This window comes from Streptomyces sp. NPDC012835 (assembly GCF_042900885.1).
Lineage (GTDB): Bacteria > Actinomycetota > Actinomycetes > Streptomycetales > Streptomycetaceae > Streptomyces.
The window spans coordinates 870,983-928,403 of the sequence record NZ_JBIBBW010000002.1; the positions used below are offsets into that span (position 1 = coordinate 870,983).

Annotated in this window: 46 protein-coding genes and 1 pseudogene (2 of these 47 cut by a window edge); 29 read left to right on the plus strand and 18 right to left on the minus strand. The window is 71.3% G+C overall.

Going from position 1 to position 57,421, the window contains the following annotated elements; all coding sequences use genetic code 11:
- The 14 genes from ACFY6S_RS11295 to ACFY6S_RS11360 all read left to right on the plus strand — a co-directional run.
- Window positions 1-200: the 3' portion of an ABC transporter substrate-binding protein gene (locus ACFY6S_RS11295; protein WP_388825593.1), read on the plus strand. It extends 1,090 nt beyond the left edge of the window; only the last 200 of its 1,290 coding nucleotides appear in the window; the start codon falls outside the window, past its left edge; the stop codon is at window positions 198-200.
- A 31-nt stretch (window positions 201-231) separates the two neighbouring features.
- Window positions 232-1,176 (plus strand): carbohydrate ABC transporter permease, encoded by a 945-nt coding sequence (locus tag ACFY6S_RS11300; protein WP_388825590.1) that lies wholly within the window; start codon window positions 232-234, stop codon window positions 1,174-1,176.
- Window positions 1,177-1,281: 105 nt separating this feature from the next.
- On the plus strand, window positions 1,282-2,109 hold the full coding sequence (locus ACFY6S_RS11305; protein WP_388825587.1) for a carbohydrate ABC transporter permease: 828 nt from the start codon (window positions 1,282-1,284) through the stop codon (window positions 2,107-2,109).
- 71 nt (window positions 2,110-2,180) lie between these two features.
- Complete coding sequence (locus tag ACFY6S_RS11310; protein WP_388825836.1) at window positions 2,181-3,182, plus strand: LacI family DNA-binding transcriptional regulator; 1,002 nt, start codon at window positions 2,181-2,183, stop codon at window positions 3,180-3,182.
- 66 nt (window positions 3,183-3,248) lie between these two features.
- Window positions 3,249-5,183 carry a cellulase family glycosylhydrolase gene (locus ACFY6S_RS11315; RefSeq protein ID WP_388825584.1) on the plus strand — a complete coding sequence of 645 codons (1,935 nt, stop codon included), beginning with the start codon at window positions 3,249-3,251 and terminating at the stop codon, window positions 5,181-5,183.
- A gap of 84 nt (window positions 5,184-5,267) precedes the next feature.
- Window positions 5,268-7,643, plus strand: a complete 2,376-nt coding sequence (locus tag ACFY6S_RS11320) for a glycoside hydrolase family 3 N-terminal domain-containing protein (protein WP_388825581.1) — start codon at window positions 5,268-5,270, stop codon at window positions 7,641-7,643.
- Window positions 7,644-7,963: 320 nt separating this feature from the next.
- Entirely contained in the window at window positions 7,964-8,926 is a 963-nt protein-coding gene (locus tag ACFY6S_RS11325) for a hypothetical protein (RefSeq protein ID WP_388825578.1), read from the plus strand.
- 170 nt (window positions 8,927-9,096) lie between these two features.
- Window positions 9,097-10,068 carry a sugar phosphate isomerase/epimerase family protein gene (locus tag ACFY6S_RS11330; RefSeq protein WP_388825575.1) on the plus strand — a complete coding sequence of 324 codons (972 nt, stop codon included), beginning with the start codon at window positions 9,097-9,099 and terminating at the stop codon, window positions 10,066-10,068.
- The gene (locus tag ACFY6S_RS11335) at window positions 10,065-13,397 is read left to right on the plus strand and encodes a PQQ-dependent sugar dehydrogenase (RefSeq protein WP_388825572.1); all 3,333 of its coding nucleotides are present in this window, start codon (window positions 10,065-10,067) and stop codon (window positions 13,395-13,397) included. The genes ACFY6S_RS11330 and ACFY6S_RS11335 overlap by 4 nt, the downstream gene beginning before the upstream one ends.
- A 158-nt stretch (window positions 13,398-13,555) precedes the next feature.
- Complete coding sequence (locus ACFY6S_RS11340) at window positions 13,556-14,785, plus strand: ROK family protein (RefSeq protein ID WP_388825569.1); 1,230 nt, start codon at window positions 13,556-13,558, stop codon at window positions 14,783-14,785.
- Between the two features lie 127 nt (window positions 14,786-14,912).
- Complete coding sequence (locus ACFY6S_RS11345) at window positions 14,913-16,067, plus strand: YbhN family protein (protein WP_388825566.1); 1,155 nt, start codon at window positions 14,913-14,915, stop codon at window positions 16,065-16,067.
- Window positions 16,068-16,322: 255 nt separating this feature from the next.
- Entirely contained in the window at window positions 16,323-17,000 is a 678-nt protein-coding gene (locus ACFY6S_RS11350; protein WP_388825563.1) for a fasciclin domain-containing protein, read from the plus strand.
- 243 nt (window positions 17,001-17,243) lie between these two features.
- Window positions 17,244-17,414, plus strand: a complete 171-nt coding sequence (locus ACFY6S_RS11355; protein WP_388825833.1) for a hydrophobic protein — start codon at window positions 17,244-17,246, stop codon at window positions 17,412-17,414.
- 515 nt (window positions 17,415-17,929) lie between these two features.
- Complete coding sequence (locus ACFY6S_RS11360; RefSeq protein WP_389462125.1) at window positions 17,930-18,625, plus strand: DNA-binding response regulator; 696 nt, start codon at window positions 17,930-17,932, stop codon at window positions 18,623-18,625.
- 9 nt (window positions 18,626-18,634) lie between these two features.
- Here ACFY6S_RS11360 and ACFY6S_RS11365 read toward each other — a convergent pair whose 3' ends face one another.
- Together ACFY6S_RS11365 and ACFY6S_RS11370 are read right to left on the minus strand one after the other, a co-directional pair.
- On the minus strand, window positions 18,635-19,492 hold the full coding sequence (locus tag ACFY6S_RS11365) for an ABC transporter permease (protein ID WP_388825557.1): 858 nt from the start codon (window positions 19,490-19,492) through the stop codon (window positions 18,635-18,637).
- Window positions 19,489-22,128 carry an alpha/beta fold hydrolase gene (locus ACFY6S_RS11370; protein ID WP_388825554.1) on the minus strand — a complete coding sequence of 880 codons (2,640 nt, stop codon included), beginning with the start codon at window positions 22,126-22,128 and terminating at the stop codon, window positions 19,489-19,491. The genes ACFY6S_RS11365 and ACFY6S_RS11370 overlap by 4 nt, the downstream gene beginning before the upstream one ends.
- Window positions 22,129-22,435: 307 nt before the next feature.
- On the opposite strand from ACFY6S_RS11370, the gene ACFY6S_RS11375 reads away from it, so the two are divergent.
- The 3 genes from ACFY6S_RS11375 to ACFY6S_RS11385 all read left to right on the plus strand — a co-directional run bounded on the left by ACFY6S_RS11375 (window position 22,436) and on the right by ACFY6S_RS11385 (window position 24,401).
- Complete coding sequence (locus tag ACFY6S_RS11375; protein WP_388825551.1) at window positions 22,436-22,750, plus strand: VOC family protein; 315 nt, start codon at window positions 22,436-22,438, stop codon at window positions 22,748-22,750.
- 52 nt (window positions 22,751-22,802) lie between these two features.
- Window positions 22,803-23,336: a GNAT family N-acetyltransferase gene (locus ACFY6S_RS11380; RefSeq protein ID WP_388825548.1), complete on the plus strand. Its 534-nt coding sequence runs from the start codon at window positions 22,803-22,805 to the stop codon at window positions 23,334-23,336.
- Window positions 23,337-23,480: 144 nt separating this feature from the next.
- Window positions 23,481-24,401 (plus strand): phosphotransferase enzyme family protein, encoded by a 921-nt coding sequence (locus tag ACFY6S_RS11385; RefSeq protein WP_388825545.1) that lies wholly within the window; start codon window positions 23,481-23,483, stop codon window positions 24,399-24,401.
- Window positions 24,402-24,410: 9 nt separating this feature from the next.
- On the opposite strand, the gene ACFY6S_RS11390 is transcribed toward ACFY6S_RS11385, so the two are convergent.
- A complete protein-coding gene (locus ACFY6S_RS11390) occupies window positions 24,411-25,787 on the minus strand; it encodes a sporulation protein (protein WP_388825542.1) in 1,377 nt (458 codons plus the stop codon).
- Between the two features lie 233 nt (window positions 25,788-26,020).
- Between ACFY6S_RS11390 and ACFY6S_RS11395 the strand changes: the two genes are divergently transcribed.
- Genes ACFY6S_RS11395 through ACFY6S_RS11405 form a run of 3 tightly spaced genes read left to right on the plus strand, consistent with a single transcriptional unit; the run spans window position 26,021 to window position 26,747 of the window.
- Complete coding sequence (locus ACFY6S_RS11395) at window positions 26,021-26,287, plus strand: hypothetical protein (protein WP_388825539.1); 267 nt, start codon at window positions 26,021-26,023, stop codon at window positions 26,285-26,287.
- A complete protein-coding gene (locus tag ACFY6S_RS11400; protein WP_388825536.1) occupies window positions 26,284-26,625 on the plus strand; it encodes a hypothetical protein in 342 nt (113 codons plus the stop codon). The genes ACFY6S_RS11395 and ACFY6S_RS11400 overlap by 4 nt, the downstream gene beginning before the upstream one ends.
- Window positions 26,622-26,747: a hypothetical protein gene (locus tag ACFY6S_RS11405; RefSeq protein WP_388825854.1), complete on the plus strand. Its 126-nt coding sequence runs from the start codon at window positions 26,622-26,624 to the stop codon at window positions 26,745-26,747. Before ACFY6S_RS11400 ends, ACFY6S_RS11405 begins: the two co-directional genes overlap by 4 nt.
- A 28-nt stretch (window positions 26,748-26,775) precedes the next feature.
- Here ACFY6S_RS11405 and ACFY6S_RS11410 read toward each other — a convergent pair.
- Both ACFY6S_RS11410 and ACFY6S_RS11415 read right to left on the minus strand, forming a co-directional pair.
- Window positions 26,776-26,922 (minus strand): annotated as a pseudogene (locus ACFY6S_RS11410) (DUF4291 family protein); the annotation flags it as partial.
- A 120-nt stretch (window positions 26,923-27,042) separates the two neighbouring features.
- Complete coding sequence (locus tag ACFY6S_RS11415; protein WP_388825533.1) at window positions 27,043-27,453, minus strand: organic hydroperoxide resistance protein; 411 nt, start codon at window positions 27,451-27,453, stop codon at window positions 27,043-27,045.
- A 113-nt stretch (window positions 27,454-27,566) separates the two neighbouring features.
- On the opposite strand from ACFY6S_RS11415, the gene ACFY6S_RS11420 reads away from it, so the two are divergent.
- The gene (locus ACFY6S_RS11420) at window positions 27,567-28,082 is read left to right on the plus strand and encodes a MarR family winged helix-turn-helix transcriptional regulator (RefSeq protein WP_388825530.1); all 516 of its coding nucleotides are present in this window, start codon (window positions 27,567-27,569) and stop codon (window positions 28,080-28,082) included.
- Window positions 28,083-28,132: 50 nt separating this feature from the next.
- On the opposite strand, the gene asnB is transcribed toward ACFY6S_RS11420, so the two are convergent.
- The 6 genes from asnB to iolC form a co-directional block, all read right to left on the minus strand.
- Entirely contained in the window at window positions 28,133-29,974 is a 1,842-nt protein-coding gene (gene asnB, locus ACFY6S_RS11425) for an asparagine synthase (glutamine-hydrolyzing) (RefSeq protein WP_388825527.1), read from the minus strand.
- A 559-nt stretch (window positions 29,975-30,533) separates the two neighbouring features.
- Complete coding sequence (mmsA, locus tag ACFY6S_RS11430) at window positions 30,534-32,033, minus strand: CoA-acylating methylmalonate-semialdehyde dehydrogenase (RefSeq protein WP_388825524.1); 1,500 nt, start codon at window positions 32,031-32,033, stop codon at window positions 30,534-30,536.
- A 12-nt stretch (window positions 32,034-32,045) separates the two neighbouring features.
- Window positions 32,046-34,106, minus strand: coding sequence for a 3D-(3,5/4)-trihydroxycyclohexane-1,2-dione acylhydrolase (decyclizing) (gene iolD, locus ACFY6S_RS11435; RefSeq protein WP_388825521.1), 2,061 nt, complete (start codon window positions 34,104-34,106; stop codon window positions 32,046-32,048).
- Complete coding sequence (gene iolB, locus ACFY6S_RS11440) at window positions 34,103-34,999, minus strand: 5-deoxy-glucuronate isomerase (RefSeq protein ID WP_388825518.1); 897 nt, start codon at window positions 34,997-34,999, stop codon at window positions 34,103-34,105. The genes iolD and iolB overlap by 4 nt, the downstream gene beginning before the upstream one ends.
- Before the next feature lie 16 nt (window positions 35,000-35,015).
- Complete coding sequence (locus ACFY6S_RS11445) at window positions 35,016-35,909, minus strand: deoxyribose-phosphate aldolase (protein WP_388825515.1); 894 nt, start codon at window positions 35,907-35,909, stop codon at window positions 35,016-35,018.
- Complete coding sequence (iolC, locus tag ACFY6S_RS11450; protein ID WP_388825512.1) at window positions 35,906-37,000, minus strand: 5-dehydro-2-deoxygluconokinase; 1,095 nt, start codon at window positions 36,998-37,000, stop codon at window positions 35,906-35,908. Before iolC ends, ACFY6S_RS11445 begins: the two co-directional genes overlap by 4 nt.
- 200 nt (window positions 37,001-37,200) lie before the next feature.
- Here iolC and ACFY6S_RS11455 point away from each other — a divergent pair, with 200 nt between their 5' ends.
- Window positions 37,201-38,112: a sugar phosphate isomerase/epimerase family protein gene (locus ACFY6S_RS11455; protein WP_388825509.1), complete on the plus strand. Its 912-nt coding sequence runs from the start codon at window positions 37,201-37,203 to the stop codon at window positions 38,110-38,112.
- Window positions 38,113-38,282: 170 nt separating this feature from the next.
- On the opposite strand, the gene ACFY6S_RS11460 is transcribed toward ACFY6S_RS11455, so the two are convergent.
- Window positions 38,283-40,541, minus strand: coding sequence for an MMPL family transporter (locus ACFY6S_RS11460; protein WP_388825506.1), 2,259 nt, complete (start codon window positions 40,539-40,541; stop codon window positions 38,283-38,285).
- 140 nt (window positions 40,542-40,681) lie between these two features.
- On the opposite strand from ACFY6S_RS11460, the gene ACFY6S_RS11465 reads away from it, so the two are divergent.
- Entirely contained in the window at window positions 40,682-41,323 is a 642-nt protein-coding gene (locus ACFY6S_RS11465) for a TetR/AcrR family transcriptional regulator (RefSeq protein WP_388825503.1), read from the plus strand.
- A gap of 209 nt (window positions 41,324-41,532) precedes the next feature.
- Window positions 41,533-41,823 carry a heavy-metal-associated domain-containing protein gene (locus ACFY6S_RS11470; protein ID WP_388825500.1) on the plus strand — a complete coding sequence of 97 codons (291 nt, stop codon included), beginning with the start codon at window positions 41,533-41,535 and terminating at the stop codon, window positions 41,821-41,823.
- Between the two features lie 535 nt (window positions 41,824-42,358).
- On the opposite strand, the gene ACFY6S_RS11475 is transcribed toward ACFY6S_RS11470, so the two are convergent.
- From ACFY6S_RS11475 to ACFY6S_RS11495, 5 genes are all read right to left on the minus strand, one after another.
- Window positions 42,359-43,657, minus strand: coding sequence for a citrate synthase (locus tag ACFY6S_RS11475; protein ID WP_388825497.1), 1,299 nt, complete (start codon window positions 43,655-43,657; stop codon window positions 42,359-42,361).
- Window positions 43,658-43,823: 166 nt separating this feature from the next.
- Window positions 43,824-46,043 (minus strand): ATP-dependent RecD-like DNA helicase, encoded by a 2,220-nt coding sequence (locus ACFY6S_RS11480; RefSeq protein ID WP_388825494.1) that lies wholly within the window; start codon window positions 46,041-46,043, stop codon window positions 43,824-43,826.
- A 282-nt stretch (window positions 46,044-46,325) separates the two neighbouring features.
- Window positions 46,326-47,117 carry a sugar phosphate isomerase/epimerase family protein gene (locus ACFY6S_RS11485; RefSeq protein WP_388825830.1) on the minus strand — a complete coding sequence of 264 codons (792 nt, stop codon included), beginning with the start codon at window positions 47,115-47,117 and terminating at the stop codon, window positions 46,326-46,328.
- A 41-nt stretch (window positions 47,118-47,158) separates the two neighbouring features.
- Complete coding sequence (locus tag ACFY6S_RS11490) at window positions 47,159-48,325, minus strand: dihydrodipicolinate synthase family protein (RefSeq protein ID WP_388825491.1); 1,167 nt, start codon at window positions 48,323-48,325, stop codon at window positions 47,159-47,161.
- Window positions 48,322-49,473 carry a Gfo/Idh/MocA family protein gene (locus tag ACFY6S_RS11495; RefSeq protein ID WP_388825488.1) on the minus strand — a complete coding sequence of 384 codons (1,152 nt, stop codon included), beginning with the start codon at window positions 49,471-49,473 and terminating at the stop codon, window positions 48,322-48,324. The genes ACFY6S_RS11490 and ACFY6S_RS11495 overlap by 4 nt, the downstream gene beginning before the upstream one ends.
- Before the next feature lie 141 nt (window positions 49,474-49,614).
- On the opposite strand from ACFY6S_RS11495, the gene ACFY6S_RS11500 reads away from it, so the two are divergent.
- From ACFY6S_RS11500 to ACFY6S_RS11510, 3 genes are all read left to right on the plus strand, one after another.
- Complete coding sequence (locus ACFY6S_RS11500) at window positions 49,615-50,697, plus strand: LacI family DNA-binding transcriptional regulator (protein WP_388825485.1); 1,083 nt, start codon at window positions 49,615-49,617, stop codon at window positions 50,695-50,697.
- A 332-nt stretch (window positions 50,698-51,029) separates the two neighbouring features.
- Window positions 51,030-52,121 (plus strand): GNAT family N-acetyltransferase, encoded by a 1,092-nt coding sequence (locus tag ACFY6S_RS11505; protein ID WP_388825482.1) that lies wholly within the window; start codon window positions 51,030-51,032, stop codon window positions 52,119-52,121.
- Window positions 52,118-52,909, plus strand: a complete 792-nt coding sequence (locus ACFY6S_RS11510; protein WP_388825479.1) for a sugar phosphate isomerase/epimerase family protein — start codon at window positions 52,118-52,120, stop codon at window positions 52,907-52,909. Before ACFY6S_RS11505 ends, ACFY6S_RS11510 begins: the two co-directional genes overlap by 4 nt.
- 571 nt (window positions 52,910-53,480) lie before the next feature.
- Here ACFY6S_RS11510 and ACFY6S_RS11515 read toward each other — a convergent pair.
- A complete protein-coding gene (locus tag ACFY6S_RS11515; protein WP_388825476.1) occupies window positions 53,481-54,392 on the minus strand; it encodes an EamA family transporter in 912 nt (303 codons plus the stop codon).
- A gap of 250 nt (window positions 54,393-54,642) precedes the next feature.
- Between ACFY6S_RS11515 and ACFY6S_RS11520 the strand changes: the two genes are divergently transcribed.
- Window positions 54,643-55,557, plus strand: coding sequence for a LysR family transcriptional regulator (locus ACFY6S_RS11520; protein WP_388825473.1), 915 nt, complete (start codon window positions 54,643-54,645; stop codon window positions 55,555-55,557).
- A 113-nt stretch (window positions 55,558-55,670) separates the two neighbouring features.
- Window positions 55,671-57,421, plus strand: the 5' portion of a protein-coding gene (locus ACFY6S_RS11525; RefSeq protein WP_388825470.1) for a glycoside hydrolase family 3 protein. The gene runs 106 nt beyond the window's last position; the window shows 1,751 of its 1,857 coding nt (coding positions 1-1,751); the start codon lies at window positions 55,671-55,673; its stop codon lies beyond the right edge, outside the window.

The following is a 57,421-nucleotide window of genomic DNA, read 5'->3' on the forward strand; positions in this document are numbered from 1 at the left end:
ACACGGTCAGCAAGGACTTCCCGCTCGTCGCCGAGGCGCAGCGGCTCGGCGACAGCGTCGATCAGGTGCTGCTGCCCGATCTGTACGTACCCCCGGCGGCGGCGCAGCCGCTGATCACGGCGACCAGCACCGCCTTCACCCGGGGCACGAGCGCGGCCTCCGTGCGCTCCGTCCTCGAATCCGCGTACCGCGGGGCCTGAATCCCTCGCCCGAGCCTTCGGAAGTCACGCCATGACGATGCTCTCGTCCACCCCGGGGGGCACCACGGCCCACCGCACGCCCACCCGCCCGTCCCCCTCCCCCGCCGCCCGTGAGCGCCGGGACCGGGGCGGGGTCATCCTCGCCGTTCCGGCGCTGGTCTGGTACCTGGTCTTCATGGTCGGCCCGCTGGTCGCCATCTTCGTGATCGCGGCCCTGCACTGGCCCGGCATGCTCCAGCCGGTCTCCTTCGCCGGCCTCGGCAATGTCCGTACGGTCTTCGCCGACCCGGTCTTCCGGGACGCCGTGGTCAACACGGCCGTCCAACTCGTCGTCGCGGTGCCCGTGATGATCGTGGGCGCCTACATGCTGGGCTACTACGTCGCGCAGCGTCCGCCGGGCCACCGTGTGCTGCGCTATCTCCTCTTCATCCCCGGCCTGATCTCGACGCCGGCCAAGGCGATGGTGTTCTACGCGGTCCTCTCCCCCGACGGGCTGTTCAACGGGGCGCTGGAGAAGGTGGGTCTCGGCTCGCTGGCCGACGCCTGGCTGGCCTCCCCCTCCACCGCGCTGCTCTGTCTGATCGTGGTGGACGTGTGGAGCGGCATCGGCTTCACCGCGGTGCTGTTCGCCGCGCGCCTCGGCAGTGTGCCGGACGAGATCGGTGAGGCCGCGCAGCTCGACGGCGCCGGGCACTGGCGCACGATGTGGCGCGTCCACTTCCCCGTCATCCGGGACTTCGTCGGTGTCGTGACGATGCTTCAGTTCCTGTGGACACTGTTCGGCTCCGCCCAGAACGTCCTGCTGCTCACCCAGGGCGGTCCCGGCAGTTCCTCAACAACGTTGTCCTTCCTCGTCTACCAGAAGGCGTTCATCGCGGCGGACCTCGGCTACAGCCAGACCGTCGGCGTGATCCTCTTCCTGGTCGGGCTGGCCGGGCTGCTCACCATCCGCCGTGTCTTCCGCCAGAACTACTGACCGAAGCCCCGGCCGGAAGCGCCGTTCAGGAACCCCGACCGGGAGCGCCGGCCGGAAAAGCCGGCCAGAAATGCCGAACCGATCCGCAGATCCGGAGCCAGTGCCATGAAACTCGGAAAGTCCTGGCTGCCCGCGCACGTCTTCGCGTGGCTGTACGCGGTGCTGCTGGTGGTCCCCCTCTACTACCTGCTGGTCTCGGCGTTCAAGACGAACGACGAGATCTTCGGCAGCCCCTTCGCGCTGCCCTCCTCTCCCTCCTTCGGCAACTTCGGCGAGGCGTTCTCCTCCGCCGACCTGGGCCTGGCCGTCGTCAACTCGGCGCTCGTCACCGTCTTCGCCCTGGCCCTGACACTGGCGCTCGCCATTCCCGCGGCCTTCGCCATCGCCCGTGCGGACGGCCCGCTCGGCGCGCTGGTGGAGCGGGTGTTCTCGCTCGGGTTCCTGGTCCCGACGTTCGCCGCGCTCTTCCCGACGTTCCTGCTCTCCGCCGCCACGGGGCTGTTCCACACCCGCGCCTTCATGGTGCTCTTCCTCCCCGCCACGGCGATGCCGCTCTCCGTCGTGATCCTCGTGCAGTTCATGCGGACCATCCCGCGCGAGATGGAGGAGGCCGCGCGGCTCGACGGCGCGTCCACGTTCGCGGTGCTGCGGCACGTCTACACCCCGATGTGCATGCCGGGCATCGCGACCGTGCTGCTGCTGAACTTCCTGACGTTCTGGAACGAGTACCTCTACTCGCTCGTGATCATCGGACCCGATCCCGCGCAGCGCACCGTGCAGGTGGCGCTGCCCACGCTCAAGTCCCTGACGGGCACCGACTACGGAATCCTGACCGCCGGTACGGTATTGACACTGGTGCCGGTCTGGATCGTCTACACCGTGCTCCAGAAGCGGATGCAGCAGGCTCTCGTCAGCGGGGCGGTGAAGATGTGACCCAACATCCCAAGAGGGCCCCCCGGCAGCGGGACGCCCCCGCCGTCAGGGAGCGTCCCACGATCAAGGCCGTGGCCGCCGCCGCGGGAGTGTCCACCGCCGCGGTCTCCCAGACGGTCAACGGCACCGGCCGGATCGCCGAGGCCACCCGCCGCCGCGTCCTCGACGCCGCCGCCGCGCTGGGCTGGTCCCCGAGCGCGTCGGCGACCGCGCTGCGCCGGGCCCGCACCCGTACGCTCGCGCTGGTCGTCCGCCGGCCGACCGATGTGCTGGGCGCCGACCCGCACTTCAGCGAACTCATCACGGGTCTGGAGGGCGAACTCGCGCCCCGCGGCTACGGTCTGCTGCTCCATCTCGTCGCCGACATGGCGCAGGAGAGCGCGCTGTACGAACGGCTGGTCGCCGAGGGCCGGATCGACGGGGCCGTGCTGACCGACGCGCGCGCCGACGATCCGCGCCCGCCGCTGCTGCGCGCGCTCGGGCTGCCGGCCGTGCTGCTCAGCGCGCCCGACGCCACCTCGCCCGTCCCGAACGTGGGCCTCGGCCAGCAGGACGCGGGGGTGCGCGAAGCCGTCGCGCACCTGCTGGAGCTGGGGCACCGGCGGATCGCCTACGTCACCGGCCCGGCCGAGCTGACGCACACCCGGCTGCGCCGCGCCGCCTTCGAGGACGCGCTCACAGAGGCCGGGGCGCGGCCCGTCGCCGTACGCGAGACGGACTTCACCGAGGCGGCGGCGGTCGCCGCCACCGAGGAGCTGCTCGCGCTGCGCGAACGGCCCACGGCCGTCGTGTACTCCAACGACTCGATGGCCGTCTGCGGCATCGGCACCGCCCAGCGCGCCGGACTGCGGGTGCCGCGCGACCTGTCCGTCGTCGGGTACGACAACCTGCCGCTCGGCCGCTGGCTGCACCCCCGGCTGACCACCGTCGACCAGCAGGTGCAGGCCGTCGGCGCCGCCGCGGCGCGCACCCTGCTCGCCGAGTGCGGTGAGGACGTACCGGCGCCCGTGCTGGACGGCCGGCCCCGGCTGGTCGTACGGGAGACCACCGGCCCCGCGCCGGCCGCGTCCTGACCTCCCCCCCTCCCGCGCACACCCCCACCATCGCCCCGCACACCGACAGAGATCCAGAGAAAGACCATGCGACGCCACAGCGCCCAGCTCACCCATGACTCCGCCGTTCTGCCCTGGCTCGGCGCCAACTTCTGGTCCCGCACCGGCGGTCCGCTGATGTGGCGGGACTACGATCCGAAGACGGTCCGCGAGGAACTGGCCGTCCTGCGCGACCACGGCCTGACGATGACCCGGTCCTTCTTCTACTGGCCGGACTTCCACCCCGAACCGCACCGGATCGACGAGGAGCTGTGCGACCGCTTCCGCGACTTCCTCGACGCCCACACCGAGGCGGGGATGGGCACGATCCCCACCTTCATCGTCGGCCACATGTCCGGGGAGAACTGGGACCCGGCGTGGCGCGGCGGCCGGGATCTGTACGAGGACGTCTGGCTGGTCGGCCGGCAGGCGTGGTTCGTCTCGCAGATGACCCGCCGTTTCAAGGACCACCCCGCCGTCACCGGCTGGCTGATCACCAACGAGATGCCGGGGTACGGCCGTATCTACCAGGTCGACCCGCCCTCCTCCGATGTCGTCACCGCCTGGGCGCAGTTCATGTGCGACGCGGTGCGCGCCGCGGGCGGCACCCAGCCGGTGTCGCTGGGCGACGGCGCCTGGGGCATCGAGGTGACCGGCCGGGACAACGGGTTCTCGCTGCGCGACACCGCCGAGTACGTCGACTTCGTCGGGCCGCATGTGTACCGCTCGGACACGGACCGGCCGCGCCAGCACTACCGTGCGGCCTTCGAGTGCGAACTGGCCGCCGTCACCGGACAGCCGGTGGTGCTGGAGGAGTTCGGGCTCTCCACCGACACGGTCTCGGCCGCGAACGCCGGTGTCTTCTACCGGCAGACGCTCCACAACTCGCTGCTCGGCGGGGCCACCGGCTGGATCGCCTGGAACAACACGGACTACGACGACCTGTGGGAGCGCTCGCCGTACGACCACCACCCGTTCGAGATGCACTTCGGCATCACGGACAGCGCCGGTCGGCCCAAGGAGCCGCTGCGCGAGCTGGCCTCCTTCGCCGAGGTGCTGAGGCGGGTCGACTTCGCGCGCTGCCGCCGCGCCGACGCCGAAGCGGCGCTGGTGGTGCCCGCGTTCCTGGAGCGCGGCTACCCCTACAGCCGGCCCGCCGACCGCCCGTTGATCTTCACCTCGCTGCATCAGGGATACGTGGCCGCGCGCGGCGCCGACCTGCCCGTCGGGTTCGCCCGCGAGGCGGACGGGCTGCCCGCCGACGTGTCGCTGTATCTGCTGCCCGCGACCCGGCAGTTGACCACGCGCACCCGGCGCGAGCTGGAGCGGCGGGCGCGCGAGGGGGCGACGGTGTATCTGTCGTTCTGCTCGGGTGAGCACCCGGCGACGCGCGGTCCGTGGTTCCACGATCTCGACGGGCTTTTCGGGGTGGAGCTGCAACTGTCGTACGGGGTGGCCGAGCCCATCGAGGACGACGTGCTGGAGATGACGTTCGCCGAGGACTTCGGCTCCATCGCCGCGGGCGAGACGCTGCGCTTCCCGGTGGCGGGGAACGAGGACAGCCGCGCCTATCTGCCGGTCGTCCCGGACGGGGCGCGGGTCGTCGCCACCGACGCGCACGGCCGTCCGGCGCTGCTGGTGCACGAGACGGGCCGGGGCCGCACGGTCCTCGCGACCTACCCGCTGGAGCACATGGCGGCCCGCACGTCCCGGGTCAATCCGGAGCAGACGCACCGGCTGTACGCGGCGCTGGCGAGCGTCGCGGGCGTGTCGCGGCCGGTGACCGTCGACACGCCGTACGTCTCGGCGGACACGCTGGTGCGGGAGGACGGGAAGCGGTTCCTCTGGCTGGTGAGCCAGGCGGACGAGGAGCTGACCGTGCGCCCCGACGCCGACGGCGAACTGCGCGACCTGGACAGCGGGGAGCCCGTACGGGACGTGGTCGTCGCCCCGTACGGGGTGCGCGTGCTCGAACTGGGCTGACCGCGCCCACGCCGCCGCCTCTTCGTGTCCCGCTCCGTCCGCCGTTCCGTTCCGACCACCGCTCTGTCGAGGGGATCCCTTCCCATGTCCCAGCCCCGGTACCGGGATCCGGCCGCGCCCGTCGCGGACCGGGTCGGCGACCTGCTCTCCCGGATGACGCTCACGGAGAAGGTGGGCCAGGTCAACCAGCGCATGTACGGCTGGGAGGCGTACGAGCGCACGCCCTCCGGCCATCGCCTCACCGAGGCGTTCCGCGCCGAGGTCGCCGCGTACGACGGCATGGGCGCGCTCTACGGGCTCCAGCGGGCCGACCCCTGGTCGGGGGTGACGCACGGGACGGGCATCGGCGCGGCCGACGGCGCCCGGGTGTCCGACGCGGTGCAGCGGCACGTCGTGGAGAACACCCGGCTCGGTATCCCGGTCCTCATGGTGGAGGAGATGCCGCACGGCCACCAGGCGCTGGACTCCACGGTGCTGCCGGTGAACCTCGCGGTGGGCGCGACCTGGGACCCGGAGCTGTACGAGGAGGCGGCGGCGCTCGCGGCGGCCCAACTGCGGGCGCGCGGCGGGCATGTGGCGCTCGTGTCGGCACTGGACCTCGTCCGGGACCCGCGCTGGGGGCGGGCGGAGGAGTGCTTCGGCGAGGACCCGCATCTGGCGGCCCGGTTCACCGAGGCGCTGGTGCGCGGGGCGCAGGGGCCCGGCGAGGGCCCCGGGCGCGGGCCCGCCGCATACGGCGAGGACCGGGCGGCCGTGGTCCTCAAGCACTTCGCGGGCCAGGGCGCCACGGTCGGCGGGCGCAACAGCGCGGCCACCGAACTCGGCGTCCGCGAGCTGCACGAGATCCATCTGCCGGCCGCGTGGGCGGGTGTCCGGGCCGGGGCCGCGGGCGTCATGGCGGCGTACAACGAGTTCGACGGGGTGCCGTGCGCGGCCAACCGTGAGCTGCTGACCGGACTCCTCCGGGAGCGCTGGGGCTTCGAGGGGCTGGTGATGGCGGACGGTCAGGCACTCGACCGGCTGACCCGGCTCGCGGGCGATCCGGTGGCGGCAGGGGCGCTCGCGCTGGAGGCGGGGACGGATCTGAGCCTGTGGGACGACAGCTTTCCCCGGCTGGCCGAGGCCGTGCGGCGCGGGCTGGTGCCCGAGAGCGTGCTGGACCGGGCGGTCGGCCGGGTGCTCGCGCTCAAGTTCCGGCTCGGCCTGTTCGAGCGGCCGTACACCGGCGACCGGCCGGGCCCTGCCGGGCTGCGGGAGTTGAGCGAGCGGATCGCCCGCGAGTCGGTGGTGCTCCTGCGGCACGACGGGACGACGCTGCCGCTGACGGAACGCGCCGGCCGGGTCGCCGTCATCGGCCCGAACGCCGATTCCGTGCCGCAGCAGATCGGCGATTACACCGCGCCCCAGCCGCCCGGGACCGGGGTCACCGTCCTGGACGGGATCAGGGCGGCGGCGCCGGAGGGCGGCGAGGTCGGGTACGCGCGCGGCTGCGACCTCGTCGGCGGCGACCTGACCGGCGTCCCGGCGGCGGTCGCGCTGGCCGCCGCATCCGATGTGGCGGTGCTGGTGCTGGGCGGATCGAGCGCGCGGGAGTCCGGCACCCGCTTCGACTCGAACGGCGCGGCGGTGGTCAGCTCCGCCCGCCCGGTGGACATGACCTGCGGGGAGGGCGTCGACCTCGCCGAACTCCGGCTTCCCGAGGGCCAGTCGGCGCTGCTGACCGCCGTGGCGGCGACCGGGACTCCGGTCGTGGTGGTGCTGGTGCAGGGCCGTCCGCACGCCGTGCCGGAGGAACTCGCCGAGCGGGCGCGGGCGGTGCTCAGCGCCTGGTATCCGGGGCCCTGGGGCGGGCGCGCGGTCGGTGAGGTGCTCTTCGGCGCCGCCGAGCCGGTGGGGCGGCTGCCCGTCTCCGTACCGCGCTCGGCGGCGCAGCTGCCCGTGTTCTACAACGGGAAGGACCATGGGTACCGGGGGTACGCGGACCAGCCGGCCACCGCGCGGCACGCGTTCGGCCACGGCCTCTCCTACACGACGGTCGAGTACGGCACGCCCCGGCTCTCCCGGTCGTCGGTGACCGTGTCCGGATCGGGGGCCGGGGCGGGGGCCGCGTCCGGGGCGGGGGCCGCGTCCGCCGGAATCCCGGCGCTGACCTGTGTGGTGGAGGTCGCCAACACCGGTGCGCGGCCGGTGCGCGAGACGGTGCAGCTGTACGTGCGCCGTGTCGTGGGCGGCTCGTCGTGGCCGCGCGTGCGCGAGTTGCGGGGGTTCCGGCGGATCGAGCTGGCCCCCGGCGAGCGCGCGGAGGTCTCCTTCACCGTCGACACGCGCACCCTGGCGTCCGTCACCCGCTCCTTGGAACCGGCCGTGGAGCCGGGGACGTTCGAGATCGGGACCGGCCCGTCGTCGGACCGGACGCGCGGGGTACGGCTGACGGTGGAGCCGGCACAGGCAGGGGCCTGACCGGCGGGCGGTCTCTTCCCGCCGGGACGCACTCCACCTTCTTTTTCGCTCTGCGTCCATTCTTTTGACGGATCATAAGAAAGTTTTCGAGATTCGCGCCGAACCTATGGACAGCCCTCCTGGGGCGTCCTAGTGTCTCGGCCCACCGGGCAAGTGTTTCGTCGCGGTAACACCACGACCGCCCGGCAGCCCCCGTACTCCCACCTCTTTGTACGTCTCCCCCCACGGCCGGGCCCCTCGCCCGTGTCAGGCGTCGCGCGTCCACCGGAGTCCCGATCGCGCGACCCGCGCGGTCGCGGTCGCAGCTGAAGGGAAGCGATATGAAGATCCGTAGGTTCGTCGCCACCGCGTCACTGGCGTCGCTGGTGGCCTCGGGCGGCCTGGTGGCCCTCGCCGGGTCCGCGCAGGCCGCGCTCACCACCACCTGCGTGGGCGACGGCGGGGCCGTCACCGTCAACACCGACCTGGTCGTCCCGGCCGGGAAGTCGTGCACCCTGACCGGCACCAAGGTCAAGGGCACCGTGACCGTGGAGGCGGGGGCCGATCTCGTGGCCGCGGGCGCCACGTTCAACGGCGCGGTCGAGGTGGGCACCGACGCCTACCTGGACCTCACCGACACCACCGTCAAGGGCGTCCTCACCACCCGGTCCGCCTTCGGCGCCCACCTGGAGGAGAGCACCGTCAAGGGCGGCATCAGCGCCCGGCGGGGCTTCGTGTACGCGGTCGACTCGACGCTGGGCGGGAGCGTCAAGGGCGAGTCGGGCGAGCTGTACGTCTCCGGCAGCACCCTCTCCGGCTCCCTCACCGGCGAGGGGAACCAGTACACCGACGTGTACGACTCCACCGTCAAGGGCGCGCTCACCGTCAGCGGGAACACCCTCGGCGGCATCCTGTGCGCCGGTGAGGTGTACGGCGACACCGTATACAAGGACAACAAGGACACGCTCCAGCTCGGCGGCGAAGGGCTGCTCGGCTCCTGCCGGGGCGCCACCTATCTGGGTGGCGACCTCACGGTCACCGGGAACTCCGCCAACGCCGTACTGGACAACACGATCGTCCGGGGCGGGCTCACCGCCACCGGCAACACGCCCGTCCTCAAGGTCGGCGAATCGGCGCGGGTGCGCGGCACCACGACCGGGGAGACCGCCGCGGCCGGCGCGTCGTCCGCCCGTTCCGCCCGGGCGGCCGTCCAGGACCGCGGGGACGAGCTGGCCGCGAAGGCCGAGGAGCGCGCCGCCGGGGCACGGGCCGACGCGCACGCCGCGGGCGCGTCCCGCCTGTAGCGGTACGCGGCGCGCGGACCGCCCCCGTACCTCCCCCGCGTCCGTGAGCCCGTACACCCCTGAGCCCGTACGCCCCCGGGCACCTCGATGTCACGGAGCCCCGCGCTCCCCCCGGCCCCTCGGCGGGCCGCCCCCGCACCTCTTCACACCTCATTCCCCAAGGAGTGACCGTGGGCCATTCGTCCAAGTCCTTCGACCGCAGGGCCTTCCTGCGGGCCACCGCGGGCACCACCGTGGCGCTCGCCGCCGCCTCGGTCACCGGTGTCGCGGCGGCCACCTCCGCCGCCGCCGCGACCGGCGCCCCGTCGATCCCCAAGGACCGCATCGGCATCCAGCTCTACAGCATCCGCGACAAGGTCAGCGCGCTGGGCTTCGCCGTCGTGCTGACGGAGCTGGCCCGGATCGGCTACCGCGAGATCGAGTTCGCCGGATACACCCAGAACACCTCCATCCTGGGCCGGCAGATCACCCTCCCGGAGATCCGGCGGATTCTCGACGACAACGGGCTGCGCGCCGTGGGCAGCCATGTCGGCATCGGCAATCTGCGCTCCGGCCTCCAGGGCGAGCTGGACGCCGCCGAGATCCTCGGCATGCCGCACATCGGCACGGCCAACGCCCCCTCCAACAGCAACACGGTGGCGGGCTATCTCGCCGCCGCCGAGGAGTTCAACACCTGGGGCGCGGCGGCCACCGCCCGTGGCCTCAAGCTCTACCAGCACAATCACGCGGGCGAGTTCGCCTTCGCCACCGACCAGCCGTCCGTCCGGCTGTACGACGTCTTCCTGAAGAACACCGATCCGCGCCATGTGTACCTGGAGCTGGACATCTACTGGGCGTACGTGGGGCAGTACCGCTACCCCGGTTTCGATCCGGCCGCCTACGTCCGTAACCAGCCCTACCGTTACCCGCTGTTCCACATGAAGGACGGCGACACGAACCCGTCCAACGCCAACGGCTACGACATCGTGGAGTTCGGCGCGGGCGACCTGCCGTACGAGAGGTTCATCCGCGACATCGGTCCGCGCGCCGCGCACCTCGGCATCTGGGAGCAGGACACGGCCCCCGGCACCCTGCCCGAGCCGCCCGGCTCGCTGGGCGCGGCACAGCGCAGCTACACGGCGCTGAAGGGGCTGCTCGGATGAGGAGACGCGGCCCCGCGCGGGGCACCCTGGGACGTCTGATCACCGGAGCCCTCCTGCTGGCCCTGCCCGCGCTCGGCGGCGCGGTCGCCGTCGCGCCCGCCGCGCAGGCGCACGAGGGCCACGAACACGCCCTGGACTGGGCCAACTACGAGAAAGTCACCCTCACCAAGGACACCGGCGAGCCCATCGACCTCGCCGTCCTGCCCGACAGCCGGGTGCTGCACACCGCCCGCAACGGCGATCTGCGGCTGACCGACCCCGGCAGCGGTGTGACGAAGATCGTCAATCACGTGAACGTCTACCAGAACTCCGAGATGGGGCTCCAGACCGTCACCCTGGACCCGGACTTCGCCACCAACAACTGGGTCTACCTCTACTACTCCCCGCCGCTGGACACCCCGACGGGCTCGGCGCCGCTCCAACTGCCGGCCGGGCAGGACGACTCGTACTGGGAGCGCTGGGAGGGGTACGAGAGCCTCACCCGCTTCAAGTGGACGGGGGACGAACTCGACCTGTCCACCGCCCAGGAGATCATCCGGATTCCCTCCAACCGCGGCCAGTGCTGCCACGTCGCCGGTGACGTGGACTTCGACGCGGACGGCAATCTCTATCTGTCGACCGGCGGCAACACCCCGGCGTCGGGGCCCAACGTCAACGGCTACACCCCGATCAACGACGCGCCGACCTACAACCCGGGGCTGGACGAGCGCCGGGGCGCCGGCAACACCAACGACCTGCGCGGGAAGATCCTCCGGATCAAGGTCGCGGAGGACGGGAGCTACACGGTCCCCGAGGGGAACCTCTTCGCCCCCGGCACCGCCAGGACCCGGCCGGAGATCTTCGTGATGGGTCTGCGCAACCCCTTCCGCATGACGGTCGACCGGGAGACCGGCGCCGTGATGTGGGGCGACTACGGCCCGGACGCCGGTACGGCGGACCCGGACCGGGGGCCGATGGGGTACGTCGAGTGGCAGACCACGACCAAGCCCATGAACAGCGGCTGGCCGTTCTGCGCCGGTGACAACTCGCACCCGTACCGGGACTTCGACTTCGCCACGCTCACCCCGGGGCCGGCCTTCGACTGCGCCGCGCCGGTCAACGACTCGCGCTGGAACACCGGCCTGTCCGTGCTGCCGCCGTCCGTCCCCGCCACGCTCTGGTACGGGGACCGCGACACCGACCAGCCCTGGCCCGAGCTGACCGCCTTCCGCGGTCCCGGCGGTCCCGGCGGGCAGGCGCCGATGGCGGGTCCCGTCTACCACTACGACGCGGACAACCCCGCGCCCGGCAAGTTCCCGGCGTACTGGGACGGCAAGGCGTTCTTCGGCGAGTTCTCCCAGGACTATGTCGCCGCCCTCAGCCTCGAAGGCCCGGACGGTCCGGTGACCAAGCTGGAGAACGTGCTGCCCAACAGCGAGCGTTCCGAGAACGGCATCCCGCCCTGGGACAACCCGATGGACCTGGAGTTCGGCCCGGACGGCGCGCTGTACGTACTGGACTACGGCGACGGGTTCTTCCGGCAGAACCCCGACGCGGGCCTCTACCGGATCGACTACGCGGAGGGCAACAAGGCGCCCACCGCCGTGATCAAGGCCGACCCGACCTCCGGGCAGGCCCCGCTGACGGTCTCCTTCGACGCCACCGCGTCCACCGACCCGGAGGACGGCGAACTCACCTATCAGTGGGACCTCGACGGTGACGGCGTCTTCGACGCCACCGGGCCGCACGCCACCCGCGTCTATCCGGACAACGGCCAGTTCCAGGCCCGGCTGAAGGTCACCGACCCGCAGGGCAAGACCGGGCTGACCAGCCGCCAGATCACCGTCGGCAACACCGCCCCGACCGTGGCGATCACCTCACCGCCCGACGGCGGGTTCTTCAACTGGGGCGACGCCGTGCCGTACGGCGTCGACATCGAGGACGCCGAGGACGGCAAGAACGTCGACTGCGCCAAGGTCGCCTGGACCTTCGGACTCGGCCACAACCAGCACGGCCACCCGGTCAACAGCGGCACCGGCTGCGCGGGCGCGGTCGTGACCCCCACCGACGCGGGGCACGGGGACACCGAGAACGTCTTCGGCGTCCTCGGTATCTCGTACACCGACAAGGGCGCCGGCGGTGTGCCGCCGGCCACCGGTGACGCCCAGGTGGTGCTCAACCCGGCGCTCATGCAGGCCGAGCACTACGACTCCGCGGCCGGAGTCACGGTCACCGACGACGCCACGGCCTCCGGGCAGCGGAAGCTGACGTCCTTCGACGCCGGGGACTGGATCGCCTACGACCCGGTCTCGTTCGCCGGCGTCACCGGCGTGAAAACCCGGGCGAGCGGCGCCGGAACCCTGGCGCTGCGCTGGAACGCGGCGGACGCCGAGCCGTTCGCGACCGTCTCGGTGCCGGCGGGCGACGGCTGGCGGACCGTCGACACCGCCTTCGGCACGGCCCCTTCGGGGACCGGCGAGCTGTTCGTCACCTCCTCCGGGGGCGTCGAGCTGGACTCGCTGACCTTCCAGGGGCCGGGGGTCGCGGACCGGACGCCACCGCGGGTGACCGCCACGCTGAACCCGGCGCGCCCCAACGGTGACAACGGCTGGTACACCGGCAATGTGACGCTGAACGTCACCGCGACCGACAACGGCACGGTCAGCGGCCGGCAGTACTCCGTCAACGGCGGTACTACCTGGCTGTCGGCCAACGCCGCCGTCACCCTCTCCACGGAGGGCGCCACCACCGTCCTCTACCGCGCGACGGACAGCGGTGGCAATGTCTCCGAGACCGGCAGCCTGACCGTACGGATCGACCGGACCGGCCCCGCCGTGACGGTCACCGGACTGGACGGGGACGGCGTGTACGGCGACTCGAAGCGTCCGACGCCGGTGGTCACGGCCACCGACACGGTCTCCGGAGGCGCCACAGCGACCACCACCCTGGACGGCGCCGCGCTGGTCTCCGAGCGGCCCCTGGAGCTGTGGCGGCTCGCGCTGGGCGGCCATGAGCTGAAGGTGACGGCCCGCGACCGGGCCGGTAACTCCACCACGAAGACGGTGCGTTTCACCGTCCGTACCTCCTTCGACGACCTCGACGCGCTGCTGCCCCGGCTGCGCGAGGACGGGCTGGTGTCGGCGCAGGGGCTTCAGCGCCTGACGCTCCGGCTCGACCAGGCGCGGGAGCACGCCGAGGCCGGGCGGACCAGCCGGGCGGCGGCGGTACTGGAGTCGTTCGCCGAGTCCGCCGGTGATCCGGCGCTGGTGCCGGACCGGGCGGCGGGCGCGGCGCTCGCGCGGGACGCACGGGCCGTGAAGGGAGACCTGACGGGGAGTTCGGCGGGCTGACCTCGCCGGACGAGGAGGAGTTGCCGTCCCACCGGCGGGTGGTGGGGCGGCAACTCCCTGACCGCCGAACTTTTGGCGGTGGCAGCGAAAGTTGCGTACGGTCGCACGGTAAGGGCCTGTTACCGAATGGGCGTTCCGAGGATCGAGGAAGTGAGCCCATGAGCGTTCCGTACCGGGTCCTGAGCCTGCTGCGCGACAACGGCCCGCTGTCCCGGGCCCAGTTGTCCGACCGGCTGGAGATCCCGCGCCCGAGGTTACTGGCCGAGCTGGACCGTATGGTCGCGGCGGGCAAGGTGCTGGAGGCGGGTCCGGCCGCCTCGCGCGGCGGCCGGCGCTCCACTCTCGTCCAGCTGGATCCCGGGCTGCGGTTCGCCGCCGTCGACCTCGGTGCCAGTTCGCTCGACATCGAGATCACCGACGGTGGTCTGGAGCCCGTGGCCTCCTACTCGGAGGCGGCCGACATCCGCTCGGGCCCGGTGGCCGTGCTGGACCGGGTCAGCGAGATCCTGCACGGGCTCGCGGCCCAGGGCCACTACACGCGTCTGGACGCCATCGGTATCGGCCTTCCCGGCCCGGTCAGCTTCCGCGACGGCGTACCCGTCTCTCCGCCGATCATGGTGGGATGGAACCGCTATCCGGTGCGCGACACCCTGGCCAGGGAGCACGGTTGCCCGGTGGTCGTCGACAACGACGTCAACGTGATGGCCCTCGGGGAGCGGCACAGCGGGGTCGCCAGGACCGTCGACCATCTGCTCTTCGTCAAGATCGGCAGCGGAATCGGCTCGGGCATGCAGCACCACGGCCGGATCTACCGGGGCGCGGAGGGGTGCGCCGGCGACATCGGCCACATACAGATCGAGGCCGACGGTCCCGTCTGCACCTGTGGCAACACGGGTTGCCTGGAGGCGTACTTCGGCGGGGTCGCGCTCGCCAGGAACGCGACCGCCGCCGCTCGCTCCGGGGCGTCGCCCGCGCTGGCCGAACGGCTCGCCGAGCGGGGCGCGCTGACCGCCGTGGACGTCGCCGAGTGCGCCACCGCCGGTGACACCGCGTCCGTCACCCTCATCCGCGACGGCGGCCACCGGGTCGGGCAGGTGCTCGCCACCCTGGTCAGCTTCATGAACCCGTCGATGATCGTGATCGGTGGCGGGCTGGCCGGGCTGGGCTACGTCCTGCTCTCCGAGATCCGCAGCGTCGTCTACAAGCGGTCACTTCCCCTGGCCACCGGCAACCTCCCGATCGTCATGTCCGAACTCGGCCCCCGCGCGGGCGTGGTCGGGGCGGCGCTGCTGGCCAGCGAGCTGAGCTACGGCGGGCAGCCGGGGCAGCACGGGGAGTCCGCCGGGGCGGCGGGGCCGGTGGGACCGGTCTCGCGCGTTCGCTCCTGAGCGGGGACCCGCGCACCGGATCCGGTGCGCGGGTCCGGTGGTGCGCGGGTCCGGTGATGCGCGGGTCCGGTGATGCGCGGGTCCGGTGCGCGGGTCCGGTGCACGTACCGGTCGTATCGTATGAGAGGTGGTCGATCACCCCGGGGGGCACGAGGGGGACCCGCCGCATGCGCCGGCCCGGACGGCGATACGCCCCTGGTGGTGGCTGGTCGCGGCCGTACTCGTGGCGCTCGCCGTGGCCGTCGCGGTCACCCGGCGCCATGAGCTGGTGTCCGCCGTCCAGCTGATCGGTGAGGTCCGCCCGTACCGCCTGGTGGTGGCCGCCGGGTGCGAGGCGGTCGCCCTGTTCTGTCTCGCGGCGCTCCAGTGGTGGCTGCTGCGGGCCGGGGGCGCCCGGATACGGCTGCGTGCCATGGTCGCCCTGGTGCTGGCGGCCAACGCCATCGCGGGGGCGCTGCCCGGCGGGGCCGCTTTCGCCGCCGCGTGGATCTTCCGGCGGCTGCGGCGCAGGGGCGTCGAGCAGGTGCTCGCGGGCGCGGCGCTGGCGGTGGCGGGGGCGCTGTCGGGGCTGAGCCTGTTCGTCCTGCTGCTGGCCGGGGTGCTGGTGGCGGGCTCCTCCGGCCCCGCTTCGGGGCTGCGGGGCGCCGTCGTCGTCCTGGCGGTGGCCGCGCTCGTGGCGGTGGGCGTGGTGGCGGGGCTGTCGCGCTTCCCCCGGATACGCCGCGGGGTCCGGCGCGGCTGGCGGCGGCTCGGACTGCGCTCACGGCGGCTCTGGGACGCCGAACAGGCCCTGTCCCGGCTGGGCCGCCATGTCCGCGCCACCCGGCCGGGACCGGGCCCCTGGCTGCGGCCGGTCGCGGCGGCGGTGCTCAACTGGGGTTTCGATCTGGCCTGTCTGGTCACGTGCGTGTGGAGTCTGGGGATCCACGTGCCCTGGCACGGGATGCTCGCGGCGTACGCGCTGACGCAGTTCGCGGGGAGTCTGCGGCTGACCCCCGGCGGCCTCGGGGTGGTCGAGACGAGCCTCACGGCCCTGCTGGTGGTGTACGGGCTGAGCACGGAGCAGGCGATCGCCGTCACGCTCCTCTACCGCGTGCTGAGTTACTGGGCGCTCCAGCCGGTCGGCTGGGCGTGCGGGCTGGGGCTGGTGCTGGCCGACCGGCGCGGCGGGGGTTCCGGCCCCGGTGCGCGGCCCGGCGGGACGGACGGCGGCTCCGGTGGCGATTCCGGGCCGGATGGCCGCTTCCGTACGGATGGCGGCTCCAGGGTGTCCGAGCCGTAGCCTCCGTGGCGCCCCTCCCCGGGCCGCACACCGGTCGAATCCGCCTCAAGATGCTCAAAACGCCGCGTTATGTCTACCCTTTACTCGGTGGCTCGATCAGACAACAGGATCGCGATCGTCGTACGCGACATGCCGGACGGGTGAGCACGCCCCCTCCGGCGCCTCCGGGCCACCGATTGACCGGCCCACCCGGCCGTCGTCGACGCCTCCGGGCCCGAGCCGGGGCCCTCCTCCCACAGGAAGAGGAATCGAAACATGAAGCCCAACCGCATCCGCACCACCGTCGTGGCAGCAGCCGTGGCGGCAGCGCTCCCGGTCACCCTGGGCGCAATGGCGCCCCAGGCGCTCGCGGAGACCCCGACACCCAGCACGCCGTCCAGCGCCAGCGCCAGCGCCTCGACCTCGCCCAGCGCGTCGTCCAGCACCTCACCCTCGCCGTCCACCAGCGAGTCGACGGCGCCCGTACCGTTCGGCCCGGACTGCTCCGCGGTGCCGAAGACGGGCAGCGGAAGCGTCAAGGAGATGGCGAAGGAGAAGGTGGCCACGGCCGCTTCGCACAATCCGCAACTCGCCACCCTGGTCACCGCCGTGAAGAAGGCCGGACTGACCGACACGCTCGACTCGGCCAAGAACATCACCCTGTTCGCGCCGACCAACGCGGCCTTCGACAAGGTCCCGAAGGATCAGCTCGACAAGCTGCTGGCCGACAAGGCCGAGCTGGCCAAGGTCCTGAAGTACCACGTGGTGGACAAGACGGTCACCCCCAACGAGCTGCCGAAGGGGACCTTCAAGACCCTGGAGGGCACCGACCTCACCACGTCGGGGTCCGGCACGACGTTCAAGGTGAACGACACGGCGAACATCGTCTGCGGCAACATCAAGACGGCCAACGCCACGGTGTACCTGGTCGACTCGGTGCTGATGCCGAAGTAGCCCCGGCCACCGACACGGCCCGATCCACGCACCGCTGCCCGTACCGGGTTCCCGGTACGGGCAGCGGCCCGTTCGAGCCCGCTCCAGCGGCCGCCCGTTCGAGCGCCGGCGCATTCGAGCGAGAGCACGTGCGAGCGAGAGCGCGTTCCCCGAAAGCGTCCCGGAAAACAATTGAATACCTCCCGGAGTCCCACGCATGAGCCCCGGAACAGGGGGCACACGGCTGCTCGGAGGTTGATGACAATGGTTCCCCTGATAGTTGTTCTTCTGCTCGCCCTGCTGCTCTTCGGTGTCGGATTCGCCGTCAAGGCACTCTGGTGGATCGCCGCGATCGTCCTGATCGTATGGCTGCTGGGCTTCGTGATGCGCCCTGCCGCCAGTGGCGGAAAGCGCGGCCGGTGGTACCGGTGGTAGAGAGATTCACGAAATAGCGGTGTCGAACCGCGCACATATCGCAACGTGGTGGGGACCCGGACGGACATCGTCCTGGTCCCCACCACGTTTTCGATCCCGTTCACCCGACCGCTGCGGATAATTTCCCTCCGGCAAGGGTCCCCTCGGCCTTTTCCCGGAGCCGCACCGAAACCACGGCAGCCCCACGGGCAACTCGCGCCGAATCAGGGAACACCAGCGCCATTCCGGCGCACAGATCACACGGGACGGCACCCGCCCCACCGGCTCCCCGCCGACTTCGCACCCGCCCCGCACCTGCCCTGCGGCGTGGAGTCGCCATCACCCTGAACTGCACTTGTCACAGTGAGCAATGATGTGAGTACATGGAGTGGCGTACGACTCCGAGGGGATGGCGGGGGTGGTCAGCCATGGGGGAAGTGTCAGGTTCCGTACTCAACAGGTCGACGCTTTCGGTGAGCGCGACGCGGGAGGAAGCGGTGGACGCGCCGCATCCACCCGGTAGGCCCATCCGGGGCGTGCGGGAGGTGACGGCGGCTCTGACCGCGCTGGTGCGCTCCGCCCGCAAGGAGATGCTGATCTTCGACGACCCGGGCAGCTGTCCGGGCCAGTGCGTCCCGGACGAGTCCGCCGAAGCCGCCGGCGCCTGTGTGCGGGCGGCGGGTGACCACGTATGGCTCGAAAGCGGGCCGGACTCCCCCGGCGCTGGCGGCGGCAGGGGCCGACGGCGGCGGCGCTCCCCGTCGGTCGGCGTACGCAGGATCGTGCCCCGGCACGGACTGACCGCGCTCCCGCACTCCCTGCCCCGGCAACTCCCCGGCCTGGCGCGGCAGACCGAGTCCATCCCGTTCAAGATGATCCTGGTCGACCGCTCCGTCGCCGCGATTCCTCTCGATCTCCAACTGCACTACCACGGGCTGCTGTTGATCCGCGATCCCGTGGTCGTACAGGCTCTGGTGCGCACCCATGAGATCTGGTGGGAGACCGGCGAGGAGCTGCCCACGGCGGAGCCGCCGGCCCCGGAAGGTCTGGCGGCGCCGTTACGGCCCGTGCTGGAGGCCATGGTGGCCGGGCTCACCGACGAGACGGCGGCGGCCCGGCTGGGCATGTCCAGCCGCACCTACAGCCGCCGGGTGGGCGAGCTGCTGGCCGCCCTCGGCACGACGAGCCGCTTCCGCGCGGGTACGGAAGCGGCTCGACGGGGCTGGATCTGAGAATTGTTCCTACGACACGATGTCCTTGCGGGAGAACCCCTTGAAGGCCAGGGCGAACAGCACCACGGCGTAGGTGACCGAGACGGCCGTGCCCTTCACCATGCCGCCCCACTCCAGCTGCGGCTGAAGCGCGTCCGCCCACGCGAACTGCCAGTGCGCGGGCAGGAAGTCCCGCCAGGAACCGAGCGCGGTCACCGCGTCCAGGACATTGCCGACGATCGTCAGGCCGACCGCGCCACCGACCGCGCCCAGCGGGGCGTCGGTCCTGGTGGACAGCCAGAAGGCGAGGGCCCCGGTCACCAGTTGGGAGACGAAGATGAACGCGACGACCAGCGCCAGTCTCGGCAGGGCGTCGGCCGTGGCCAGAGAGCCACCGGTCGGCAGCTCCAGCGGCCCCCAGCCGTAAGCGGCGGTACCGGCCACCAGCCCGACCACGGGCAGCAGGACCATCGCCGCCGCGCTCATCCCGAGCGCGACCACCAACTTGCTCCACAGCAGCCGCCAGCGGGGGACGGGAGCGGCGAGGAGGTAGCGCAGGGAGGACCAGCTCGCCTCGGAGGCCACGGTGTCCCCGAAGAACAGCGCGACGGGCACCACCAGCAGAAAGCCGGCCGAGACGAAGAGACAGGTCGCCGCGAAGTTGGCGCCGGAGGCCGTGGCGGTGTCCATCAGGGTCACCCCGCCGCGTGCGGAGCCGTCCGGGGCGCCCCCGATGGCGAACGCCACGATCAGGACGAAAGGCAGCGCGGCCAGCATGACCCCCATCGCCAGCGTCCGCCTGCGCCGCAACTGCCGCAGCGCCTCGACCCGCAGCGGCAGGGTGCGCCGGGCCCGGTAGCCGGGGGCCGACTCGGTCAGCGCGCTCATGCGGAGCCTCCGGAGATCAGGGTGAGGAACGCGTCCTCCAGGCGGCGGTGGGGTCCGACCCCGGTCAGCGGGACATCCAGCCGTATCAACTCGGTGACCAGGGTGGTGGTGCTCGCGCCGTCGAGCCGGACGAGCAGCCCGGGGCCGCCGTCCGCGCGGACCGCCGAACCGACCCCGGCCAGCGCGCCGATCTTCTCGATCACAGGCTCCGGCACCTCCTCGGCGGTGGTGACGAGCAGGGTGTCGCCCGAACCGGTGATCTCCTCCACCCGCCCCGCCTGCACGAGTTGGCCACGGCGCATGACCACCAGATGCGTGCAGGACTGCTCGACCTCGGAGAGGAGATGGCTGGAGACGATGACGGTCCTGCCGCCCGCCGCGTACCGGACCATCACGTCCCGCATCTCGCGGATCTGCGGCGGGTCGAGACCGTTGGTCGGTTCGTCGAGGATCAGCAGATCCGGCATACCGAGCATGGCCTGCGCGATGGCGAGCCGCTGCCGCATCCCCTGCGAGTAGGTGCGTACGGCCCGGGCGAGCGCGTCGCCGAGCCCGGCGATCTCCAGGGCCTCCTCGATGTGGGAGTCCTCGGCGGGACGGCCGGTGGCCTGCCAGTACAGCTCCAGGTTGGCCCGTCCCGACAGATGCGGCAGGAAGCCCGCGCCTTCCACGAACGCGCCGACCCGGGAGAGCACCGGGGCGCCCGGCCGGATGGCATGGCCGAAGACCCTGATCTCGCCGGCGTCCGGGGTGATCAGCCCCATCAGCATGCGCAAAGTGGTGGTCTTTCCGGCACCGTTCGGACCGAGCAGCCCGAGCACCTGCCCCTTCTCCACCTGGAAGGAGAGATCACGGACCGCGTACCGGTCGGCGGACCTGGCGTACCGCTTCGCCAGACCGTCGATCCGCAGCGGCACGTCGGCCAGTTCGGGGTCGGGCGCCGGGGCGCTGCCGCGGCGGCGGGCGGCGAGCAGCAGCCCGGCCGCGATCAGCACGCCGATCGCCGGCAGCCCCCAGGTCCACCAGGGCAGCGCCGCGGACCCACTGGTGAGCGCGGGCACGGTCGGTACGGTCAGCGGACCGTCGAGGGAGACCTTGTACGTGGCGGGTTCGGCCGGCGAGGCGTAGCCGAGGTCGGTGGCGGCGAGCACGAGCCGCAGCCGGTGCCCGGGGGCCAGCCGATGGTCCACGGCGGGCAGGGTCAGCTCCACCGTCCTGCCCTTTTTCGCGTCCTCCACCCTGATGGGCGCGACGAGTTGCGACGGCAGCACGTTCCGGCCGCCCTCGGGGCCCACGTCGTACACCTTGGCGAACAGCACCGCGTCACCGCTGCTGGAGCTGACGGTGGCGCGGACGGTCGGGGTGCCGGTGATCCGCAGCGACCGTTCGAGGGGCGCGGAGTCGAAGGCGGCGTGCTGTCCGGGGAAGTCGAGCGAGAGCCCGACGCCGAACGTGGACAGCTGGGAGAGTCCGCCGCCGATGCCGGGAACGGTGGAGATCGCGGGCGGGCTCCCGCCCGCCGGATTCTCGAAGGTCTCGGTGGAGCCGCTCAGCGGAACGGTGGTGGTGCCGCTCTCCAGCCCCGGATAGCGGGCGCCGCTCGCGCCCCGCACCTGGGCCCTGCCGTCGGTGGAGTCGACGCCTCCGGTCCTGGTGACCCGGAACGCGGGCCCGGTGTCCACGCCCTTGTCGTCCTTGAGGTAGCGGTCGAACCAGGAGGAGACCCGGTTCAGCACCCGGCCGCCCTCCATGTCGCCGCCGTCGTGCCCGCCCGCGATCCAGTCGACGTCGACCGGTGCGCCGTTGGCGCGGATCGCCTTCTCCATGGCGTCGGCGTGACCGAGCGGGAAGAGCGAGTCGGTCTGGCCCTGGAAGATCAGCGCGGGCACATCGATACGGTCGGCCACGGCGGACGGGCTGCGCTCCTCCAGCAGGGTGCGGGCGGACGCGTCGGGGGTGCCGGAGACCGCGACCCGCTGGTACATCGCGCACAGCGCCTTCTCGAAGTTCTCGCAGCCGCCGCCGTTGGAGAAGAAGATCCCGGCCCAGAGCTTCTTGAAGACGCCGTCGGGGAAGAGGGCGTCGGCGAGGTTCCAGTACGTGATCTGCGGGGCGATCGCGTCGACCCGCTTGTCGTACCCGGCGGCGAGCAGGGAGACGGCCCCGCCGTACGAGGCGCCCGTGAGCCCGACCCGGGGATCGCCCTTCGCGTCGAGCAGCACCTCGGGCCGCTTCGCGAGCCAGTCGATCAGCCGGGACACGTCCTTGACCTCGCGGTCCGGGTCGTTGATCCCGATCCGGCCGGTGGACTTCCCGAAGCCGCGCGCCGACCAGGTCAGCACCGCGTACCCGTCGCGCGCCAGCTTCTCGGCCTGGTCCCGCACATCGGCCTTGCTGCCGCCGAACCCGTGCCCGATCAGCACGGCGGGCCTGCGCCCGCCGCCGCCCGAGGTGAAGTACGAGGTGTCGATCCGGGCACCCGGCATCGCCATCACCCGGTCCTCCCGGTGCACGGCGGGCGCACCGTCCGACGCGACGGCGGTCCAGGTGCCGGCTCCGACCAGCACGGCGAAGGCGGCCAGAACCACCGGCCATCGCGCGCGCAGCCAGGAGCGGCGGGGGGTTGGGGTCTCCATCCTTGAACCCTAAACGGCCCCGGGGACGGACCGCCGTACCCCCGGTCGGAACCCGGCGACCTCCTTGAGGAGTACGGCCGGCCGCCGCCGTACAGCAGACGCGGTACGGTCCGAAGCGGCGCGGGACGGAGCCCGCCGGGCGCGGCCGACGGTGTGTCGGGGCCCGTGCGTCACCGGGAGCCCTCGCCCACGGCCCCTCCCGTACGGGGACATCGCGAACATGCGGCCGACGGTGTGTCGGTGCGCCCACGTAGGCTGCGAACGGTACGGACCGATCCGCCGCCGCCCAGCCCAGGAGGCCCGCCGGATGCTCATCGACCTCGTCGTCCTCTACACCGACCGACTGACCGCCTGCCGGGACTTCTACACCGGCCTGGGGCTGGCCTTCGTACGCGAACGGCACGGCAGCGGCCCCGAGCACTACGCCGCGGTTCTGGACGGCGGCGCGGTCCTGGAGCTGTACCCCGCCGACGACCGCCGCCCCGCCACGGGCTCCCTCCGGCTGGGCCTCACCGCCCCCGCCACCGCCGCCCGCCCCGAGGGCGAGCACACCCTGAAGGACCCGGACGGCCGCACGGTCGTCCTCACCGCCGCACCGCCCACGCCCCCCGCCGCCTCCTGACCAGCTGCCGCCGATTACCCCCATGGCCGCCGCCTCCGCCAGGATGGGTGGCATGACCGAGATCCAGACACCCCGCCTCCTCCTCCGCCGCTGGCACGAGGAGGACCTCGTACCCATGGCCGAGATCAACGCGGACCCGGAGGTCATGCGATGGATCGACGACGGCTCGGTGCGAAGCCTCGACCAGACGGCGGAGGACATCGAGCGGTGGGAGGAGGAGTGGGACGAGGAGGGCTTCGGCCTCTTCGCCGTCGAACTGCTCGCCTCGGGTGAACTGGCCGGCTTCGCGGGACTCTCCGTACCCGCGTTCCTGCCCGAAGCACTGCCGGACATCGAGATCGGCTGGCGCCTGGGCCAGCCCTTCTGGGGCCAGGGCTACGCCTCGGAAGCGGCGCACGCGGCACTGGAGTTCGCGCTCCAGGACCGGGGCCTGGAGCGGGTGATCAGCATCAGCCGCCCCGGGAACGAGGCGTCCGAGAACGTGATGCGCAAGCTCGGCATGACCCTGGAACGCGACACGGTCCACCCCGCCCACGGCTTCCCCCTGCACGTCCACGCCATCGACCTCACGGAGTTCGCGGCCTGACGCGGGGGGGGGCGACGGCTTGCTCCATGTCAAGCCGCGTCCATGGTCCTTTTGTCCTTCGCATCTTGCCCGGCTCGTCTGCCACCGCCTCCCGTGGGTACGGTCGCATTGACGTCTGTTGCGGGCCAGGGAGTGGGGAAGGGCATGCCATCTGCTGCGGCGGGAAGTGCGGCAACGGGCTTCACGGCGGCCCGTGCCGCGGAGGTGATGGCGCTGGCATGCCGACGCGCGGGGCTCGACGGTGAGGGCGCGCGGCCGCTCCGGCTGGGAGAGAACGCGCTGTTCCGTCTCGCCGCGCACCCGGTGGTGGTACGGATCGCCCGCTCGGCGGAGTACCTGGAGTCGGCGCGGGGTGAGGTGCTGGTATCGCGCTGGCTGGCGGGCGAGAGCTTCCCCGTCACACGGGTGATCGATGACCTCGAACAACCGATGGTCGTCGACGGCCACCCGGTGACGTTCTGGCACCTGATCGAGGAGAGCGACCGGAAGCCCACGTACGGGGAGTTGGGCGGGGTCCTGCGCGACCTGCACTCGCTGAGCCTGCCGGCCTCGCTGACGCTGCCCCCGTACCCGGTCCTGGACCGGACGGACCGGCGGATCAACGCGGCGGTGGACATACCGGAGGACGATCGGGCGTTCCTGCGGAAGCGCGCGCATGAGCTGCGGGACCGGGTGGGGGATCTCCGGTTCGACTCCGAGAAGGGGCCGGTGCACGGGGACGCCCACGTACAGAACCTGATGGTGGACAGGAACGATCGGGTGATCCTGATCGACCTGGAGAGGTTCAGCTACGACTTCCCCGAGTGGGATCTGATGGTCACGGCCACCGAGCACCACAGCCTGGGGTGGCAGACCCCACAGGAGTACGGCGGCTTCGTCGGCGCGTACGGGCGGGATCTCCGTACCTGGTCCGGCTTCCCGACGCTGCGGGCAGTGCAGGAGTTCAACATGACGACGTGGCTCATGCAGAACGTCGCAGAGAGCCCCGAGACCGCGGCGGAGTACGCCCGCCGTATCTCATCGCTCCGGAACGACGACGCGCCACGCGACTGGAATCCGGGCTGAGCGCGTCGGCTACTCGCCGTCGTCCAGCCGCTCCATCGCCTCCGCCACCTGGCCATTGAACTGCTGGACGATCGGGAGCGTCCCGTGAACGGACACCTCGCGCTGGAAGTCGCCCACGTACCGCTGGAACCGCGCGGACTGGAGGGCGTCGCCCGCCTCAACGGCGAGACCGGCGGTCGTCACGGCGGCGTCGAGGCCACCGTCAAGTAGGTGACTCTGGGCAAGCACCATCCGACAGAAGCCAAGCGTACGAGCGTACTTGGGGTCGGTGAGAGCAACGGCGCGCTCGGCGAACCGGACGGCTTCCGCGCCCTGCCCCAAGTCTCTGAAGCAGTGGCAGAACTCGCCGATCAGCTCGGCCTCGTCCATATAGGCGAGCCATTCAGGATCCTCGACGCTGTCGGCTCGCTCGAAGAACCTCTCAGCGTCGTTCATCGCGCGGGCCGCGCCTTTGTGATCCTGCGCGGTGGACAGCGCGCGGGCCTCGTGAGCGGAGAAGAGTGCCATGGCCCGAGGGGTCGAACTGCCCTTCCCGCCCTCCACCGATGCGCGGGCGAGCGTGACGGCCCGAGGTGCTCGGCCCAGATAGTTCGCCTGGTGGCTCATGTTGGTGAGGATGCGCGCACCCATCATGCGGTCGCCGGACACCTGCGTCAGGCGCAGCGTCGACATCAGATAGCGGTCCGCGAGCGCGTGGTTCCCACTGTCGTACGCGCTCCAGGCGAGGAGCTGCGACATCTCGGACGCCGCCGCGAACAGTGCTTCCCCCACCTTGGCGCTGTAGCCGGCGCCGAGGAGCGGCAGCACGTCTTCGCGAAAGTAGTGGCGGAACGCCTTGTGCGCATGTCCGCCACCGAACTGGAAGTCGAGCTGCATGAAGAACCCGGCGGCGGTCCGGATGGCCGCGACATCGCGCATGCCGACGCGGCGGGTGGTGGGGGCGTCGGTGGGCACACCGTCCGGCGGAGACACCAGCCAAGCGAGGGCGGCGGAGTGAACATCGCTATCGCGCAAGGGAGGTTCATTCCCAGGACCGTCTTCGGGTCGCTGATGCGTAAGACCCTCAAGAATGCTGAGCGTCTCGCCAAGAGATTCGGCGTAACTCATGCCGACCACAGGTTCGGGGGCAGGCGCCGCACCCGGAAAACCAAGATCCTTCGGGGTGATCCTCCGCCGTAACTTCTCGCTCAGTGCTTCGGCGACGAACGCGGCGGTCTGACGCTGGATCCCGCCCCCGTTCAACCAGCGCTGAACGGCGACATGCGTGGTGCCCAACTGCTCGCCATGCCGCCGTGCGACCTCGCAGACGCGCTTGGCCAGTCCCTTGTTCGAGGATCCGGCCTCCGCCATGACGGCGGCCAACTGATGGTTCGGTGATCTGCTCACGTTCTGCGGCACCCCCAAGCATCACTACGCGTATCCATCCTGTCACAGCAGTGCCGGACAAGAGGGTTCGCGGTGAACCCCCTTGCCGGAACTTCGCGGACCCACCTGTGTACGTGAACCCTCTTATGAACGCTGCCGCAGGGCCACAGACGGTCGTTGACTGTCGAGACAAGACACCCCGGCGGTGCGTGACGGCACCCCGGGGCATGGCCGACCTGAGAAAGCAGGTAGACATGCGGAACCCTATCGGCAGGATTTTCGAGTGGCTGCTGAGACTGCTGCTTCCCGCCCCGGGCCACCACCGCGCGGCCGAAACCAGCCCTCTCACGCACTGCGTGAGCACACCAGCGACGGACAGCCCGCGCGTACTCGACCCATACGTCTGGCCCGCGATCCACGGTGAGGACGTCCGCCTCGTCCGCCCGTACGTCGTCGCACACGAGCGCGGCATGCGGCCCAGTCCGGCCAACGCCACCCCCTGGACGGCGGTGGCCCGATGAGCGAGAACCCCCGTCTCCTGCCGTGGCTCGGCCCCGCCGGACAGCGTTCCTATCTGGTGACCGACGACGACAGGAGGAGTCATCTCTCCCGACTCGCCGACCAGATGGAGGAGGTACAACTCCAGGCCGGCAACGTCCTCCTCGGCCACGCGGCCGACATGCTCAAGGACGACAAGGTCCAGCCCTGGGAACTCCGCTACCTGAGCGCCCGCCTGTACGAAGCGCTGCGTGACGCGCTGCGGGTGGCGGAGAGCAGAGGAGACCGTCTCCCTCAGCCCGAGGACGACGACCCCGACCACGATGACGACGCGCCGCCCGCCGAGGAGACACCCTCATGAAGCGGCCGACATACGAAACACCCGAGTGGCAGATCGAACAGGCAGCGGACCGCCCCATCACCCGCGACCAGAACGGCGCCTCGGCGATGCCTATGCGCGTCGTCCACCGGGCGAACACGTAGCCACTCCCCCGCTGCTCCCGACCGTGGCCATCCACGTCATGCGGTCCCGCTTCCACACAGCGGGGAAGCGGCCGTCGCGGGCGGCGGGGACGCCTATCTCGGGCGGGTACGCCTGGTAGACCGTGATGGTGGACCCGGTGTGGAGGGCGCGGACGCGGTGCTTCGGTTCTGGCATGGACCCAGGCTGTTGCCGTCCGTGCTCGTCCGCCACCGAATAACGGCCCGGCGCCCCCGGACGGGGGCGCCGGGCCGTCGGGCCGTCAGTGCGTCACGCGGTCGTGGGCAGCCGGGCCCGTTACTCGACCACCAGGTCGACCTGGATGTTGCCGCGGGTCGCCTTCGAGTACGGGCAGACCTGGTGGGCCTGCTCGACGAGGCGGTCGCCGGTCTCGCCGGTGAGCGAGTCCGGCAGCTCCACGCGCAGGGTGACGGCGAGGCCGAAGCTCTCGCCGTCCTTGCCGATGCCGACCTCCGCCGTCACCGAGACCTCGCTGGTGTCGACCTTCGCCTGGCGCCCGACCAGGCCGAGCGCGCTGGCGAAGCACGCGGCGTAGCCGGCGGCGAACAGCTGCTCCGGGTTGGTGCCCTGGCCGTTGCCGCCCAGCGCCGGCGGCATGGCCAGCGCGAGGTCCAGCTGTCCGTCGGAGCTGACAGCCCGTCCGTCGCGACCGTTGGCAGTGGCCACAGCGGTGTACAGCGCGTCCATGGAAACCATCCCTCTCATCCGGGTCGGGCGGTGTGCCCCGCCGTCATGAAGAATGACATCACACAATTGAATTGTGCGCAACTAAATGATGTCCGCCGGGCTATCCTGAACTCATGACCGCCACACCGACGACGCCGACACCGCCCCCCGACGAGGACTTCCTCCGCCTGGACCAGCAGATCTGCTTCTCCCTGCACGCCGCGTCGCGTGCGTTCGGCGGCGTCTACCGCGTACTCCTCAAGGACCTCGGGCTCACCTACCCCCAGTACCTGGTGATGCTGGTGCTCTGGGAGCGCGGCCCGCTCCCCGTCAAGGACCTGGGCGAGGCGTTGCGGCTCGACTCGGGAACCCTGTCCCCCCTGCTCAAGCGGCTGGAGGCCGCCGGGCTGCTGCGGCGCGAACGCAGCACGCGCGACGAGCGGTCGGTCCACATCCACCTCACGGACGAGGGCACGGCGCTGCGCGAGCGCGCCCGGACTGTACCGCGCCGTATCGCCGCGGCCACCGGGTGCGACCTCCAGGAGATCAACGACCTGCGCGCCCGTCTCGACGCCCTCACGCGCAGGCTGGACGAGGCCGACCTCACCTCTCCGTCTCTTCCGGACGGGGCTGCCGCCACATCGCGCTGACCGGCGGGCCGGCAGGCGCCACGCTCGGGTGAGGTCGGGCCCGGCACCGCTCAGGCCAGCGTGACCTCCGGCTTGTAGAGGTCCAGCCAGAGCGCGAGATCCAGCGTGCGTTCCATGCCACGCCGCGAGGCTGTGCTGTTCTGCGGCGTGTCGCATTCCGCGACCCGCCTGACCTTGGCGGGGTCCACCAGGTCGAAGACCGGATGGCCCGGGCGGGCGAGCAGATCCTTGGTCTGTTCCTGGAGGGCGGTCGCGTACTGGGGGTCCTGGGTGGAGGGGTACGGACTCTTCACCCGGTCGTACACCGACCTCGGCAGGACGTCGGCCGTCGCCTCCCGCAGCAGACTCTTCTCCCTGCCGTCGAAGGACTTGAAGGACCACGGGGTGTTGTAGACGTACTCGACCAGCCGGTGATCGCAGAACGGCACCCGCACCTCCAGCCCCACCGCCATGCTCGCCCGGTCCTTGCGGTCCAGCAGCACCCGTACGAAGCGGGTCAGGTGGAGATGGCAGATCGTGCGCATCCGGTACTCGAAATCGCTCTCGTCCCGCAGCCGTTCGATGCCGGCGACGGCCGTGGCGTAGCTGTCCCGGATGAAGGCGGGCAGATCGATGCTCCGGTTCACCTCGGTCCGCAGCACCCCCGCGTCGTCGCCGAAGCGCTCCTCGAACTGGACGAGCCAGGGGAACGTCTCGGCCTTCCGCGCGCGCTCGTCGAAGAACTGGGGGTACCCGCCGAAGACCTCGTCCGCCGACTCGCCGGAGAGCGCGACCGTGGAGCGCTGCCGGATCGCCTTGAAGAGGAGGTAGAGGGAGGAGTCCATGTCCCCGAACCCCATGGGCAGATCGCGCGCCCTGATCATCCTCGTACGCACCTCCGGGTTCGCCAGGGCCACCGAGTCGAGCACGATGTCCTGGTGTTCCGTGCCCGAAGCGCGGGCGGCGTCGTGCACGAAGGGGGCGTCGGGGGTGGCGCGGAACTCGTCGGCGACGAAGTTCTCCGTACGGCCCGCGAAGTCGACGGAGAAGCTGCGTACGGTCTCGCCCGACGCGGCGAGCTGCCGCGCGGCCAACGCCGTCATGGCGGAGGAGTCGAGCCCGCCGGAGAGAAGCGTGCAGACCGGCACGTCCGCCACCAGCTGCCGCCGCACGATGTCGTCGAGGAGCGTACGGACCTGTCGCACCGTCGTGTCCAGATCGTCGGTGTGCGGCCGGGTCTCCAGGGACCAGTAGACCCGCTTGCGCAGGCCGGCGCGGTCCACGGTGACGACCGTTCCGGGCTCGACCTCGTGCATGCCCTCCCACACCCCGTGTCCGGGCGTCTTGACGAAGGCGAACAGTTCCCGCAGGCCGTCGAGGCCGACGCGGGCGCGGGCCAGCGGGTTGGCGAGGACGGCCTTGGGCTCGGAGCCGAACAGCACCCCGTCGGGGGTCGGATAGTACGAGAACGGCTTGATGCCCATCCGGTCCCGGATCATCACCAGCTTCTGGTGCCGGCCGTCCCAGATCGCGAAGGCGTACATCCCGTTCAGCCGTTCCGCGACCGCCTCGCCCCACCGGAGGTATCCCTGCAGGACCACCTCCGTGTCGGAATTCGTGGTGAACCGGTGCCCCCGGTCGATGAGTTCCCGGCGGAGCTCGGTGAAGTTGTACGTCTCGCCCGAGTAGACGAGCGCGAGAGTGCCCTCCGGCGTGTCCAGCGTCATCGGCTGCCGCCCGCCCGGCAGGTCGATGATGGCCAGCCGACGGTGGCCGAGGGCCACGGGGCCGTTGATCCAGGTGCCGCGGTCGTCGGGACCGCGGCAGGACATCGTCTCCGTCATCGCATCCAATGTGGTGGAGGCGGATCGCAGGTCACGGTCGAAGGAGAGCCAGCCGGTGATGCCACACATGTGCGTCCTCCTGCTTCCGATCCCAGCCGAGCGCAGGTCAGAGGCCATGGCCCACGACGGATCCATGGCAGGACGGGGCCCCGGGCCGGATCAGTTGTATCCAGCATCTATATAACGAGCGTGAGTCATGCGACTGCGAAGGGTCAACGCGGCCGTAACACCAGCGGTTACGCGCCTTTGGCATTTCGGCCGACGGAGGGCACAAGGCAAAGACGGCAAAGACGGGGAGCCGGACCGCGAGCGGGCCTCGGGCCGGGGCTCTTGCCGTGGCGGGGCGGCGACCGCGGACGCCGATCACCGCCCGGATTGCCACGATCCGGCCATGGGCAAAGATTTCCCCACAACGGTACGAACGCGACACGGGCGCCGTCGTGTACAGGAACGGTCGGCCTCACCTGGCGGCGCACAGCACAGCGGCCCGTACGGCACCATCTGCCGTACGGGCCTGGCTACCTGGCCGCGTGTCGGGATGCCCGCGCCACGAGTTGACGCGGCGCAGGTCGACGCGCCGCGGGTGGGGCGGCGCCGGTCGACGCGCAGCTGGTCCGCGCGTCCCGGCTCAGTGGTTGCGCGGGAAGCCCAGGTCGACCCCGGCGGGCGCGTCGGACGGGTCGGGCCAGCGGGTGGTGACGACCTTGCCCCGGGTGTAGAAGTGCACGCCGTCGTTGCCGTAGATGTGGTGGTCCCCGAAGAGGGAGTCCTTCCAGCCGCCGAAGGAGTGGTAGCCGACGGGGACGGGGATCGGCACGTTCACGCCGACCATGCCGGCCTCGATCTCCAGCTGGAAGCGGCGGGCGGCGCCGCCGTCGCGGGTGAAGATGGCCGTACCGTTGCCGAACGGCGAGGCGTTGATGAGGTCGACGCCCTCCTCGTACGTCTCCACGCGGAGCACGCAGAGCACCGGGCCGAAGATCTCGTCGCGGTAGGCGTCGGAGTCGGTGGCCACCTTGTCCAGCAGGGACAGGCCGATCCAGTGCCCGTCCTCGTGGCCCTCGACCGTGTACCCCGTGCCGTCCAGGACGACTTCGGCGCCCTGGGCGGCGGCGCCGGTGACGTATCCGGCGACCTTGTCGCGGTGGGCCTTGGTGATGAGCGGGCCCATCTCGGAGGCGGGGTCGGTGCCGGGGCCGATCCTGATCTTCTCCGCGCGCTCGCGGATCCTGGCGACCAGTTCGTCGCCGATGGCGCCGACCGCGACCACCGCCGAGATCGCCATGCAGCGCTCCCCCGCCGAGCCGTACGCCGCCGAGACCGCCGCGTCCGCCGCGGCGTCGAGGTCGGCGTCCGGCAGGACCAGCATGTGGTTCTTGGCGCCGCCGAGGGCCTGCACGCGCTTGCCGTTGGCCGAGGCCGTCGTGTGGATGTAGCGGGCGATCGGCGTGGAGCCGACGAAGGAGACCGCCGCCACGTCCGGGTGCGCGAGCAGCGCGTCCACCGCGACCTTGTCGCCGTGCACGACGTTGAGCACGCCGTCGGGCAGTCCGGCCTCAGCCGCCAGCTCCGCCAGCAGGTTGGCCGCCGACGGGTCCTTCTCGCTGGGCTTGAGCACGAAGGTGTTCCCGCACGCGACGGCCAGCGGGAACATCCACATCGGCACCATCGCCGGGAAGTTGAACGGCGTGATGCCCGCGACGACGCCCAACGGCTGCCGGATCGAGGAGACATCGACCCGGCTGGAGACCTGGGTGGACAGCTCGCCCTTGAGCTGGGTGGTGATCCCGCAGGCCAGCTCGACGATTTCGAGGCCGCGCGCCACCTCGCCCAGCGCGTCGGAGTGCACCTTGCCGTGTTCGGCGGTGATCAGCGCGGCGATCTCGTCTCGGCGCGCGTCCAGCAGCGCGCGGTAGCGGAAGAGGACCGCCGTGCGCTGGGCGAGGGACGAGGTGCCCCAGGTCGCGTACGCGGCCTTCGCTGCGGACACCGCACGGCCGACTTCCTCGGTGGAGGCGAGGGCGACCCGGGTGGTGACCGCGCCCGTCGCCGGGTCGGTGACCGGCCCCCAGTTGCCCGACGCGCCCTCGACGCTCTTGCCACCGATCCAGTGATTGACGGTCTTCATGCTTCTTCTCCCTCACAGATGGCGGCGACGGGCTGCTGCGAACCGTTCGTACTCCTCGCGGGCCGAGGCGGCGGACGTACGCGTCGCGGTCTCGGCCACGGGAACATCCCACCACGCCTGGGCCGGCGGGACGCCCGACACTGTGTCTGCCGTTTCGGTCTCCACGTAGACACATGTGGGGTCGGCGGAGGCACGCGCCTCCGCCAGGGCTTCGCGCAGCTCACCGACGGTCCTGGCGCGGACCGTCCGCATGCCGAGCGAGGCGGCGTTGGCCGCCAGGTCGACGGGCAGCGGGGCGCCGGTGTACGTGGCGTCGGCGGCGCGGAACCGGTAGGCGGTGCCGAAGCGTTCGGCACCGACCGACTCGGAGAGGGCGCCGATGCTGGCGTAGCCGTGATTCTGGAGGATCACGACATTGACCGGCAGCTTCTCCTGGACCGCCGTGACGATCTCGGTGGGGTTCATCAGATACGTACCGTCGCCGACGAGGGCCCAGACGGGGCGGTCCGGGGCCGCGAGCTGGACGCCGATGGCCGCCGGGATCTCGTAACCCATGCAGGAGTAGCCGTATTCGACGTGGTACTGATCGCGCGAGCGGGCCCGCCACAGCTTGTGGAGATCGCCCGGGAGCGATCCGGCGGCGTTGATGAGGATGTCCTCGTCGGTGACGAGTTCGTCGAGCACGCCGAGGACCTGCGCCTGGGTGGGACGTACGAGATCCCCGCCGTCCGCGTCCTTCTCCCTGCTGTCCCCGTCCGGCGGCTCGGCCGCCGGGTCCCTCTCCGCTCCGGTGAACGCGGTCCGCACCCGCTCCTCCCAACGCGCCCTGCCCGCCCGGATCTCCGCGGTGTAGGCGGGGTCGACACGGTGGCCGGCGAGGCCCGCGGCGAGCTGCTCCAGGGCGGTGCGCGCGTCCGCCACCAAGGGGTGGGCGGCGAGTTTGTGGGCGTCGAAGCCGGTGACATTGAGGTTGAGGAAGCGGACGGACGGATGCTGGAAGAGCGTGGCGGAGGCGGTGGAGAAGTCGGACCAGCGCGTGCCGACGCCGATCACCAGGTCCGCCGTCCTGGCCAGGTCGTCCGCGACGGCGGTGCCGGTGTGGCCGACGCCGCCGACGTCGGCGGGATGGTCGTGGCGCAGGGATCCCTTTCCCGCCTGGGTGGAGGCGACCGGCACGCCCGTCGCGTCGGCGAACGCGGCCAGCGCCGCCTCGGCCGCGCTGTGATGGACACCGCCGCCCGCGACCAGCAAGGGGCGGCGCGCTTCCCGTACCAGCCGTACCGCGTCGGCGAGTTCATCCGGGTCGGGCGCCTGCCGGCGGACCCGCCAGACCCGCTCGGCGAAGAACTCCTCCGGCCAGTCGTACGCCTCCGCCTGCACGTCCTGCGGCAGGGCGAGGGTGACGGCTCCGGTCTCGGCGGGGTCGCTGAGCACGCGCATCGCGGCCAGCGCGGCCGGGATCAGCGCCTCGGGGCGGGCGACCCGGTCGAAGTACGCGGAGACGGGCCGCAGCGCGTCGTTGACGGACACATCGCCCGCTGACCGGACTTCGAGCTGCTGGAGCACCGGGTCGGCGGGGCGGGTGGCGAAGGTGTCACCGGGGAGCAGCAGTACGGGGAGGCGGTTGACGGTGGCGAGTGCGGCGCCGGTGACGAGGTTGGTGGCGCCGGGGCCGATGGAGGTGGTGACGGCGTGGGCGGAGAGGCGGTTGCTCTGGCGGGCGTAGCCCACGGCCGCGTGGACCATGGCCTGTTCGCTGCGTCCCTGCACGTACCGCATGTCCGGGGCGGCTTCCACCAGGGCTTGGCCGATGCCCGCCACATTGCCGTGGCCGAAGATGCCCCAGGTGGCGTTGATCAGCCGCTGCCTGCGGCCGTCGCGCTCGGTGTACTGCCGGGAGAGGAAACGGATCAGCGCCTGGGCGACGGTGAGCCGGCGCGGGCCCCGGCCGGTGGCCTCGGGGGCGGCTGCGGGGCTGCGGGCAGGGCCGGCCGGGGCGGCGCCGGTGGCGGCGTGGCCGACGGCCGGGTCGACGGTGCCGGGGGCCGTCCCGGCGCTCGGGTCGGTGGTCATCGCGCGCTCGCCTCCGCTCCGTACAGCGGCAGTCTCGGATCGACGGGGAGCGCGGGCCAGGTGTCCCTGATCCAGCCGTGCTCGGGGTGGTCCCTGATCAGCCACTCCCGGGACCGGCCGGGGCCCGCCATCACGTTGAGGTAGTACATGTCGCGGCCGGGCGGGGCGATGGAGGGGCCGTGCCAGCCGTCCGGGATGAGGACGGTGTCACCCGTACGGACCTCGGCGAGGATGTCCGTGCCGCCGTGGCGGGACGGGGCGACCCGGTGGTAGCCGACGCCGCCGTCCTCGATCTCGAAGTAGTAGATCTCCTCCAGCTCGGACTCGACGCCGGGGTGGTACTCGTCATGCTTGTGCGGCGGGTACGAGGACCAGTTGCCGCCGGGCGTCAGCACCTCGACCGCGATGAGCCGGTCGCACTCGAAGACTCCGGCGGCGGCGAAGTTGTTGACCTGGCGGGAGCAGTCGCCCGCGCCGCGCAGCTCGACGGGAACCTCCGACGCGGGGCCGTAGCGAGCGGGGAGCTTTCGCTCGCACTTCGCTCCTGCCAGGGCGAAACGGCCTCCCGCGCCGGAGGCGATCTGCGCATGGGCGTCACGCGGGAGATAGGCGAAGTCGGTGACTCCGCCGAACACGCTTTCCCTGCCCAGCAGTTCAAAGGATTCACCTTGTGTGTGCACGGTGCAACCACCGGTGAGCGGCAGCACGATCCACTCGCTGTCCCCGGTGTCCAGCGAGTGGTCCGTGCCGGGCGGGAGTTCCAGCACGCGCAGGCTGCTGTGCGACCAGCGGGCCCGCTCGGGGTCGATGTCGAGCGCGTAGGGCCCGGTGGCGGCGGCTCCGGCGGGCACGTACCCGTCGTACGGCTTCCGGTTCTCTCGGTCGGTTGTCATGAGGTCTCCGTACCCTTCAGAGCAGGCCCACCGCCGTGTCGACGGCCCCGGCCACGTCGCCGTCCGCCGGATAGAGCAGTGAGCGGCCCACGACGAGCCCCTGAACGGTGGGCAACCGCAGCGCCGTGCGCCATTTCTCGTACGCGCCTTCCTGGTCGTCCCCGATCTCGCCGCCCAGCAGGACGGCCGGCAGGGTCGAGGTCTCCATCACCCGCGCCATATCGTCGGGGTCGCGGGTGACGGGAACCTTCAGCCAGGTGTACGCCGAGGTGCCGCCGAGTCCCGAGGCGACGGCGATCGAGCGTGTCACGGCCTCCGCGCTCAGGTCGGTACGCAGGCGTCCCTCCTCGCGACGGCACAGGAACGGCTCGACGAAGACCGGCAGCCTGCGCTCCGCCATGGCGTCGACGGCGCGGGCCGACGCGTGGAGGGTGTCGAGGGAACCGGGGTCCTCGTAGTCGATACGGAGCAGCAGCTTGCCCGCGTCGAAGCCGAGCCTGGCGAGGTCTTCGGGGCGGTGCCCGGTGAAGCGGTCGTCCAGCTCGAAGGAGGCGCCGGCGAGGCCGCCCCGGTTCATCGAGCCGACGACGACACGGTCTTCCAGGGCGCCGAGGAGCAGCAGGTCGTCGAGGATGTCGGCGGTGGCCAGGACGCCGTCGACGCCGGGGCGCGACAGGGCCAGACAGAGCCGCTCCAGCAGGTCGTGACGGTTGGCCATGGCCAGCGGGCTGTTGCCGACGGCGAGGGCGCCGCGTGCCGGATGATCGGCAGCGATGATCATCAACCGGCCGGTGGACCCGCCGGTGGAGCGCAGCAGGGGCCGCCGGACGCGGCGGGCGGCGGCCTCGGCGACGGCCTCGGGGTGGTGGGTACGGAGCCGGACCAGCTCGGTCACGTCGACGCGGCTCATCGGAGGCTCCCGGCATCCTGCTCCGGGACGCGGCCGGCCGCGAGGACTTCCGCGACCTCGCTGTCGTACGGCATGGCGGAGGAGCAGGCGAGCCGGCCCGCGACGAGGGCGCCCGCCGCGTTGGCGTACCGCATGACGCGCTCCAGCTCCCAGCCGGCGAGCAGCCCGTGGCAGAGGGCGCCGCCGAACGCGTCCCCGGCGCCCAGTCCGTTGACGACCTCGACGGGGACGGGCGGCACTTCGGAGCGCGTGCCGTCGCGGTGCAGGGCGAGCACGCCCTTGGGGCCCTGTTTGACCACGGCCAGCTCCACTCCGGCGGCCAGCAGCGCCCGCGCGGCGGCTTCGGGGTCGCGCTCGCCGACGGCCACCTCGCACTCCTCCAGGTTTCCCACGGCGACGGTGGCGTGCCGCAGGGCCCGTGCGTACAGCTCGCGCGGGTCGGGGGCGCCCGGCCCGGCTCCGGTGGGAGCGGCCGGGGCGCCGGCGGTGTCGAAGGCGTCGGGCCCGGCTCCGGCAGGGGCGGTGGGGGCGCCGGCGGGAGCGGGCGTGGGGGTGGGCCGTTCGGGCCAGAACATCGGGCGCCAGTCGAGGTCGAACACGGTGATCCCGGATTTCCCGCGCGCCTCCAGGGCGGCGAGCGTGGCGGAGCGGCTGGGTTCCGCGCAGAGGCCGGTCCCGGTCATCCAGAAGATCCGGGCCGACCTGACCGCGTCGAGGTCGAGTTCGTGCGGATGGATCTCCAGGTCGGGAGCCTTGGGCTGCCGGTAGAAGTGGAGCGGGAAGTCGTCCGGCGGGAAGATCTCGCAGAAGGTGACGGGGGTGGGGAGGCGCTCGACACCGGTCACCCAGCGGTCGTCGACCTCGAATTCGCCCAGTGCCTGATGGACGTACTCCCCGAAGGCGTCCTGGCCCGTACGGCTGATGACGGCGGCGCGGCGCCCCAGCCTGGCGGACGCCACCGCGACATTCGTCGCGGAGCCGCCGAGGAACTTGCCGAAGGTCTCGACCTGCGCCAGCGGTACCCCGATCCGCAGGGGATAGAGGTCAACGCCGATCCGCCCCATGGTGATCACGTCGTACGGCGCAGACATACCTGTCCCTTCGGATTCGACGGCCGGGCCGGACCGGACGGCCGGGCCCCGTACCCGGCCCGGTACGACCGCGCACGATCCGGTGCCGTTACCGGTTCCGGCACAACCTTGCTGCCCCCGCCGGAGCCCTGTCAATATTTTGTCCTTACATCCGGACGAAGCCTTGACACTCTTTCCGGACGGCCGGAAAGCTGACCGGTATGACCTCTTCCGTGCCTAAGTTGAGCCGCATCCGGGTCGGATCAGCCCCCGACTCCTGGGGCGTGTGGTTTCCCGACGACCCGCGGCAGGTGCCCTGGCAGCGCTTCCTCGACGAGGTCGCCGAGGCCGGTTACGAGTGGATCGAGCTGGGCCCCTACGGCTATCTCCCGTCGGATCCCGAGCGGTTGCGCGCGGAGACCGCCCGGCGCGGGCTGAAGGTCTCCGCCGGGACGGTCTTCACCGGGCTGCACCACGGGCCCGCCGTCTGGGAGAAGACCTGGGAGCATGTCGCGGACATCGCCGCGCTCACCCGGGCGATGGGCGCGGACCATCTGGTGGTGATCCCGTCCTTCTGGCGGGACGACAAGAGTGGCGAGGTCCTGGAGGACCGCACCCTCACCGCTGAGCAGTGGCGCGATCTGACGGCCCAGACCGAGCGCCTCGGCCGCGAGGTGGCGGACCGGTACGGACTGAGGATCGTCGTGCATCCGCATGCCGACACCCATATCGACAGCGAGGAGAACGTCAGCCGCTTCCTCGACGCGACCGATCCCGAGCTGGTCTCGCTCTGCCTGGACACCGGGCACTACGCCTACTGCGGCGGCGACAGCGTCAAGCTGATCGAGACCTACGGGGAGCGGATCGGTTACCTCCATCTCAAGCAGGTGGACCCGGAGATCCTCGCGGACGTGGTGGCCGGCGGGGTGCCGTTCGGACCGGCCGTGGGACGCGGCGTGATGTGCGAGCCGCCGGCCGGGGTTCCCGCGCTGGAGCCGGTGCTGGCGGCGGCGCAGCGGCTGGACGTGGATCTCTTCGCCATCGTCGAGCAGGACATGTATCCCTGCCCGCCCGACAAGCCGCTGCCCATCGCCACCCGCACGCGCCGCTTCCTACGGGGCTGCGGAGCGTAGCCGCGCGGGAAGCGTGGCCGGACGGGCCGGACGGGCTGGACGGGCCGGACACCGTACGGTACGGAGCGGGCGCCCCCTACCGTACGGCGGCCTCGGGCCGGTCCCCCGTTGCCGGACCGGCGCCGTGGACCGTTGGGCTCCCTCCCCCGTTGAACTCCCTTGGACTCCCGTCAGACCCTCGCGCGGTCCCGGTCGGAGTCCCGGTCCGATTCGGGCACCGGTGGCTCCTCGTGCCCCTCGGCGGCCGGCTTCGCCTCGCCCTCGCCCTCGCTCAGGCCGAACCGCTCGTGGAAGCGGCGCAGCGGCCCCGGCGCCCACCAAGTGGCCTTCCCGGTCAGCTTCATCACGGAGGGGACCAGCAGGCTGCGTACGACCATCGCGTCCATGAGCACGGCCAGGGCGAGTCCGAGACCGAGCATCTTGGTGTTGGTCACCCGTGAGGTGCCTATCGCCACCATGACGACGGCGAGGATCACGGCGGCTGCGGTGATCAGTCCCCCGGTCCTGCGGACGCCGAAGGCCACCGCTTGTTCATGGTCGCCGCTCCGCTCGTACTCCTCCTTGATCCGGGAGAGCAGGAAGACGCCGTAGTCCATGGAGAGCCCGAAGGCGACACAGAACATCACGACCGGCACGGTCGTCTCGATGTCCCCGGTGGAGGTGAAGGCGAGCAGTCCGGAGAGATGGCCGTCCTGGAAGACCCAGATCATCGCCCCGAACATGGCGGTGAGACTCAGCGCGTTGAGCACGACCGCCTGGATCGGTATCAGCACACTGCCGGTGAGCAGGAAGACCAGCACGAGGGTGACCACCATGATGATGCCCAGCGCCCAGGGCAGCCGGTCGGCTATGGCGCTCTTGGAGTCGACCAGTACGGCGGCGGTGCCGGTGACGGAGGCGTCGAAGGGGGCGGGCTGGGCGCGGATGTCCCGGACGAGCTGCTGCGTGTCCTGTCCGACCGCCTCTCCCTTCGGCTGCACCGTGAAGTAGCCGTGCGCGCCGGAGGTGACCGGTCCGTCGACCCGCAGTACGTCCGGCAGGGCCGCTATCCGGGTGCGGTAGTCGGCGTACTGGGCGGCGGTGGCCACGCCCTCCGTGAACACCTCCAGCCCGCCGCCGGGGCTGCCGGGGAAGCCGTCCCGGATCTCCTCCTGCACCATCCGGGAGTCGGCGCTCGCGGGAAGCTGCCGGTAGTCGGCGGTGCCGAACCTGGCTCCGAGGAAGGGCAGTCCGAGCAGGACGAGGACAGCGCTCGTGCCGAGGGCGAAGAACGGGGCCCTGCGCATGACGAGCCGCGCCGTGCGGCCCCAGGCGGCTCCTTCCTCGACGGAGGCGGCCCCCTCGGTCGCCGCCGTGGTCCGCCGGCCCCTGCGCAGCAGCCGCCGTAGGTCCAGTGAGTTGACCCGGGGGCCGAGCAGCATCAGTGCGGCGGGCAGCAGAATCAGCGCCGCGGCCGCGGCCAGCAGGACCACCGCTATCCCGGCGTAGGCGAAGGAGCGCAGGAAGTACTGGGGGAAGACCATCATGGCGGCCAGCGACACCGCCACGGTCAGTGCCGAGAACAGCACCGTGCGCCCGGCGGTGCGCAGGGTGATCCCCAGGGCGTCCCGCACCTCCGCGCCCCCGGCCAGCTCCTCGCGGAATCTGCGCACGATGAACAGGGCGTAGTCGATGGCCAATCCGAGTCCGAGGGCCGTGGTGAGGTTCTGCGCGAAGATCGAGACATCGGTCAGCTCGGTGAGTCCGCGCAGCACCGCGTTCGTCCCCAGGATGGCGACGATGCCGACCCCCAGAGGCAGCAGGGCGGCGATGGCGCTGCCGAAGACCATCACCAGCAGCACCAGCGTGACCGGCAGGGCGATCAGCTCGGCCCGCAGCAGGTCCTCCTGGATGGTCTTCTGCATCTCGTGCTGGACGGCGACGGGGCCACCGAGAGCGACCTTCAACGGACCACGCGTCCCGCTGTATTCGGGGGCCAACCGGTCCAGAACCGCCGCCGCGCCCTTCTCGTCGCCCTGGATCCTCGCCGCGATCAGCGCTTCCCGCCCGTCCTCGGCGCGCAGCGCGGGAGCCTTCGTCTGCCAGTACGACCCGACTCCGGTGACGCCCTTCTCGGCCGCGAGCCGCTTGGTGAGCCGCTCGGCCTCGGCGGCCACGGCGGGGTCGTCGACGCTCCGGCTTCCGCTGTCGACCAGGAGCAGCAGATTGGGCTGGGAGGCGGGGAACTCGCGCTCCAGCGCCCGGGTCGCGTAGGTCGACTCGGCGTCCGGATCCGCCCAGCCACCGCTGGCCATGCGATCGGCGACGCCGCTTCCCGCGAACACGGCGAGAGCCGTGATGACCAGGGTGACCAGCAGGGACAGCCGTGGGCGCGCGGTGACGAACCGGGTCCAGCCCCCCAGTCGCGGGCCAGTGTTGACTTCGGACATCGTGCGGTGTCCCCTTCACCGTGACCCGTTGCGCGGGTCGGCCATTGTCATAGAATCAAAAACACGAGCGCTCGCTCGCATTAACAGAATGCGAGCGACCACTCGTGTTTGTCAACCGATCCAGGAAAGCCGGGGCCGACATGCCGGAGGAGAAGAGCAGCGGGAGCGAGCCGACGGTCAAGCCGCGGCGCCGCCAGGCACGCGGTGAGCGCCGGATCGCCCAACTCCTGGAAGCCGCCGCCCATGTCTTCTGCACCACCGGCTACACGGCGGCCAGCACCAACTCCATCGCCCGGGAGGCGGGCGTCTCCCCCGGCACGCTCTACCAGTTCTTCCCGAACAAGGAGGCCATCGCCATCGAGCTGGGCGACCAGCTCATCACGCGCTGGCGCACCACGTACGGGGAGGCGTTCACACAGACCCATCTCGAACTGCCCCTGGACGAGCTGCTGGACGCCGTCCTCGACCCGCTGATCCAGTTCAACTTCGAGAACCCGGCCTTCGGCGTCCTGATGCAGGGCTCCGACATCCCCGGCAAAGTCACGCTGGATCACGAGAGTCTGCACTCCTCCGCACTCACCCGGGTCGAGGAGATCCTCAGCGGCTACCTCCCCGACGCCGAGGAGGCCGACATACGGCGGATCGTGCGGACCTCCTTCTCCATCTTCAAGGGCGGGCTGGATCTGATCCTCGCCGCCGAACCCGATGAGCGGGACGCGTACACGGCCGAGCTGAAAACGGTCCTGCACCGCTACCTCGATCCGCTCATCGGACACCGCTGAGTTGTCGGCGGCCCGGCGAAGGGCGGAAGGGACGAGCGGCGGAGACACGCGGCGGGGCGGCGGCAGCGAGGAAGGCGAACTCCCGGGATCCGCATCGATACCCCCTAGGGGTACAGTCGGGGATGCGTCGGGGAACCACGGCCGCCACATGCCCCGGCGAACCCGAAACGCGCGCCAATCGCGCCAAAATCCCCGACGAGGAGAACGTCATGACCGCCGAGACGAAGAGTCAGCACGCCGAGACCACCGACTCCCGCCACGACATCACGGCCGGTGAGCGGGCGGACGGAACGACCACCGTCTACCAGGTCACCGGCATGACCTGCGGCCACTGCGAGACCGCCGTCACCAGCGAAATCTCGGACATCGAGGGCGTCACCTCCGTCGTGGCCGTGGCCGCGACCGGCAAGGTGACCGTGGTGTCGCGGACACCCCTGGACGAGGCGACCGTGCGCGCCGCTGTCGATGAGGCCGGGTACGAACTGACGGGCCAGTCCTGACCCGACCATCCGATCCCAGGCGCAGCCTGCCTCAGCCCTCCATTTGCCTGGTTACCACCGCGTTTCGCCTTTAGCCCTCCACATGTGCCACAAGTCCTTCACAAAGAGATCCAGATCACATAGATTGTGGGGTAACCATTAGGCCATCTCGCGTGTCTAAGAGGACGATGCCAATAGAACGTCTTGGGGGACGTTCTAGGGGATCGCAGGGGATGTCTTGGGGGACATCCCAGGCAAGCGATTGGCCGGGGCACGTGCACGGGGAGCTTTGAGCGGCCCTCCCGTACGTACCCCGGTCCGACCGCGCGAGTAGCCGTTCTGGTTACGGCAGACGCCCGGCCCGGATCCCGTGGGGGGAATCCGCACCGGGGATATGGAAAGCGCCCCGCTCGCCGACCCGTGGGGGGATCGGTGGGCGGGGCGCTTTTCGTCATGCGTGGCGGCGGGGTGCGAGCGCACCGCGGGCATGCCAAAGCCGGCCGCGCGGAGCGCGACCGGCATCAGACAGGGATCGAACCCGGCGTCGGACCTGGCGTCAGCGGCCTTCGACCGGAACGAAGTCGCGCAGGACCTCGCCGGTGTAGATCTGGCGCGGACGGCCGATACGGGAGCCGGGCTCCTTGATCATCTCGTGCCACTGGGCGATCCAGCCGGGCAGCCGGCCGAGCGCGAACAGCACGGTGAACATCTCGGTCGGGAAGCCCATGGCCCGGTAGATCAGACCGGTGTAGAAGTCCACGTTCGGGTAGAGCTTGCGCTCGACGAAGTAGTCGTCGGCCAGCGCGTGCTCCTCAAGCTTGAGCGCGATGTCGAGCAGCTCGTCGGACTTGCCGAGCGCCGAGAGGACGTCGTGCGCCGCCGCCTTGATGATCTTCGCCCGGGGGTCGAAGTTCTTGTAGACGCGGTGCCCGAAGCCCATGAGCTTCACGCCGTCTTCCTTGTTCTTCACCTTGCGGATGAAGGTGTCGACGTCGCCGCCGGACGCCTGGATGCCTTCGAGCATCTCCAGCACCGACTGGTTCGCGCCACCGTGCAGCGGGCCCCACAGCGCGCTGATACCGGCGGAGATCGAGGCGAACATGTTCGCCTGCGAGGAGCCGACCAGCCGCACGGTGGAGGTCGAACAGTTCTGCTCGTGGTCGGCGTGCAGGATGAGCAGCTTGTCGAGCGCGGAGACCACGACCGGGTCCGGCTCGTACTCCTGCGCGGGGACGGAGAAAGTCATCCGCAGGAAGTTCTCGACGTACCCGAGGTCGTTGCGCGGGTAGACGAAGGGGTGGCCGATCGACTTCTTGTAGGCGAACGCCGCGATGGTCGGCAGCTTGGCGAGCAGCCGGATCGTGGAGAGGTGACGCTGCTTCTCGTCGAACGGGTTGTGGCTGTCCTGGTAGAACGTCGAGAGCGCGCTGACCACGGAGGACAGCATCGCCATCGGGTGGGCGTCGCGCGGGAAGCCGTCGTAGAACCGCTTGACGTCCTCGTGCAGCAGCGTGTGCTGCGTGATCTCGTTCTTGAACGTGGCCAGCTCGTCGACCGTCGGCAGCTCGCCGTTGATCAGCAGATACGCCACCTCGACGAAGCTGGAGGACTCCGCCAGCTGCTCGATCGGATAGCCGCGGTAGCGCAGGATGCCCTGCTCGCCGTCGAGGTAGGTGATCGCGGACTTGTAGGCGGCGGTATTGCCGTATCCACTGTCCAGAGTCACCAGGCCGGTCTGCGCACGGAGCTTCCCGATGTCGAAGCCCGTATCGCCGACGGTACTGTCGATCACCGGGTAGGTGTACTCGCCGTCGCCGTACCGCAGTACTACCGCGTTGTCGCGTTTCTCGCTCACGTCATCCCTCACCGACGTAGTGCCTCTTCTTCGAGGTGCCCTGACTGTCTCTACCATCCCCCATTTGGCTCAGGAGAGTGCACTCGGGGTCGGCCATTCGGCCTTTTGGCGGCACTCAGTGCCGCCAACCCGCCCATCCTGCCCCGTTCGCCCCAGTTGTGGGAAGTCACGATGCCGAAAGTCCCATGAGCCGGTGGTCGAGAGCGGTGCAGCGCCTACCCGCTGACACGGTGCGTACCGCCTGGCCTATGGCCTTTCTGGAGCCGACCAGGACGACGAGTTTCTTCGCGCGGGTCACCGCCGTGTAGAGCAGATTGCGCTGCAGCATCATCCAGGCACCGGTGGTGACCGGGATGACCACGGCCGGGTACTCGCTGCCCTGGGATCGGTGGATGGTCACGGCGTAGGCATGCGCCAGCTCGTCCAGCTCGTCGAAGTCGTACGGCACCTCCTCGTCCTCGTCCGTCAGCACCGTCAGCCGCTGGTCCTCGGTGTGGAGCGCGGTGACGACACCGACCGTGCCGTTGAAGACCCCGTTCTCCCCTTTTTCGTAGTTGTTACGGATCTGGGTGACCTTGTCGCCGACGCGGAAGACCCGGCCGCCGAGCCGCTTCTCGGGGAGGTCGGGTCTGCCGGGGGTGATGGCCTGCTGGAGCAGACCGTTGAGCGCGCCCGCGCCCGCCGGACCCCGGTGCATCGGAGCCAGCACCTGGATGTCGCGGCGCGGGTCGAGTCCGAACCTGGCGGGAATCCGCCGCGCGGCGACATCGACCGTGACCCGCCCGGCGTCCTCCGTCTCGTCCTCCACGAACAGGAAGAAGTCCGAGAGCCCTTCGGTGAGGGGTTGCACGCCTGAGTTGATGCGGTGCGCGTTGGTCACCACCCCGGACTGCTGCGCCTGCCGGAAGATCCGGGTGAGTCTGACCCTCGGCACCGGGCCGCCCTCGGCGAGCAGATCACGGAGCACCTCGCCGGCCCCGACCGAGGGAAGCTGGTCCACGTCCCCGACCAGAAGCAGATGTGCACCGGGTGCCACCGCCTTGACCAGCTTGTTGGCCAGCAGCAGATCCAGCATCGACGCCTCGTCGACCACCACCAGATCGGCGTCCAGCGGCCGGTCCCTGTCGTACGCGGCGTCCCCGCCCGGTCGCAGCTCCAGCAGCCGGTGGACGGTGGACGCCTCCGCTCCGGTCAGCTCGGCCAGCCGCTTGGCCGCCCGCCCGGTGGGGGCCGCCAGGACCACCTTGGCCTTCTTGGCCCGCGCCAGCTCGACGATCGAACGGACCGTGAAGGACTTTCCGCAGCCGGGACCACCGGTCAGCACGGCGACCTTCTCGGTGAGCGCGAGCCGGACCGCCTCCCGCTGCTCGGGAGCCAGCTCAGCGCCCGTACGCCCCGCCAGCCAGCTCAACGCCCTGTCCCAGGCCACGTCCCGGAAAGCCGGCATCCGGTCCTCGCCGGTGCGCAGCAGCCGCAGCACCTGGGCGGAGAGCGAAAGCTCCGCGCGGTGGAACGGAACCAGATAGACGGCGGTGACCTGCTCCACCCCGTCCGGCCCCGGCACCTTCTCCTTGACGACCCCCTCGTCCTCGGCGGCCAGCTCGGCCAGGCACTCGATGACCAGGCCCGTGTCCACCTGGAGCAACTTGACCGCGTCCGCGATGAGCCGTTCCTCGGGCAGATAGCAGTGCCCCTGGTCGGTGGATTGCGACAGCGCGTACTGAAGTCCGGCCTTGACCCGCTCCGGGCTGTCGTGCGGGATGCCGACGGCCTGGGCGATCCGGTCGGCGGTGAGGAATCCGATGCCCCAGACGTCGGCCGCGAGCCGGTAGGGCTCGCCCTTGACGACGGAGATCGAGCCGTCCCCGTACTTCTTGTAGATGCGTACGGCGATGGAGGTGGAGACGCCGACCCCCTGGAGGAAGATCATCACTTCCTTGATCGCCTTCTGCTCCTCCCAGGCGGCTCCGATCATTCTGGTCCGCTTGGGGCCGAGACCTGGCACTTCCACGAGCCTCTTCGGCTCGTTCTCGATGATGTCGAGGGTGTCGACGCCGAAGTGGGTGGTGATCCGGTCGGCCATCACCGGGCCGATCCCCTTGATGAGACCCGATCCCAGGTAGCGGCGGATGCCCTGGATCGTGGCCGGAAGGATCGTGGTGTAGTTCTCCACCGTGAACTGCTTGCCGTACTGGGGGTGCGATCCCCAGCGCCCCTCCATCCGCAGCGACTCGCCGGGCTGCGCGCCGAGCAGTGAGCCGACCACGGTGAGGAGATCGCCGCCGCGGCCGGTGTCGACCCGGGCGACCGTGTACCCGTTCTCCTCGTTGGCGTACGTGATGCGCTCAAGGACGGCTTCGAGTACGGCCATCGCTGGATTGGACATGCTCAGACGCTACCGCCCGGCTCCGACACCACGACGTGCCTGTGGACAACTCCGCTGCCGCGCCCGGCCGGTGCGACGCCGTCCGCCGCACTGTGCGGGGCCCGATCCGACGGACCGGGCCCCGCACGCTCCCTCTCCGACAGAGCCTTCCCATCCCCCGGATTCATCCCCCAAGGCCCTGTCGACGTGAACGACTCGCATCACCCGGGGAGGGTCCCACGGTTGCGCAGAGTTGTTTTCCCGGGGCTGCGGACGCCGGGTCCGGTGCGGTCGGCCGGGGCGTTACAGGGCGTGGGTGAGGTACCGCCGGGTGACCTCCGTGAGCAGTTCGACGCCGTCCCGCGCCCAGAGGTCGTCGTTGAACAGCTCCACCTCGATGAAGCCGGTGTAGCCCGCCGCTTCCACCCGTTCACGCCAGGCGCGCATGTCGATCGCGCCGTCGCCGATCTGGCCCCGGCCGTTCAGCACACCCGCCGGGAGCGGAGTGATCCAGTCGGCCAGTTGGAAGGTGAGGATCCGCTCCGCCGCGCGCGCGACGGCCGCGGGGGCCCGGTCGTCCCACCAGATGTGGTACGTGTCCACGGCCACCCCGACCTGGTCTGCGGGGAAGCGTTCCGCCAGGTCGAGCGCCTGGTCGAGGGTGGAGACGACGCAGCGGTCGGAGGCGAACATCGGGTGCAGCGGTTCGATCGCCAGTCTGACGCCCCGCTGGGCACCGTAGGGAGCCAGCTCGCCCAGCGCGTCCGCGATGCGCTCCCGGGCGGCGTGCAGGTCCTTGTCGCCTTCGGGAAGCCCCCCGGAGACCAGGACCAGGGTGTCCGTGCCGAGCGCCGCCGCCTCGTCGATGGCGGCGCGGTTGTCGTCGAGCGCCTCCTTACGGAGGGCGGGATCGGCGGCGGTCAGGAATCCGCCCCGGCACAGGGTGGTGACCGTGAGGCCCGCTTCGCGCACGAGCCGGGCAGCGGCCTCGACTCCGTACGCCCGGACGGGTTCGCGCCACAGCCCGACGCCCGGTACACCGAGGCGTACGCAGGTCTCGGTCAGCTCGGGCAGCGACAGCTGCTTGACGGTCATCTGGTTGATGCTGAAGCGCGTCAGGTCGCCGGCGGTAGCGGTCACTGGTCCACTCCGTACACGGCGAGCAGGGACGTCATCCGGGTCGCGGCCAGCGCCGGATCGGGGAACAGCCCGAGGCCGTCGGCCAGTTCGTAGGCCCGCGCCAGATGCGGCAGCGAGCGGGCCGACTGGAGGCCGCCGACCATGGTGAAGTGGTCCTGATGGCCGGCCAGCCAGGCGAGGAACACCACACCCGTCTTGTAGAAGCGCGTCGGCGTCCTGAAGAGGTGCCGGGACAGCTCGACGGTGGGGTCGAGGAGGGCGCGGAAGCCCTCCGTGTCGCCCGTGTCCAGGACCCGTACGGCCTCCGCCGCGAGAGGTCCCAGCGGGTCGAAGATGCCGAGCAGCGCGTGGCTGAAGCCCTGCTCGTCACCCGCGATCAGCTCGGGATAGTTGAAGTCGTCGCCCGTGTAGCAGCGGACGCCCTTCGGGAGCCGGCGGCGCAGCGCGATCTCGCGGTCCGCGTCGAGCAGCGAGATCTTGATGCCGTCGACCTTGTCGGGGTGTTCGGAGATGACCTGGAGGAACGTCTCGGTGGCCGCGTCGAGATCGGCGCTGCCCCAGTAACCGTCCAGCGCCGGGTCGAACATCGGACCGAGCCAGTGCAGAACCACCGGTTCCGAGGACTGCCGCAGCAGGTGGGCGTAGAGGCCGAGGTAGTCGTCCGGCGTCGTCGCGGCGACGGCGAGGGCGCGGGACGCCATCAGGATGGCCTGTGAACCGCTCTCCTCCACCAGGGACAGCTGCTCCTCGTACGCCGCGCGGACAGCGTCCAGGGAATGCGTCCCCGGGGGCAGCTGGTCGGTGCCCACACCGCAGGCGATCCGGCCGCCGACCGCCTTCGCCTCGGCGGCGGAACGGCGGATCAGCTCGGCGGCGCCCGCCCAGTCCAGGCCCATGCCGCGCTGCGCGGTGTCCATGGCCTCGGCGACCCCGAGGCCGTGCGACCACAGGTGTCTGCGGAAGGCGAGGGTGGCGTCCCAGTCGACGGCGGCGGGCTCGTCCGGGCTGATGTCGGCGTACGGGTCGGCGACGACGTGGGCGGCGGAGAAAACCGTACGGGAGGCGAGGGGCGCGGCGCCGCCCGTGCTGAACCGGGCCGGTTCGGCGCTGGGGGTGTACGCGCGCGTGCCGCCGCCCGGGGACGGCAGCCGGAGGGCGGTCACAGCGTCAGCTCCGGTACGTCGAAGCGGCGGCCCTCCGCCGAGGAGCGCAGTCCCAGCTCGGCCAGCTGGACGCCGCGCGCGCCCGCGAGAAGGTCCCACTGGTAGGGCTCGTCGAGCACGACGTGGCGCAGGAACAGCTCCCACTGGGCCTTGAAGCCGTTGTCGAACTCGGTGTTGTCCGGCACTTCCTGCCACTGGTCGCGGAAGGACTCGGTGGCGGGCAGATCGGGGTTCCAGACGGGCTTGGGCGTGGCGCTGCGGTGCTGGACGCGGCAGTTGCGCAGCCCGGCGACGGCGGACCCGTGAGTGCCGTCGACCTGGAACTCGACCAGCTCGTCACGGTTGACGCGGACGGCCCAGGAGGAGTTGATCTGGGCCACGGCGCCGCCGTCCAGTTCGAAGATGCCGTACGCCGCGTCGTCCGCCGTCGCCGCGTACGGCTTGCCCTGCTCGTCCCAGCGGCGCGGAATGTGCGTGGTGATGTGCGCCTGGACGCTCAGGACCCGCCCGAACAGTTCGTGCAGGACGTACTCCCAGTGCGGGAACATGTCGACGACGATGCCGCCGCCGTCCTCCGAGCGGTAGTTCCAGGAGGGGCGCTGCGCGTCCTGCCAGTCGCCCTCGAAGACCCAGTAGCCGAACTCTCCCCGTACGGAGAGGATCTCGCCGAAGAAGCCGCCGTCGATGAGGCGCTTGAGCTTGAGCAGTCCCGGCAGGAAGATCTTGTCCTGGACGACACCGTGCTTGATCCCGGCTGTGCGGGCCAGCCGGGCCAGCCGGAGGGCGCCTTCGAGGTCCGTCGCGGTCGGCTTCTCGGTGTAGATGTGCTTTCCGGCGTCGATCGCCTTCTCGATGGCCTCGACGCGGGCCGAGGTGACCTGCGCGTCGAAGTAGACGTCGATCGTGTCGTCCGCCAGGACGGCGTCCAGATCCGTGGACCATTCGGTCAGACCGTGGCGCTCGGCGATCTCCTTGAGGGCGTGGTCACGGCGGCCGACGAGGACGGGCTCGGGCCAGAGCACCTCGCCGCCGCCCAGATCCACTCCGCCCTGTTCCCGGATCGCGAGGACGGAACGGAGCAGATGCTGCCGGTATCCCATCCGTCCCGTGACGCCGTTCATGGCGATCCGCACTGTCCTGCGTGTCACGAAATTCCCTCCGTACAGCCGTAGCAAGCGCTTTCTATCCGCTAAGAAGCTAGCCTGCGACAGCGGCCTGGACAAGTGCCGCGCCGCGATCTCCTTGTCGATCCCACCCCTACCCCCTCGGAACCCTCTCGGAGGAAAGCGATGACAGTCACGCTGGCGGATGTGGCGGCCCGCGCCCGGGTCTCACCGGCCACCGTCTCCCGCGTGCTGAACGGCAACTATCCGGTCGCCGCCACCACTCGCGAGCGCGTCCTGCGGGCCGTGGACGAGCTGGACTACGTGCTGAACGGGCCCGCGAGCTCGCTGGCCGCCGCCACCTCGGACCTCGTGGGCGTCCTCGTCAACGACATCGCCGACCCGTTCTTCGGGATCATGGCCGGGGCGGCGCAGACCGAGATCGGCGGGCAGGAGGGGACCGGGCGGGCGGGCGGCGAGAAGCTGGCCGTCGTCTGCAATACCGGCGGATCACCCGAACGGGAACTGACGTATCTGACCTTGCTCCAGCGGCAGCGGGCGGCTGCGGTCATCCTGACCGGCGGAGCACTCGAAGACCCCCGGCACATCGCCGCGATGACGGCGAAGCTGGCGAGACTCGCGGACGCGGGGACCCGGGTGGTGCTGTGCGGGCGCCCGCCCCTGCCGGGGAGCGAGGCGATCGTGGCGGCGCTGGCCTTCGACAACCGGGGTGGCGGGCAGCGGTTGACGGAGCATCTGCTCGCGCTGGGACACCGCACGATCGGCTATGTGGCAGGCCCGGTGGAACGGACGACGACCCGCCATCGGCTGGAGGGACACCGCGCGGCGCTGCGGGCGGCGGGGCTGGACGACGGCGGGGCGGGTGCGGACGGACGGGAGCCGCTCACGGTGCACGGGCCCTACAGCCGCCGCTCCGGGTACGAGGCGACGCTGGAGCTGCTGCGCCGGGCGCCGGGTCTGACGGCCGTGGTCGCCGCCAATGACACGGTGGCGCTCGGGGCGTGCGCGGCGGTGCGTGACAGGGGGCTGCGCATCCCGGAGGACATCTCGGTGGCCGGCTTCGACGACCTGCCGTTCTCGGTGGACGCGACACCGGCGCTGACGACGGTACGGCTGCCGCTGCACGAAGCGGGGGCACGGGCGGGGCGGCTGGCGATGGGCACGGAGACCCCGCCGCCGGGCGGGATCGCGACCATCGCGGCGGAGCTGATGGCGCGGGCGTCCACGGCGCCGCCGAGGACGGGCTGAGGCCCGGCCGGCGCCGCCGGCGGCCGGGGGCGCTGCCGCCGGAGGAGCCGGGCGGGGCGGGGCGGGGAGCCGCGGTAGCGGGCGGGGCCCGGTGAGGGGCCGGGTGAGATTCGGTGGGATCAGGTGCGGCCGTGAGATCCGGCGAGGTTCGGTGGTGGCGCGGCGAGGTTCGGCGGTAGCTCGGCGGAGTTCGGTGGTGGCGCGGCTGGGGCCCGGGGATGGGGATGTGGCGAGTTGCCGCCAAGACGCGGATTGGCCCTTGTCGAGCCTCAGCGGGGCGTCGTAGCGTTGACTCAGTCAAAGAAAAACCCAGGGGAAGGCCGGGGTGGGTCATGGCCGTTCAGGAAGTCCGCGCGTTCAACCGCTTCTACACGAATCTCATCGGGGCGCTCGACTACAGCAAGCACCTCTACACACCGTTCACGCTCACCGAGTCGCGGGTGCTGTACGAGCTGGCCCACGCTCCGCGCACGGACGCCGCGGACCTGCGCGCCGAGCTGTCGCTCGACGCCGGATATCTGAGTCGGCTGCTGACCAAGTTCGAGCGCGACGGCCTGGTCGGCCGCGCGCCGTCCGAGCGGGACGCACGGCGCCAGCGGATCACCCTGACACCGCAGGGCCGCGAGGCGGCGGCGCTGCTCGACGAGCGGTCGCGGGACGCCGTCGGCTCGCTGCTCGACCGGGTGGAGCCGGCCAGGCGGCCCCAGCTCACGGACGCGATGCGGACCGTACGTGACCTCCTCGAAGGCGCTCCCGGCTCGATGTCCCGGCACGGCGAGCCGGTGCTGAGAGAGCCTGCGCCGGGCGAGCTGGGCTGGATAGTGCAGCGCCACGGCGCGGTGTACGCGGCGGAATACGGCTGGAACACCGAGTTCGAGGGCATGGTCGCCCGGATCGTCGCGGACTTCGCACAGCACCACGACCCTCGGCTGGAGCGTGCCTGGATCGCCGAGCTGGACGGCAGACCGGTGGGGTCGGTGATGTGCGTACGGGACGACGCCGCGGACGCGGACCGGGTGGGGGCGAACACCGCGGCGGACACCGCCGGTTCGGCGGCGGACGCCGGTGCTTCCGACACGGACACTGGTGCTTCCGAGGCGGACCCCTGTGCTTCGGGGGGACGGGGCGAGGCGCCCGGCACCGCGCGGCTGCGGCTGCTGCTGGTCGAGCCCGGGGCCCGGGGCCACGGCCTCGGGGAGCGGTTGATCGGGACGGTGGTGGATTTCGCCCGGCAATCGGGGTACCGGGAGGTGACGTTGTGGACCAATGACGTCCTGACCTCAGCCCGTGCCCTTTACGAGCGTGCCGGATTCACCCTCGTCTCCGAGCGCCCTCACCACTCGTACGGTGCCGAGCTGATAGGCCAGGACTGGCGGCTCCCCCTTCGGGAGCAGGCCGTACCCAAGGAAGGAACAGCACCATGAAGTTCGCCTTCTCCACTCTCGGAGTACCAGGTCTGCCCATACCCGAGGTGGTCGCGCTCGCCGCCGCGAACGGATTCCAGGGGGTGGAACTGCGGGCCCATCCGGAGGAGCCCGTGCACCGGGGGCTGGGGGAGCGCGACCGCGCGGCGGTGGTCGACGAGTTCAAGCGTGCCGATGTCGAGATCCTCGGGATCGCCGGATACCCACGGGTGGCCGACGCGGAGGTGGACGAGGATCAGCTGTACCAGGAGCTGGACGACCTGATGGTGTTGGCGCGGGATCTGGGCGCTCCCTACCTCCGGGTCTTCCCTGGCGGGGGCGACCAGCCGGCGGCCGAGGCCGACGCGACGGCCGCGCGACGGCTGGCTGCGGCGGCGGAGACAGCGGCGGATCACGGTGTACGGATTCTGCTGGAGACGCACGACTCGCACCGCACGGGCGCGGACGCGGCCCGCGTGGTGGGGTTGGTCGGACACCAGCAGGTGGGGGCGCTCTGGGATGTGATGCACACCTGGCTGGGCGGCGAGGACCCGGTCACCACGCACTCCGTACTCGCCCCCTATCTGGGCTATGTCCAGGTGAAGGACATCGCCTCGGCAGAGGACACCACGCCGCTGGCCCTGGGTGCCGGAGTGCTGCCGCTGGGCGAGTGCCTCACGCTGCTCGACGACGACAGCTGGGTCTGCTGGGAGTACGAGAAGCGCTGGTATCCGCAGGCGGAGGATCTGCCGGGGCTGCTGGCGGCGGGACGGGTCCATCTGGAGGGGCTGGCAGGCGGGCACGGCTGAGAGAGCGCTGAGAAGGAGGACGGAGAGGCTGAGAAGGAGGGTGGAGAAAGAGAGCGGAGAGAGCGCGTCGCCCTGCCGAGCCGGTGTCAGGCGGCAGGCGACGGGCGGGCGGCGGCGGGCGGCGCCGAGTGGCGGGCGACGGACGGCGGGCCCGAGGCAGGCGGGGCGACGGGCGGGCGGCGCCGGGTGGCGGGCGATGGGCGGCCGACGGTAGGCCCGAGGCGGGCGGGGCGGCAGGCGGGGCGGCTCGGGCTCACCGCGACCGGTAGGTCCGCCGAGGGGGGCAGGCGCCCGTGGTGGAGCCCCGACCTGACGATCATGAGGACGGCGACGGTGGCCCAGAGGAGGTTGAAGATGCTGGTCCACATGGCAAGTTGTGTTGTGGCGGCGCGCGGGACCGGCTGCCGGTCGGTCGCTTCGGCAGGGCCCGTGACCATATCCGCGGCAGGGGCCGAGAGCACGGCGGTACGCGTCTCCGCGGGCACGGCCACGGCCACGACCCCGTCTGCGTCCGCTCGTGCGCCGATACCCGTTCACTGGCTCGGGGTTGGTTCTCCAGCCGCCAGCAGGGCTACCTGACGTCGAGTGCCGGGACGCGGACCGATTCGTCGCCTGTGGCGGGACGCCGACCACCGCGTGAGAGTGAGGTCAGCGCCACTCCCCCGACCAGCAGCGCCGCCGCGCACCAGCGCGCCGGGCTGATGGACTCGCCCAGCAGCAGGGCCGCCGAGGACATCCCGAAGACCGGCACGAGGAGCGAGAAGGGCGCCACGGACGAGGCGGGGTAGCGGCGCAGCAGAAAGCCCCAGACCCCGAAGCCGAAGACGGTCGTGCCCCAGGCGACGTAGACGATGACGCCTATCCCGGTGGCGTCCAGCGCGCGCAGTGCGGCCAGATCGGCGGCCGGGCCCTCGAAGATCAGCGAGAGGGCGAGCAGTGGCAGTACGGGGACGGTCGACACCCACACCATGAAGTTCAGGGCGTCCGGCGGGGACGCCTTGCGGGTGAGCACGTTGGAGATACCCCAGCATGCCGCTGCGGCGATGACCAGGACGAAGGCGAGCAGTGGGCCGGAGGCGCCTTCGTCCACCGCCGCGACGCCGATACCGGCGAGCGCGACACCCATGCCCAGCAGCCGTACCCGCCCCGGCCGCTCGCCGAGGGCGAGCACGGCGAACAGCGCGGTGAAGACCGCCTGGATCTGGAGGACGAGTGAGGACAGACCGGCCGGCATGCCCCGGTCCATACCGACGAACAGCAGCCCGAACTTCGCCACGCCGAGCGCGAGGCCGACCCCCACCACCCACTTCCAGGCAACCTTCGGCCGCCCCACGAAGAAGACAGCGGGCAGCGCGGCCACCAGGAAGCGCAGCGCGGAGAAGAGGAGCGGCGGAAAGTGCCCGAGGCCGACCTCGATGACCACGAAATTCACGCCCCACAGGGCGGCGACCAGAACGGCGAGAGCGATATGTGTCGTGCGCATAAGGAGAGCGTCACCGAGCCCAACCGTGTAGCACCAGCGCGAGTTTCTTCATGATTGAATTCAGCACTGCTTACGAGTGGGGGGATCAGCGCTCGCTCCGCACGAGGCCGCGTCCGCACCGCCACGATCACCGCCATGACCGTCATCACGACCACGACCACGACCGCGACCCCGACCCCGACCGCGACCGCGACCACAACGACGACCATGACCGCGACCGCGACCACAACCACGACACCAGGGGGCGTCCGTGCTCGATCTGGCCCGGCTGCGCGCGCTGCACGCGGTTTCCGTCCACGGTTCCGTCGCGGCGGCCGCCGCCTTTCTCGGCTACACCCCCTCGGCCGTCTCCCAACAGATCACCAAGTTGGAACGGGAGACGCGCACCACCCTGCTGGAGCGGCGCGGCCGGGGCGTGGCACTCACCGAGGAGGCGCACCATCTCGCCGCCACCGCCGAGGAGTTGCTCGCCATCGTGGAGCGCGCCGAGACCACGCTGGAGGAGCGCAGAGGGCAGCCGACCGGGCAGCTCACCGTCGGAGCCTTCGCCTCCTCGGCCCGGGGGCTGCTCCCGGGCGTGCTGGCCGAGCTGGCCGCACTCCACCCCGCCCTCGATGTACGGCTGCGGGAGGTCGACCCGCATCTCTCCATCGATCTGGTGGCGCGTGGCGCGATCGACCTGGCGGTCGCCCACGACTGGGACATCGCGCCGCTGCCCGCACCCGAGGGCGTGGAGCAGGCGGTCATCGGTGACGATCTGTGCGATGTGCTGGTCCCGGCCACGCACCCGCTGGCGGCCCGGTCCTCGATCAGCAGACAGGACCTGGGCGGACAGCGCTGGATCTGCCAACCGCCGGGAACGGTCTGCCACGACTGGCTGGTGCGTACCCTGCGCGCCGCCGGCTGCGAGCCGGACCTCGCCCATCAGGCCGAGGAGAGCCACACCCAACTGGCGTTGATCGCGGCGGGACTCGGGATCGCCGTGATCCCGCGCCTGGGCCGCGGCCCGCTGCCCGAGGGGGTGCGTGCCGTCGCTCTCGATCCGGTGCCGACGCGGCGGCTGTACGCGCTGTGGCGCACCGGCGCGGCCAGGCGCCCGGCCGTCACCGCGGCCGTGGAGACGCTGCGTCAGCACTGGCCGGCGGTCGCGGGCGCGTCGGCGTAGACGGTCCCGCCCGGCGGCGGCGCGTCCCTTGACTGGTAATTACTTTCCGTATATCCGTAAATCTTGGAAGTTATCTTCACTTCCCTCGCGCCCCATGGCCGGAAGGAGCACCAGTGCACGACCGGACCATCCCCAGACGCACCATCCGCCGACGCGCCGTTCCCCGACGCACCCTCCTCACCGCGACCGCCGTCGCGGCGGCCGCGGTCTGCGCCGCGCCGCTGCCCGCACAGGCCGGGCCCCGTCCCAAGCCTCCCCCCGGGCGCTCCGACCGGCTCCGACGGCTCGTCGCCCGTATGAGCCTGGAGGAGAAGGTGGGCCAGCTCTTCGTGGTGCGGGTGTACGGCCACTCCGCCACCGACCCCGACCGGGCGGACGCCGACACCAACCTCACCGAGACCGGTGTGCGCACGGCCGCCGAGCTGGTCTCCACGTACCACGTCGGCGGGATCATCTACTTCGCCTGGGCGCACAACACCCGCGACCCGCACCAGATCGCCGCGCTCTCCCGGGGCATTCAGCGTGCGGCCCTCGCCCAGCGCACCCCTGTGCCCCTGCTGATCTCCACCGACCAGGAGCACGGCGCCGTCGCCCGGATCGGGAAGCCGGCCACCCTGCTGCCGGGCGCGATGGCGCTGGGCGCGTCGCGCTCGCCCGACGACGCGCGCCGGGCCGCGCGGATCGCGGGCGCGGAGCTGGCCGCCATGGGCGTCAACCAGAACTACGCGCCCGACGCGGACGTCAACGTCAACCCGGCCAACCCGGTCATCGGCACAAGGTCCTTCGGGGCCGATCCGCGGGCCGTGGCCGGCCTGGTCTCCGCGCAGATCAAGGGGTACCAGGGCGCGGGCATCGCCACCGCGGCCAAGCACTTCCCGGGCCACGGCGACACGACCGACGACAGCCATTACGCGCTGCCGACCATCCACCACACCCGCGAGCAGTGGGCCGCGCTGGACGCCCCGCCGTTCCGGGCCGCGATCGCCGCCGGGGTCACCTCGATCATGACGGCGCACATCGTCGTCCCGGCGCTCGACCCGACCGAGACCCCGGCGACGCTCTCGCACCCCATCGTCACCGGTGTCCTGCGCGAACAGCTCGGCTACGACGGCGTGGTGATCACCGACGCGCTCGACATGAGAGGCGTACGGGAGAAGTACGGTGACGACCGGGTGCCCGTCCTCGCCCTCAAGGCGGGCGTCGATCAGCTGCTCAACCCGCCGGACTTCCGGCTCGCCCGGAACGCCGTGCTGGCCGCCGTCAGGAGCGGCGAGCTGAGCGAGCGGCGGATCGAGGAGTCCGTGCTGCGGATTCTCACGCTCAAGGATCGGCTGGGCCTGTTCCGCGACCCGTACCCCCCGGGCGGCGGCGTGGACCGTACGGTCGGTACCCCCGCGCATCTGGCCGCAGCCGACCGGATCGCGGAGGCGACCACCACCCTGCTGGTCAACGAGCGCGGGCTGCTGCCCCTGAGCCGGCGCCGGGAACGGGATCTGCTGGTCGTCGGCGCCGACGCGGCCTCCCCCTCCGGCACCACCGGTCCGCCGGTCACCGTACTGGCCGACGCCCTGACCGAGTTGGGCTTCGCCGTCACCGCGCTGTCCACCGGTACGGCGCCGGGCCCGGAGCGGATCGACGCGGCGGTGGCGGGTGCCCGGGGCAAGGACGCGGTGATCGTGGCCACGTACAACGTCTCGGCGACCGGTTCGCAGCGCACGCTGGTGAGCGCGCTGGCCGCGACCGGCGTGCCGGTCGTGACGCTCGCCGTCCGCAATCCGTACGACATCGCGCTGCTGTCCGGGGTCCGGGCGTCCCTCGCCGCCTACTCCTGGACGGATGTGGAGGTTCGGGCGGCGGCCCGGGT

What these genes read in the sequence shown, in the direction of transcription:
- ACFY6S_RS11300 (WP_388825590.1), top strand. Translation starts at nt 232, where the DNA reads ATGACGATGCTCTCGTCCACCCCGGGGGGCACCACGGCCCACCGCACG.
- ACFY6S_RS11305 (WP_388825587.1), top strand. Translation starts at nt 1,282, where the DNA reads ATGAAACTCGGAAAGTCCTGGCTGCCCGCGCACGTCTTCGCGTGGCTG.
- ACFY6S_RS11315 (WP_388825584.1), top strand. Translation starts at nt 3,249, where the DNA reads ATGCGACGCCACAGCGCCCAGCTCACCCATGACTCCGCCGTTCTGCCC.
- ACFY6S_RS11320 (WP_388825581.1), top strand. Translation starts at nt 5,268, where the DNA reads ATGTCCCAGCCCCGGTACCGGGATCCGGCCGCGCCCGTCGCGGACCGG.
- ACFY6S_RS11325 (WP_388825578.1), top strand. Translation starts at nt 7,964, where the DNA reads ATGAAGATCCGTAGGTTCGTCGCCACCGCGTCACTGGCGTCGCTGGTG.
- ACFY6S_RS11335 (WP_388825572.1), top strand. Translation starts at nt 10,065, where the DNA reads ATGAGGAGACGCGGCCCCGCGCGGGGCACCCTGGGACGTCTGATCACC.
- ACFY6S_RS11340 (WP_388825569.1), top strand. Translation starts at nt 13,556, where the DNA reads ATGAGCGTTCCGTACCGGGTCCTGAGCCTGCTGCGCGACAACGGCCCG.
- ACFY6S_RS11350 (WP_388825563.1), top strand. Translation starts at nt 16,323, where the DNA reads ATGAAGCCCAACCGCATCCGCACCACCGTCGTGGCAGCAGCCGTGGCG.
- ACFY6S_RS11355 (WP_388825833.1), top strand. Translation starts at nt 17,244, where the DNA reads ATGGTTCCCCTGATAGTTGTTCTTCTGCTCGCCCTGCTGCTCTTCGGT.
- ACFY6S_RS11365 (WP_388825557.1), bottom strand. Translation starts at nt 19,492, where the DNA reads ATGAGCGCGCTGACCGAGTCGGCCCCCGGCTACCGGGCCCGGCGCACC.
- ACFY6S_RS11370 (WP_388825554.1), bottom strand. Translation starts at nt 22,128, where the DNA reads ATGGAGACCCCAACCCCCCGCCGCTCCTGGCTGCGCGCGCGATGGCCG.
- ACFY6S_RS11375 (WP_388825551.1), top strand. Translation starts at nt 22,436, where the DNA reads ATGCTCATCGACCTCGTCGTCCTCTACACCGACCGACTGACCGCCTGC.
- ACFY6S_RS11380 (WP_388825548.1), top strand. Translation starts at nt 22,803, where the DNA reads ATGACCGAGATCCAGACACCCCGCCTCCTCCTCCGCCGCTGGCACGAG.
- ACFY6S_RS11385 (WP_388825545.1), top strand. Translation starts at nt 23,481, where the DNA reads ATGCCATCTGCTGCGGCGGGAAGTGCGGCAACGGGCTTCACGGCGGCC.
- ACFY6S_RS11395 (WP_388825539.1), top strand. Translation starts at nt 26,021, where the DNA reads ATGCGGAACCCTATCGGCAGGATTTTCGAGTGGCTGCTGAGACTGCTG.
- ACFY6S_RS11400 (WP_388825536.1), top strand. Translation starts at nt 26,284, where the DNA reads ATGAGCGAGAACCCCCGTCTCCTGCCGTGGCTCGGCCCCGCCGGACAG.
- ACFY6S_RS11405 (WP_388825854.1), top strand. Translation starts at nt 26,622, where the DNA reads ATGAAGCGGCCGACATACGAAACACCCGAGTGGCAGATCGAACAGGCA.
- ACFY6S_RS11415 (WP_388825533.1), bottom strand. Translation starts at nt 27,453, where the DNA reads ATGGACGCGCTGTACACCGCTGTGGCCACTGCCAACGGTCGCGACGGA.
- ACFY6S_RS11420 (WP_388825530.1), top strand. Translation starts at nt 27,567, where the DNA reads ATGACCGCCACACCGACGACGCCGACACCGCCCCCCGACGAGGACTTC.
- asnB (WP_388825527.1), bottom strand. Translation starts at nt 29,974, where the DNA reads ATGTGTGGCATCACCGGCTGGCTCTCCTTCGACCGTGACCTGCGATCC.
- mmsA (WP_388825524.1), bottom strand. Translation starts at nt 32,033, where the DNA reads ATGAAGACCGTCAATCACTGGATCGGTGGCAAGAGCGTCGAGGGCGCG.
- iolD (WP_388825521.1), bottom strand. Translation starts at nt 34,106, where the DNA reads ATGACCACCGACCCGAGCGCCGGGACGGCCCCCGGCACCGTCGACCCG.
- iolB (WP_388825518.1), bottom strand. Translation starts at nt 34,999, where the DNA reads ATGACAACCGACCGAGAGAACCGGAAGCCGTACGACGGGTACGTGCCC.
- ACFY6S_RS11445 (WP_388825515.1), bottom strand. Translation starts at nt 35,909, where the DNA reads ATGAGCCGCGTCGACGTGACCGAGCTGGTCCGGCTCCGTACCCACCAC.
- iolC (WP_388825512.1), bottom strand. Translation starts at nt 37,000, where the DNA reads ATGTCTGCGCCGTACGACGTGATCACCATGGGGCGGATCGGCGTTGAC.
- ACFY6S_RS11455 (WP_388825509.1), top strand. Translation starts at nt 37,201, where the DNA reads ATGACCTCTTCCGTGCCTAAGTTGAGCCGCATCCGGGTCGGATCAGCC.
- ACFY6S_RS11460 (WP_388825506.1), bottom strand. Translation starts at nt 40,541, where the DNA reads ATGTCCGAAGTCAACACTGGCCCGCGACTGGGGGGCTGGACCCGGTTC.
- ACFY6S_RS11465 (WP_388825503.1), top strand. Translation starts at nt 40,682, where the DNA reads ATGCCGGAGGAGAAGAGCAGCGGGAGCGAGCCGACGGTCAAGCCGCGG.
- ACFY6S_RS11470 (WP_388825500.1), top strand. Translation starts at nt 41,533, where the DNA reads ATGACCGCCGAGACGAAGAGTCAGCACGCCGAGACCACCGACTCCCGC.
- ACFY6S_RS11480 (WP_388825494.1), bottom strand. Translation starts at nt 46,043, where the DNA reads ATGTCCAATCCAGCGATGGCCGTACTCGAAGCCGTCCTTGAGCGCATC.
- ACFY6S_RS11485 (WP_388825830.1), bottom strand. Translation starts at nt 47,117, where the DNA reads ATGACCGTCAAGCAGCTGTCGCTGCCCGAGCTGACCGAGACCTGCGTA.
- ACFY6S_RS11500 (WP_388825485.1), top strand. Translation starts at nt 49,615, where the DNA reads ATGACAGTCACGCTGGCGGATGTGGCGGCCCGCGCCCGGGTCTCACCG.
- ACFY6S_RS11505 (WP_388825482.1), top strand. Translation starts at nt 51,030, where the DNA reads ATGGCCGTTCAGGAAGTCCGCGCGTTCAACCGCTTCTACACGAATCTC.
- ACFY6S_RS11510 (WP_388825479.1), top strand. Translation starts at nt 52,118, where the DNA reads ATGAAGTTCGCCTTCTCCACTCTCGGAGTACCAGGTCTGCCCATACCC.
- ACFY6S_RS11515 (WP_388825476.1), bottom strand. Translation starts at nt 54,392, where the DNA reads ATGCGCACGACACATATCGCTCTCGCCGTTCTGGTCGCCGCCCTGTGG.